47 protein-coding genes and 1 tRNA gene (2 of these 48 cut by a window edge) are annotated in these 57,671 nt (G+C 62.9%); 20 read left to right on the top strand and 28 right to left on the bottom strand.

Annotated features, from left to right (window positions below):
- Both NKI72_RS00495 and NKI72_RS00490 read right to left on the bottom strand, forming a co-directional pair.
- On the bottom strand, nt 1-1,446 hold the 5' portion of the coding sequence (locus NKI72_RS00495) for a PAS domain-containing hybrid sensor histidine kinase/response regulator (RefSeq protein ID WP_352813849.1). Its footprint begins 621 nt before the window's first position; 1,446 of the gene's 2,067 nt are visible here — the first part of the coding sequence; the start codon lies at nt 1,444-1,446; its stop codon lies beyond the left edge, outside the window.
- A 52-nt stretch (nt 1,447-1,498) separates the two neighbouring features.
- Nucleotides 1,499-7,210 (bottom strand): HAMP domain-containing protein, encoded by a 5,712-nt coding sequence (locus tag NKI72_RS00490; RefSeq protein ID WP_352501159.1) that lies wholly within the window; start codon nt 7,208-7,210, stop codon nt 1,499-1,501.
- A gap of 44 nt (nt 7,211-7,254) precedes the next feature.
- Here NKI72_RS00490 and NKI72_RS00485 point away from each other — a divergent pair, with 44 nt between their 5' ends.
- A complete protein-coding gene (locus NKI72_RS00485; RefSeq protein WP_352767277.1) occupies nt 7,255-7,803 on the top strand; it encodes a hypothetical protein in 549 nt (182 codons plus the stop codon).
- A 229-nt stretch (nt 7,804-8,032) separates the two neighbouring features.
- On the opposite strand, the gene NKI72_RS00480 is transcribed toward NKI72_RS00485, so the two are convergent.
- A tRNA-Ala gene (locus NKI72_RS00480) sits at nt 8,033-8,108 on the bottom strand.
- 163 nt (nt 8,109-8,271) lie between these two features.
- Entirely contained in the window at nt 8,272-8,661 is a 390-nt protein-coding gene (locus NKI72_RS00475) for a TIGR02300 family protein (protein WP_023676282.1), read from the bottom strand.
- Nucleotides 8,662-8,855: 194 nt separating this feature from the next.
- On the opposite strand from NKI72_RS00475, the gene aroA reads away from it, so the two are divergent.
- The 3 genes from aroA (at nt 8,856) to rpsA (ending at nt 13,040) form a co-directional block, all read left to right on the top strand.
- Entirely contained in the window at nt 8,856-10,214 is a 1,359-nt protein-coding gene (gene aroA / locus NKI72_RS00470; protein ID WP_352849770.1) for a 3-phosphoshikimate 1-carboxyvinyltransferase, read from the top strand.
- A 273-nt stretch (nt 10,215-10,487) separates the two neighbouring features.
- The gene (gene cmk, locus NKI72_RS00465; RefSeq protein ID WP_352849769.1) at nt 10,488-11,138 is read left to right on the top strand and encodes a (d)CMP kinase; all 651 of its coding nucleotides are present in this window, start codon (nt 10,488-10,490) and stop codon (nt 11,136-11,138) included.
- A gap of 204 nt (nt 11,139-11,342) precedes the next feature.
- On the top strand, nt 11,343-13,040 hold the full coding sequence (gene rpsA / locus NKI72_RS00460; RefSeq protein WP_023676278.1) for a 30S ribosomal protein S1: 1,698 nt from the start codon (nt 11,343-11,345) through the stop codon (nt 13,038-13,040).
- Nucleotides 13,041-13,147: 107 nt separating this feature from the next.
- Here rpsA and NKI72_RS00455 read toward each other — a convergent pair whose 3' ends face one another.
- The 3 genes from NKI72_RS00455 to NKI72_RS00445 are packed head-to-tail and all read right to left on the bottom strand — an operon-like array spanning nt 13,148 to nt 16,338.
- The gene (locus NKI72_RS00455; protein ID WP_352849768.1) at nt 13,148-13,855 is read right to left on the bottom strand and encodes an SDR family NAD(P)-dependent oxidoreductase; all 708 of its coding nucleotides are present in this window, start codon (nt 13,853-13,855) and stop codon (nt 13,148-13,150) included.
- 57 nt (nt 13,856-13,912) lie between these two features.
- Nucleotides 13,913-15,493: a 5-guanidino-2-oxopentanoate decarboxylase gene (locus NKI72_RS00450; RefSeq protein WP_352849767.1), complete on the bottom strand. Its 1,581-nt coding sequence runs from the start codon at nt 15,491-15,493 to the stop codon at nt 13,913-13,915.
- Entirely contained in the window at nt 15,490-16,338 is an 849-nt protein-coding gene (locus tag NKI72_RS00445) for a dimethylarginine dimethylaminohydrolase family protein (protein ID WP_352849812.1), read from the bottom strand. Before NKI72_RS00445 ends, NKI72_RS00450 begins: the two co-directional genes overlap by 4 nt.
- A gap of 217 nt (nt 16,339-16,555) precedes the next feature.
- Here NKI72_RS00445 and NKI72_RS00440 point away from each other — a divergent pair, with 217 nt between their 5' ends.
- The 5 genes from NKI72_RS00440 (at nt 16,556) to NKI72_RS00420 (ending at nt 21,026) form a co-directional block, all read left to right on the top strand.
- Nucleotides 16,556-17,365, top strand: coding sequence for an ABC transporter ATP-binding protein (locus NKI72_RS00440; RefSeq protein WP_352849766.1), 810 nt, complete (start codon nt 16,556-16,558; stop codon nt 17,363-17,365).
- 51 nt (nt 17,366-17,416) lie between these two features.
- Nucleotides 17,417-18,211 (top strand): transporter substrate-binding domain-containing protein, encoded by a 795-nt coding sequence (locus NKI72_RS00435; protein ID WP_352849765.1) that lies wholly within the window; start codon nt 17,417-17,419, stop codon nt 18,209-18,211.
- Between the two features lie 212 nt (nt 18,212-18,423).
- Nucleotides 18,424-19,089, top strand: a complete 666-nt coding sequence (locus NKI72_RS00430) for an ABC transporter permease (RefSeq protein ID WP_352578586.1) — start codon at nt 18,424-18,426, stop codon at nt 19,087-19,089.
- 14 nt (nt 19,090-19,103) lie between these two features.
- Entirely contained in the window at nt 19,104-19,913 is an 810-nt protein-coding gene (locus NKI72_RS00425; protein WP_352849811.1) for an ABC transporter permease, read from the top strand.
- A gap of 111 nt (nt 19,914-20,024) precedes the next feature.
- Nucleotides 20,025-21,026 carry an Ldh family oxidoreductase gene (locus NKI72_RS00420; protein WP_352849764.1) on the top strand — a complete coding sequence of 334 codons (1,002 nt, stop codon included), beginning with the start codon at nt 20,025-20,027 and terminating at the stop codon, nt 21,024-21,026.
- 57 nt (nt 21,027-21,083) lie between these two features.
- Here NKI72_RS00420 and NKI72_RS00415 read toward each other — a convergent pair whose 3' ends face one another.
- Entirely contained in the window at nt 21,084-21,356 is a 273-nt protein-coding gene (locus NKI72_RS00415) for a hypothetical protein (protein ID WP_352540381.1), read from the bottom strand.
- 242 nt (nt 21,357-21,598) lie between these two features.
- On the opposite strand from NKI72_RS00415, the gene NKI72_RS00410 reads away from it, so the two are divergent.
- The gene (locus tag NKI72_RS00410) at nt 21,599-22,573 is read left to right on the top strand and encodes a complex I NDUFA9 subunit family protein (RefSeq protein WP_352501121.1); all 975 of its coding nucleotides are present in this window, start codon (nt 21,599-21,601) and stop codon (nt 22,571-22,573) included.
- 21 nt (nt 22,574-22,594) lie between these two features.
- Here the strand turns inward: NKI72_RS00410 and NKI72_RS00405 are convergent, their stop codons facing one another.
- Nucleotides 22,595-23,968, bottom strand: a complete 1,374-nt coding sequence (locus NKI72_RS00405; RefSeq protein WP_352849762.1) for a cytochrome P450 — start codon at nt 23,966-23,968, stop codon at nt 22,595-22,597.
- Nucleotides 23,969-24,152: 184 nt separating this feature from the next.
- Between NKI72_RS00405 and NKI72_RS00400 the strand changes: the two genes are divergently transcribed.
- The 4 genes from NKI72_RS00400 (at nt 24,153) to NKI72_RS00385 (ending at nt 31,228) form a co-directional block, all read left to right on the top strand.
- Nucleotides 24,153-24,722, top strand: coding sequence for an NADPH-dependent FMN reductase (locus NKI72_RS00400; RefSeq protein ID WP_352681479.1), 570 nt, complete (start codon nt 24,153-24,155; stop codon nt 24,720-24,722).
- Between the two features lie 58 nt (nt 24,723-24,780).
- Complete coding sequence (locus NKI72_RS00395; protein ID WP_352849761.1) at nt 24,781-27,447, top strand: caspase family protein; 2,667 nt, start codon at nt 24,781-24,783, stop codon at nt 27,445-27,447.
- Between the two features lie 146 nt (nt 27,448-27,593).
- On the top strand, nt 27,594-30,065 hold the full coding sequence (gyrB, locus tag NKI72_RS00390) for a DNA topoisomerase (ATP-hydrolyzing) subunit B (RefSeq protein WP_352453677.1): 2,472 nt from the start codon (nt 27,594-27,596) through the stop codon (nt 30,063-30,065).
- A 245-nt stretch (nt 30,066-30,310) separates the two neighbouring features.
- A complete protein-coding gene (locus NKI72_RS00385) occupies nt 30,311-31,228 on the top strand; it encodes a hypothetical protein (protein ID WP_352501122.1) in 918 nt (305 codons plus the stop codon).
- Between the two features lie 88 nt (nt 31,229-31,316).
- Here NKI72_RS00385 and NKI72_RS00380 read toward each other — a convergent pair whose 3' ends face one another.
- From NKI72_RS00380 to NKI72_RS00330, 11 genes are all read right to left on the bottom strand, one after another.
- The gene (locus NKI72_RS00380) at nt 31,317-32,837 is read right to left on the bottom strand and encodes a hypothetical protein (protein ID WP_352849760.1); all 1,521 of its coding nucleotides are present in this window, start codon (nt 32,835-32,837) and stop codon (nt 31,317-31,319) included.
- Nucleotides 32,838-32,929: 92 nt separating this feature from the next.
- Nucleotides 32,930-34,327: an NAD(P)(+) transhydrogenase (Re/Si-specific) subunit beta gene (locus NKI72_RS00375; RefSeq protein ID WP_352454727.1), complete on the bottom strand. Its 1,398-nt coding sequence runs from the start codon at nt 34,325-34,327 to the stop codon at nt 32,930-32,932.
- A gap of 6 nt (nt 34,328-34,333) precedes the next feature.
- Nucleotides 34,334-34,756, bottom strand: a complete 423-nt coding sequence (locus NKI72_RS00370; RefSeq protein ID WP_036238371.1) for an NAD(P) transhydrogenase subunit alpha part 2 — start codon at nt 34,754-34,756, stop codon at nt 34,334-34,336.
- A complete protein-coding gene (locus tag NKI72_RS00365) occupies nt 34,756-36,030 on the bottom strand; it encodes a Re/Si-specific NAD(P)(+) transhydrogenase subunit alpha (protein WP_352849759.1) in 1,275 nt (424 codons plus the stop codon). Before NKI72_RS00365 ends, NKI72_RS00370 begins: the two co-directional genes overlap by 1 nt.
- An 81-nt stretch (nt 36,031-36,111) precedes the next feature.
- Nucleotides 36,112-36,336, bottom strand: a complete 225-nt coding sequence (locus tag NKI72_RS00360) for an aa3-type cytochrome c oxidase subunit IV (RefSeq protein WP_023676259.1) — start codon at nt 36,334-36,336, stop codon at nt 36,112-36,114.
- A gap of 173 nt (nt 36,337-36,509) precedes the next feature.
- On the bottom strand, nt 36,510-36,659 hold the full coding sequence (locus NKI72_RS00355) for a DUF3096 domain-containing protein (RefSeq protein WP_013528205.1): 150 nt from the start codon (nt 36,657-36,659) through the stop codon (nt 36,510-36,512).
- A 119-nt stretch (nt 36,660-36,778) separates the two neighbouring features.
- Complete coding sequence (locus NKI72_RS00350) at nt 36,779-37,561, bottom strand: N-acyl amino acid synthase FeeM domain-containing protein (RefSeq protein WP_352469883.1); 783 nt, start codon at nt 37,559-37,561, stop codon at nt 36,779-36,781.
- Nucleotides 37,562-37,711: 150 nt separating this feature from the next.
- Complete coding sequence (locus NKI72_RS00345) at nt 37,712-40,033, bottom strand: putative bifunctional diguanylate cyclase/phosphodiesterase (protein WP_352452207.1); 2,322 nt, start codon at nt 40,031-40,033, stop codon at nt 37,712-37,714.
- Nucleotides 40,034-40,185: 152 nt separating this feature from the next.
- A complete protein-coding gene (locus NKI72_RS00340) occupies nt 40,186-43,665 on the bottom strand; it encodes an indolepyruvate ferredoxin oxidoreductase family protein (RefSeq protein ID WP_352849758.1) in 3,480 nt (1,159 codons plus the stop codon).
- Between the two features lie 226 nt (nt 43,666-43,891).
- The gene (locus NKI72_RS00335) at nt 43,892-44,422 is read right to left on the bottom strand and encodes a hypothetical protein (RefSeq protein WP_352767308.1); all 531 of its coding nucleotides are present in this window, start codon (nt 44,420-44,422) and stop codon (nt 43,892-43,894) included.
- Complete coding sequence (locus NKI72_RS00330) at nt 44,415-45,023, bottom strand: CGNR zinc finger domain-containing protein (RefSeq protein WP_352767310.1); 609 nt, start codon at nt 45,021-45,023, stop codon at nt 44,415-44,417. The genes NKI72_RS00335 and NKI72_RS00330 overlap by 8 nt, the downstream gene beginning before the upstream one ends.
- Before the next feature lie 140 nt (nt 45,024-45,163).
- On the opposite strand from NKI72_RS00330, the gene NKI72_RS00325 reads away from it, so the two are divergent.
- The 4 genes from NKI72_RS00325 to NKI72_RS00310 all read left to right on the top strand — a co-directional run bounded on the left by NKI72_RS00325 (nt 45,164) and on the right by NKI72_RS00310 (nt 49,675).
- Complete coding sequence (locus NKI72_RS00325) at nt 45,164-46,069, top strand: branched-chain amino acid ABC transporter permease (protein ID WP_023676253.1); 906 nt, start codon at nt 45,164-45,166, stop codon at nt 46,067-46,069.
- Nucleotides 46,070-46,273: 204 nt separating this feature from the next.
- Nucleotides 46,274-46,858 carry a TRAP transporter small permease subunit gene (locus tag NKI72_RS00320; RefSeq protein ID WP_352830275.1) on the top strand — a complete coding sequence of 195 codons (585 nt, stop codon included), beginning with the start codon at nt 46,274-46,276 and terminating at the stop codon, nt 46,856-46,858.
- A complete protein-coding gene (locus NKI72_RS00315; RefSeq protein WP_352470175.1) occupies nt 46,858-48,636 on the top strand; it encodes a TRAP transporter large permease in 1,779 nt (592 codons plus the stop codon). The genes NKI72_RS00320 and NKI72_RS00315 overlap by 1 nt, the downstream gene beginning before the upstream one ends.
- A gap of 16 nt (nt 48,637-48,652) precedes the next feature.
- Nucleotides 48,653-49,675, top strand: coding sequence for a zinc-dependent alcohol dehydrogenase family protein (locus NKI72_RS00310; RefSeq protein ID WP_352540377.1), 1,023 nt, complete (start codon nt 48,653-48,655; stop codon nt 49,673-49,675).
- 65 nt (nt 49,676-49,740) lie between these two features.
- Here the strand turns inward: NKI72_RS00310 and NKI72_RS00305 are convergent, their stop codons facing one another.
- Nucleotides 49,741-50,850, bottom strand: coding sequence for a TRAP transporter substrate-binding protein (locus tag NKI72_RS00305; RefSeq protein WP_352540376.1), 1,110 nt, complete (start codon nt 50,848-50,850; stop codon nt 49,741-49,743).
- A 284-nt stretch (nt 50,851-51,134) separates the two neighbouring features.
- Between NKI72_RS00305 and NKI72_RS00300 the strand changes: the two genes are divergently transcribed.
- Complete coding sequence (locus NKI72_RS00300) at nt 51,135-51,908, top strand: gamma-glutamyl-gamma-aminobutyrate hydrolase family protein (protein ID WP_352540375.1); 774 nt, start codon at nt 51,135-51,137, stop codon at nt 51,906-51,908.
- A gap of 14 nt (nt 51,909-51,922) precedes the next feature.
- Here the strand turns inward: NKI72_RS00300 and NKI72_RS00295 are convergent, their stop codons facing one another.
- From NKI72_RS00295 to NKI72_RS00275, 5 genes are all read right to left on the bottom strand, one after another.
- Nucleotides 51,923-52,318, bottom strand: coding sequence for a hypothetical protein (locus tag NKI72_RS00295; RefSeq protein ID WP_352469876.1), 396 nt, complete (start codon nt 52,316-52,318; stop codon nt 51,923-51,925).
- A 154-nt stretch (nt 52,319-52,472) separates the two neighbouring features.
- Nucleotides 52,473-53,453, bottom strand: a complete 981-nt coding sequence (locus tag NKI72_RS00290; RefSeq protein ID WP_352818653.1) for a 2-hydroxyacid dehydrogenase — start codon at nt 53,451-53,453, stop codon at nt 52,473-52,475.
- On the bottom strand, nt 53,450-54,472 hold the full coding sequence (locus NKI72_RS00285) for a LacI family DNA-binding transcriptional regulator (RefSeq protein ID WP_352470174.1): 1,023 nt from the start codon (nt 54,470-54,472) through the stop codon (nt 53,450-53,452). The genes NKI72_RS00290 and NKI72_RS00285 overlap by 4 nt, the downstream gene beginning before the upstream one ends.
- Nucleotides 54,473-54,540: 68 nt before the next feature.
- Nucleotides 54,541-55,425: a DMT family transporter gene (locus tag NKI72_RS00280; protein ID WP_352818656.1), complete on the bottom strand. Its 885-nt coding sequence runs from the start codon at nt 55,423-55,425 to the stop codon at nt 54,541-54,543.
- Between the two features lie 197 nt (nt 55,426-55,622).
- Nucleotides 55,623-56,030: a DUF2000 family protein gene (locus NKI72_RS00275; protein WP_352818660.1), complete on the bottom strand. Its 408-nt coding sequence runs from the start codon at nt 56,028-56,030 to the stop codon at nt 55,623-55,625.
- Nucleotides 56,031-56,081: 51 nt separating this feature from the next.
- Here NKI72_RS00275 and NKI72_RS00270 point away from each other — a divergent pair, with 51 nt between their 5' ends.
- The gene (locus tag NKI72_RS00270; protein WP_352830586.1) at nt 56,082-56,954 is read left to right on the top strand and encodes an AraC family transcriptional regulator; all 873 of its coding nucleotides are present in this window, start codon (nt 56,082-56,084) and stop codon (nt 56,952-56,954) included.
- A gap of 1 nt (nt 56,955) precedes the next feature.
- On the opposite strand, the gene NKI72_RS00265 is transcribed toward NKI72_RS00270, so the two are convergent.
- Complete coding sequence (locus NKI72_RS00265; RefSeq protein WP_352818663.1) at nt 56,956-57,438, bottom strand: MarR family winged helix-turn-helix transcriptional regulator; 483 nt, start codon at nt 57,436-57,438, stop codon at nt 56,956-56,958.
- A 202-nt stretch (nt 57,439-57,640) separates the two neighbouring features.
- Nucleotides 57,641-57,671, bottom strand: the end of a protein-coding gene (locus NKI72_RS00260) for an intradiol ring-cleavage dioxygenase (RefSeq protein WP_352830267.1). 692 nt of this gene lie beyond the right edge of the window; the window shows 31 of its 723 coding nt (coding positions 693-723); the start codon falls outside the window, past its right edge — the gene reads right to left on this strand; its stop codon occupies nt 57,641-57,643.

The raw sequence follows: 57,671 nt of genomic DNA, 5'->3' as shown, positions 1-57,671 counted from the left end.
TGTGGTGAAGAACGGTTCGACGACCTTGGCGAGAATGTCAGCCGGTATGCCCGACCCGGTGTCCTTGACGGTGACCACGACATAGTCGCCCGCCGAAATATCCTCGGCTGCACGGCCTAGCGTTCGATTTTGCGCCTCCACGATTATCGTGCCGCCGGACGGCATGGCATCGCGCGCGTTGAAGACCAGGTTCATCAGCGCGAGCTCCAGCTGGCTGGCATCGACATGCGCCGGCCACACAGTGTCGTCGACAAGCCAATCGAAACGGATCAGGCCGCCCAGGACCGGGGCCACCAACCCGTTCATTGTATCGCCGAGCGCGGCGAGGCGCACGGCCTGCGGCCTCAGCGTCTGGCGGCGCGAGAACGCAAGCATGCGGTTGACGAGCTCGGCGCCTTGTTTTGCCGACCGGCGTGTCAGTTCCAGAACCTGCCTGGTCTGTCCATCGAACTCGGCGTGGCGCTCGAGCAATCCCAATCCGCTGAGAATTGCGGCAAGCAGATTGTTGAAATCATGCGCCAGCCCGCCGGTAAGCTTGCCGATCGCGTCGAGGCGCTGCGATTGCAGCAGCTGGTTCTCAAGCTCGCGCCGCTCGGTAACGTCCAGCAACGTGCCGAGGATCTCAGGCTCTTTGCCGTCGGAGCCATTCGACAGGACGCCCTGGTCGAGAAAAATCCGGTAATTGCCGTCGGCGCATTGCCAGCGGAATTCGCAGGTGTAGGAGCCGGCGGCCTTGGCTGCGAGCAGGACCTCCCTCACTCTCGGCAGATCGTCGGGATGAACCCGGCTCAGGCCGAAGCCTGGATCGGATGTCAGGCGTTCGGGAGGAAAGCCGGTCAGGCGTTCGACCCCTTCGGTGACAAAGCTGGCGCCGAACGGCGGCTCCGCCGCCCTTGCGTGGAAGCAGACCGGAAGAGAGCTCAAAATGGCATGCTGCCGCTCCTGGGCGCTGCGCAGGGCTCGCTCGGCCTCGAGCTTTTCCTTCTGCGCCTGCAGTGCCTGGGCCAGCAGCCGTTGCTCGGCAGCCGCCTTTTGCTGGATTTCCAGCGTCTTCTCATGAAGTTCGACGAACACGGCGACCTTGGAACGCAGCATGGCCGGGTCGAAAGGCTTGAACACGTAATCGACCGCGCCGGCGTCGTAGCCGCGCAGCATGTGCGCGTCTTCCTTGTTGATGGCGGTGAGAAAAATTATCGGCGTTCGCCTGGATTGCTCGCGCTGGCGGATCAATCCCGCGGTCTCGTAGCCATCCAGCCGGGGCATCAGCACATCCAGCAGGATGACTGCGAAATCCTCCTTCAGCAGTGCGCGCAACGCCTCTTCGCCCGACTGCACGCAGACGACTTCACCGATAGGGGCCAGAACCTCGCCGATCGCCAGCAGATTGCGCTCGTCGTCATCCACGGCCAGGATGCGCGCCTTTGCCGGCCCTGCTGCCGGCGCCATAACCTCCAGCTTCCTTGCTCCGTTTCTCGACAGTTTCTGCATCGAGCGGCCGTCAGTTCACTGCCATGAGCGTCTTTTCCGGACCATGAACACGGGATCGCGAACGGCCGATCCAGACACGCAGCAATGCCAGCAGCAGATCAAGGTCGACAGGCTTGGCGATGTAGTCGGAGGCGCCGGCGTCGAGGCACTTCTGCCGGTCGCCCTTCATTGCCTTGGCTGTGACCGAGATCAACGGGATATGGGCGATCGCCGGCATGCTGCGGATCTGCCGCATCGTCTCGTAGCCATCCATTTCCGGCATCATGATATCGATCAGTGCCGCATCGATGTCCGGGCTCTGCTCCAGAAGCGCGATACCTTCCCGGCCACGCTCCGCATGCAGCACCTGGATGTCATAGGTCTCGAGAACGCTGGTGAGTGAATAGATGTTGCGGATGTCGTCGTCGACGATGAGGACCTTTGCGCCGGCGAGGTCGAACTTGTCCGGCTGTTCGGCTGCCGCACTATTGTTGTCGTGGCCTCGCCCCGGGAGCGTCGCGGATATCAGGAGAGCCAGCTGCGCGAAATTCTCCGCCCGCGGAACGTCCGCCAATGCCGGATGCAAGGCAAGCGACTGTTGCAGCGCTTCCGGATGAGGCGCAAAGAACAGCAGCCGCGACACCGACTGTCCGAACAGGACGGCAATCTCATCCAGCATCTGGGCGTTGTCCTTGGCCGAGCGGCCAAAGCCGAGCACAACGGCATCATAGTTGGCGATGCCGATATCGTCCGCATTCGCGGCGACGCGGCCGATCGCGGTGACCGAGGTGACGCCGTCGCGGATCGCCTCGATCAGCGAAAGGCGGCGCTCGGGATCGGGATCGGCAATCAGGACGCGGCTCTGGACGCGGAGCTTTCTGGAATGAATATCCTGGAAGACCTTCATCAGTTCGTCCGACGATACGGGCTTGGTTGAAATGCTGGATGCACCCTTGCGGGCAAGCACCTCGATGTCTTCGGCGCCCGAGATGACATGAACGGGAATGTCCTTGGTTTTCGGGTCATGGCGAAGCAGATCGAACAGCACCCAGCCGTCGATATCCGACAGTCCGAGATCGAGCGTAATCGCGTCGGGAACCAGCTTGCGTGCCAAAGCCAGCGTGCCGGAGCCCGCGGTCGACAGGACGCCTTTCAGCCCGGCCGAACGTGCAAGGCCGAGCAGCAAACCGCCGAAGGTCGGGTCGTCCTCCACGATCAGCACGACCCGATCTTCCGACGAGATCGTGTCGCGGTCATCGAGCAATTCGGAGGACGGCGGGCTCGGCTGCGCCGTCGTCGCGGCCACCTCCATCGCCGGCAGCAACGCCGCTTGCGGGGCCAAGGCCATCCGGGGTCCGTCGAATGGAATGACCAGAGTGAACGTCGAACCCTTGCCCGGCGTGCTCTCGACCCTCAATTCGCCGCCAAGCAGCCGGGCAATCTCCCGGCTGATCGAAAGCCCAAGCCCAGTGCCGCCATATTTGCGGCTTGTGGTGCCGTCGGCCTGCTGGAAGGCTTCGAAGATCAGCTTCTGCTTGTCCTGCGGAATACCGATGCCGGTATCGCTGACGACGATCGCGAGCGCCTCCATGGGTTGCGCCGAACCGTTGTGACGGCCCGCCTTTTCGGCCCGGAAATTCAAGCGGACCTCGCCTTGCGAGGTGAACTTGAACGCGTTCGACAAAAGGTTGAGCACGATTTGCTGCAATCGCTTCTCGTCGGTGCGGACGGTCTCCGGAAGCTCGGGATCGACGTTGATGGTGAAGCCAAGTCCCTTGTCGGTCGCCAGTTGCCGGAAGGTTCGCTCCATGTGCTGGCGAAGATGCACCACCGGCATGTCGTTGATGTCGATCGAGACGGTGCCCGATTCGATCTTCGACAGGTCGAGGATGTCGTTGATCAGGCTCAAAAGGTCGGTGCCGGCCGAATTGATGGTGCGCGCGAACTCGACCTGCTTGTCGTTGAGATTGCCCTGCTGGTTGGTTGCGAGCAGGTTTGAAAGGATGAGCAGCGAGTTCAGCGGCGTGCGCAGTTCGTGGCTCATATTGGCGAGGAATTCCGACTTGTATTTCGAGGTAAGCGCCAGCTGCTCGGCCTTCTCCTCCAGCGCCCGCCGCGCCATCTCGATTTCCAGGTTCTTGTTCTCCACCTGCTTCTTTTCGTTCTCGAGCAGCTGCGCCTTTTCCTGCAGCTCCTCGTTGGTGGCGTGCAGCTCCTCCTGCTTCTTGGTCAGTTCGGTCTGACGCGCCTGCAATTCCGAGGTCAGCAGCTGCGACTGCTTGAGCAGGCCTTCGGTACGCATGGTGGCGGCGATGGTGTTGAGAACGATGCCGACGGATTCCATCAGCTGGTTGAGGAAGGACTGGTGCGTGTCGCGGAATTCGCTGAACGAGGCGAGTTCGATGACGGCCTTCACCTCGTCCTCGAACAGAGCCGGAAGAATGATCACGTTCGCCGGCGCGGCATTGCCAAGGCCGGAGGTAACGCGCAGGAAATTCGGCGGCACATTGTCCAGCATGATGGCGCGCTTGTCGGCGGCACTCTGCCCGACAAGCCCTTCACGCAGATCGAGGCGTTGCTTGATTTCCGCCTTGCTTTCGGCGCCATAGGAGGCGGCGAGCTCCAGATAGAATTCATCCTCGTCGCGGTTGGTCACATAGAACACGCCATATTGCGCATTCACCAGCGGGGCGAGTTCGGACATGATGAGGCGCGAGACCGTGGCCAGGTCACGCTCGCCCTGCAGCATGCGCGAGAAGCGGGCGAGATTGGTCTTCAGCCAGTCCTGCTCGGCATTCTTCAGCGTCTGGTCCTTCAGATTGCGGATCATCTCGTTGATGTTGTCTTTCAGCGCCGCCACCTCGCCGGAGGCCTGGACGCTGATCGAGCGGGTCAGATCGCCCTTGGTCACCGCCGTCGACACCTCGGCGATGGCGCGCACCTGGGTGGTCAGGTTGGCCGCGAGCTGATTGACGTTGTCGGTCAGGTCGCGCCAAAGGCCGGCAGCGCCGGGCACCCGGGCCTGGCCGCCGAGCTTGCCTTCGATGCCCACTTCGCGGGCGACGTTGGTCACCTGGTCGGCGAAGGTCGCCAGCGTCTCGATCATGCCGTTGATGGTGTCGGCGAGCGAGGCGATCTCGCCCTTGGCATCGACCGTCAGCTTGCGCTTGAGATTGCCTTGCGCGACCGCGGTCACGACATCGGCGATGCCGCGCACCTGGTTGGTCAGGTTCGTCGCCATCAGATTGACGTTGTCGGTCAGGTCCTTCCAGGTGCCGGCGACGCCCTCGACCCGCGCCTGGCCGCCGAGCTTGCCCTCGGTGCCGACCTCGCGGGCGACACGCGTCACTTCGCCGGCAAAGGAGTTCAGCTGGTCGACCATGGTGTTGATCGTCGATTTCAGCTCCAGGATCTCGCCCTTGACGTCGACGGTGATCTTCTTCGACAGGTCGCCGCGCGCCACAGCGGTGGTCACCTCGGCGATGTTGCGGACCTGGCCGGTCAGGTTCTCGGCCATCGAATTCACATTGTCGGTCAGATCCTTCCAGGTGCCGGCAACGCCGCGCACCTGCGCCTGGCCGCCGAGCTTGCCTTCGGTGCCGACCTCGCGCGCCACGCGCGTCACCTCCGAGGCAAAGGAATTCAGCTGGTCGACCATCGTATTGATGGTGTCCTTCAGCTCGAGGATCTCGCCGCGCACATCGACGGTGATCTTCTTCGACAGGTCGCCCAGCGCCACTGCCGTCGTCACCTCGGCGATGTTGCGCACCTGGCCGGTCAGATTGGCGGCCATCGCATTGACGTTGTCGGTCAGGTCTTTCCAGGTACCGGCAACGCCGCGCACCTGCGCCTGGCCGCCGAGCTTGCCGTCCGAACCGACTTCGCGCGCCACGCGCGTCACCTCGGAGGCGAAGGAATTCAGCTGGTCGACCATCGTATTGATGACGTCCTTGATCTGCAGGATCTCGCCCAATGCATCGACGGTGATCTTCTGGGTCAGGTCGCCGGTCGCAATCGCGGTTGCTACCTTGGAGACGTCGCGTAATTGCACGGTCAGATTGCCGGCCATGGCATTGACGTTGTCGGTCAAATCTTTCCAGGTGCCGCCGACGCCCTCGACATGCGCCTGACCGCCGAGCTTGCCCTCCGACCCCACTTCGCGCGCCACACGCGTCACTTCCGAGGCGAAGGAATTGAGCTGATCGACCATCGTGTTGACGGTGTCCTTGAGCTCGAGGATTTCGCCCTTGACGTCGACGGTGATCTTCTTCGACAGGTCGCCGCGGGCAACGGCGGTCGTCACCTCGGCGATGTTGCGGACCTGGCCGGTCAGGTTGGCGGCCATCAGGTTGACGTTATCGGTCAGGTCCTTCCAGGTGCCGCCGACGCCCTTCACCTCGGCCTGGCCGCCGAGCTTGCCTTCGGTTCCGACCTCGCGCGCCACACGCGTCACTTCCGAGGCGAAGGAATTGAGCTGGTCGACCATCGTGTTGATGGTGTCCTTGAGCTCGAGGATTTCGCCCTGCACGGCGACGGTGATCTTCTTCGACAAGTCGCCCGAAGCGACCGCAGTCGTCACCTCGGCGATGTTGCGGACCTGGCCGGTCAGGTTCTCGGCCATCGAATTGACGTTGTCGGTCAAGTCCTTCCAGGTGCCGGCGACGCCGCGCACCTGAGCCTGGCCGCCGAGCTTGCCCTCGGTGCCGACCTCGCGGGCGACACGCGTCACTTCGCCGGCAAATGAGTTCAGCTGGTCGACCATGGTGTTGATCGTCGATTTCAGCTCCAGGATCTCGCCCTTGACGTCGACCGTGATTTTCTTCGACAGGTCGCCAAGCGCCACGGCCGTGGTCACCTCGGCGATATTGCGCACCTGGCCTGTCAGATTTTCGGCCATCAGGTTCACGTTGTCGGTCAGGTCCTTCCAGGTGCCGCCGACACCTTCGACGCGCGCCTGACCGCCGAGCTTGCCTTCTGTACCGACTTCGCGCGCGACGCGCGTCACTTCCGAGGCGAAGGAATTGAGCTGGTCGACCATCGTGTTGATGGTGTTCTTGAGTTCGAGGATTTCGCCTTTCACGTCGACGGTAATCTTCTTCGACAGGTCGCCGGAAGCGACGGCGGTCGTCACCTCGGCGATGTTGCGCACCTGCCCGGTCAGGTTCGTCGCCATGGCGTTGACGTTGTCGGTCAGGTCCTTCCAGGTTCCGGCCACACCTTTCACGCGAGCCTGGCCGCCCAGCTTGCCTTCGGTGCCGACCTCGCGCGCCACGCGCGTCACTTCCGAGGCGAAGGAGGCCAGTTGCCCGACCATGGTGTTGACGATCTTGCCGATGCGCAGAAACTCGCCGCGCAGCTGCCGGCCGTCGATTTCGACCATCATCGTCTGCGACAGGTCACCCTTGGCCACCGCGCCGATGACGCGCGCCACTTCGGCCGTCGGCTGAACCATGTCCTCGATCAGATCGTTGACGGAACGGACGCTCGATTCCCAACTGCCGGTGGCGTTGCGGACACGGCCGCGTTCGCCGATCCGGCCATCCTTGCCGACGACCTTGCTGAGGCGTTCGAACTCGCGCGTGACCTGATCGTTGAGTTCTACGATTTCGTTGAAGGTGTCGGCGATCTCGGAATCAAGGCCGGCGTAGACATTGTCGATACGAACGGAGAAATCACCGCTCCGAAAAGCCTTCAGCGCGTTCAGTATTTGACGACGGTCCAATTGCCTTGTGGATGCAAGCACGCTCACAGCGCCCCTCCCAGCTCACGGATTTCTTGAATGTCCTGGTGAAACTGTCCCCTGCGGCCGACACAACTCCCCGCAAGCGCAAGAACGCGGCATGCTCGATTTGGTTCCAGACGAAATTGCCGCTATGCGGCAGGAATTTCGCAGCCGCATTCACGAAACGACGAGCAACAAAGATCCATAATGATTGTATCGATCAATATTTCTGCCCAACGGAACATCTCGAAAAAACTCTCGTTGGTATAGATCGCGATCCAGCGATGCAACTCGATGGAGACACTAAGATGATGAAAATTCTCTCTGCATCCCTACTTGCTATCGGCCTGGCCACATCTGCCATGGCACAATCCATGGGCTCCGGGACCGGTAGCGCCGATGGCAATACCGGCGTCAACACAGGCACTTCCGGCGGCAACACCGGGACCGGCAGCGCAACTACCCCGAACACGATCGATCCGAACGCAACGAACGCCACCACGCCGCAGACAAACGGTATGGAGGACCGCTGTAAGGATACGGCGAGCAGCGATACCGACAACAATACCCCCAGCGGCGCCATGACGTCGGATATGCAGAACTGCAACAAGTAACGGAGTTTTGCGCAGCGGTCATTTCAGCCCGCGGCCTGGTCCAGACCGGTGCTCGCGGTTCAAACCACAGCCAGAAATATGCACAGACCGGGCACGGGCTCATTACTTCTGAATGGATCGGCGAGCCCAAGCCGGGCGGCCGATTAACTAGTCTCAGCTAGGTTCTGCGATAGGCGGCGGCCAGCCCGGCGGGCGGGGCGGCCGTTCTGCTGATTTTCGCGGAGAGAACTGGTGGAGCCAATCGGAATCGAACCGACGACCTCTTGAATGCCATTCAAGCGCTCTCCCAACTGAGCTATGGCCCCACTCCGGCAGTTCACCGGCGCCGTTTCCGGCGAAGAGATCCGGCGCGGGTTCTAGACCGCGCCGTTAGTGAAGGCGGCTTCTAACCCCGCCTTCAGTCAATATCAAGCCTTCAAGAACCGCTTTTTCTAAGCAGCGCCGCGAAAGCCGGCGAATGCGGTTCGCTCAGACTTCGTCGTCGTCTTCGCCGACGCCGATCATGTCGGCAACGTCGTCGTCTTCTTCCTCCTCGTCGGCGAGGAACGTGTCATCCTCGTCATCGCCAAGGTCAACGTCGTCTTCGTCATCGCCGAGATCGGGAAGCTCGTCGGCCTTCGCGTCCTCGTCCGCCTCTTCGAGCGAGACGACCTCGACGCCCTCTTCCTCCTCGGCGTCCACTTCCTTCTCGGCAACTTCCTCTTCCTCCTCGAGGGCGGCGATCTTGCCTTCTTCGAAATAGGAGCGCGGATAGCTCTTGCCCGTGTAAGGCGAGACGATCGGGTCCTTGTTCAAGTCATAGAATTTTCGACCTGTCTCCGGGTCGATGCGTTTGGTGCCAAGTTCGGGTTTTGCCACAGCAAGCCTCGTCGATGAAAGTTTGGTCCCCTTAACCAGAGTTTACGGCGCTGTCAAAGCGAAAAGCCGGCGTCCCAAAAAGCTTGAATTCGAAGGCCTTCATACCAAGGGGATGACCATTTCGGCACGCCATGATAGGAGACCCCGCAAACCAGCAGAAAATGGCCGGCCGCCGGCGTTTCCAGGAAAGAACCATGTCGCACACTGCCGCCCCGAAGCAGGCCACCGCCCGCAAATCATCTGGCCTTTCAGGCGCGGCACGGGTGCCGGGCGACAAGTCGATCTCGCACCGCTCGTTCATGTTCGGTGGCCTGGCCTCCGGCGAAACCCGCATCACCGGGCTGCTGGAAGGCGAGGATGTGATGCGTACGGGCGTTGCCATGAAGGCCATGGGCGCCCATATCGAGAAGCATGGCGCTGAGTGGGTGATCCGCGGTACCGGCAACGGCGCGCTGCTGCAGCCGGAAGGCCCGCTCGATTTCGGCAATGCCGGCACCGGCTCACGCCTCACCATGGGCCTGGTCGGCACCTATGACATGGAAACCACCTTCATCGGCGACGCCTCGCTGTCCGGCCGGCCGATGGGCCGGGTGCTCGAGCCGCTCCGCCAGATGGGCGTGCAGGTGCTGAAGGCGACGCCCGGCGACCGCATGCCGATCACGCTGCACGGGCCCAAGCACGCCGCTCCGATCACCTACCGCGTGCCGATGGCATCGGCACAGGTCAAGTCGGCGGTGCTGCTGGCTGGGCTGAACACGCCGGGCATCACCACCGTCATCGAGCCGGTTATGACGCGCGACCATACCGAAAAAATGCTCAAGGGGTTCGGCGCCAATTTGTCGGTCGAGACCGACGAGCGCGGCGTGCGCCACATTTTCATCGAAGGCCAGGGCAAGCTCATGGGGCAGACGATCGCGGTGCCTGGCGACCCCTCCTCGGCCGGCTTTCCGCTGGTGGCGGCGCTGATCGTGCCGGGTTCGGACATTACAATCGAAAACGTGCTGATGAACCCGACCCGCACTGGACTTCTGTTGACGCTGCAGGAAATGGGCGGCCGGATCGATATAATCGAGCCGCGCAACGAAGGCGGCGAGGATGTTGCCGATCTGCGCGTGCGTTACTCCGAGCTGAAAGGCGTCACCGTGCCGCCCGAACGGGCGCCGACCATGATCGACGAGTATCCGGTGCTTGCCGTGGCGGCCAGCTTCGCCGAGGGCGAGACGCTGATGCTCGGGCTGGAAGAACTTCGGGTGAAGGAATCCGACCGTCTGTCGGCAGTGGCCGAAGGGCTGAAGCTCAACGGCGTGGACTGCAGCGAAGGCGAGGCCTCGCTTGTCGTGCGCGGAAAACCCGGCGGCAAGGGCCTCGGCCAGCATCCCAACGGACAGGGCACCATCGTCCAGACCCATCTCGACCACCGCATCGCCATGAGTTTTCTGGTTATGGGGCTGGCGACGGAAAAGCCCGTGACCATCGACGACCAGGCGATGATCGCGACCAGCTTTCCGGAATTCATGGGTCTGATGAAAGGGCTTGGGGCGGAGATCGAGTAGCTTGATAGCAATCAATAGCCTTGGGGGTTGGGGCCAAACTGGAACATCGGCGGGACAGCGCCCCCCTCTGTCCTGCCGGACATCTCCCCCACAAGGAGGGAGATTGGCAGCTTCGGCGCTCCGCTCAATCCTGCGACGTAGACAATTGGCGAAAGCCGTGATGGCCGCCGATCTCCCCCCAAGTGGGGGAGATGTCCGGCAGGACAGAGGAGGGCGCGAAGGATCGCAACGCCTATCTGGATCATTGCGCTTTTCGATTCCGGTGGGCGGCCAATGACCTCAACTTTCACCATAGCCATCGACGGCCCTGCCGGTGCCGGAAAGGGCACCCTCGCCCGACGGCTCGCCGACCATTACCGGTTGAACCTGCTCGATACCGGCCTTACCTATCGCGCGGTGGCGCATGCGCTGCTCCGGCTCGGCCTGCCGCTCGACAATGTTTCGGCCGCTGAAACCGCGGCCCGGCAGGTCGATCCGGCAAAGCTCGACCGCGCAGTGCTTTCGGCACACGCCGTTGGCGAGGCGGCTTCGAAAGTGGCAGTGATCCCGTCGGTGCGGCGCATCCTGGTCGAGAAACAGCGTGACTTCGCAAGAACACCGCCTGGCGCGGTGCTCGACGGCCGCGACATCGGCACCGTCGTCTGTCCCGATGCCGACGTAAAACTCTATGTCACGGCCAGTGCCGAGGTGCGGGCAAAGCGGCGGCTGGATGAAATCGAGAGCATCGGCGGCACTGCCAATTTCGACGAAATCCTTGCCGATATCGTGCGCCGCGACGAGCGCGACATGGGCCGCATGGACTCGCCCTTGAAGCCGGCGGCCGATGCGCACTTGCTCGACACGTCGGAAATGGCTATAGAGGCCGCGTTTCTGGCAGCTCAGGCGATCATCGACAACGTCCTGGCCAAGAGAAACGAAGCCTGAGCCGGGTTTCCTGCCGCCGCCGATTGCCGGCGACAACAAGAATTCCCATATCGGGTATGAACCAGCCTGCCAGCATTCTTCATGCGCCGGAATTGCCGCTCAAGGGCGGCCAAGGGCTTTTTGCCCGGTACGCCGGCAGGCCAACGCAACGCTAACCCACGGCGCCCGCCCCGCGACAGATTGCGGGGCATTCCAGGAGAAACTATGTCAGTTGCAAACCCCACTCGCGATGATTTCGCGAGCCTGCTCGAAGAATCATTTTCCGCCGGCCATTCCGGCGAAGGCCAGGTCGTCAAGGGCATCATCACTGCCATTGAAAAGGACATGGCCATCATCGACGTTGGCCTCAAGGTCGAAGGCCGCGTGCCGCTGAAGGAATTCGGCGTCAAGGGCAAGGACACGACCCTCAAGGTCGGCGACACGGTCGAGGTCTATGTCGAGCGTATCGAGAACGCGCTTGGCGAAGCCATGCTGTCGCGCGAAAAGGCCCGCCGCGAAGAGAGCTGGGTCCGTCTCGAAGAGAAGTTCACCAAGGGCGAACGCGTCGAAGGCGTCATCTTCAACCAGGTCAAGGGCGGCTTCACCGTCGACCTCGACGGTGCCGTGGCCTTCCTGCCGCGCAGCCAGGTCGATATCCGCCCGATCCGCGACGTCTCGCCGCTGATGCACAACCCGCAGCCCTTCGAGATCCTCAAGATGGATCGCCGCCGCGGCAACATCGTGGTGTCGCGCCGCACCGTGCTCGAGGAGAGCCGCGCCGAACAGCGTTCGGAAATCGTGCAGAATCTCGAAGAAGGCCAGGTGGTCGAAGGCGTCGTCAAGAACATCACCGACTATGGTGCGTTCGTCGACCTCGGCGGCATCGACGGCCTGCTGCACGTCACCGACATGGCATGGCGCCGCGTCAATCATCCGACCGAAATCCTCAATATCGGCCAGACGGTCAAGGTGCAGATCATCCGCATCAACCAGGAAACCCACCGCATCTCGCTCGGCATGAAGCAGCTCGAGAGCGATCCGTGGTCCGAGATCGGCACCAAGTTCCCGATCGGCAAGAAGATCAAGGGTACCGTCACCAACATCACCGACTACGGCGCGTTCGTCGAGCTGGAGCCGGGCATCGAAGGCCTCATCCACGTTTCGGAAATGTCGTGGACCAAGAAGAACGTGCATCCCGGCAAGATCCTGTCGACGACGCAGGAAGTCGACGTGGTGGTGCTCGAAGTCGATCCGGCCAAGCGCCGCATCTCGCTTGGCCTCAAGCAGACTCTGGAAAACCCGTGGGAGGCCTTCGCGCGCAGCCATCCGGTCGGAAGCCAGGTGGAGGGCGAGGTCAAGAACAAGACCGAGTTCGGCCTGTTCATCGGCCTCGAAGGCGACGTCGACGGCATGGTCCACCTTTCCGACCTCGACTGGACCCGTCCGGGCGAGCAGGTGATCGAGGAGTACAATCGCGGTGACATGGTCAAGGCGCAGGTGCTCGACGTCGACATAGACAAGGAGCGCATCTCGCTCGGCATCAAGCAGCTGGCCAAGGACACGGTCGGCGAAGCAGCGACGTCAGGCGAACTGCGCAAGAACGCAGTCGTCACCTGCGAGGTTATCGGCGTGAAGGATGGCGGTCTGGAAGTGCGGCTGGTCGACAGCGGCATCGAGACCTTCATCAAGCGCTCCGACCTCAGCCGTGACCGCGACGAGCAGCGCCCCGAGCGCTTCACCGTCGGCCAGAAAGTCGACGCCCGCGTCATCGCCTTCGACAAGAAGACCCGCAAGCTGCAGGTCTCGATCAAGGCGCTGGAAATCGCCGAAGAGAAGGAAGCGGTCGCTCAGTACGGCTCAACCGATTCCGGCGCTTCGCTGGGCGATATTTTGGGTGCCGCGCTGAAGAAGCAGGGCAGCTAAGCCAACACCGCGCCTCGCGCGGGTTATAAAACGAAACAAAAAGCCCCGCCGGAACGATCCGGCGGGGCTTTTGCTTGTGACCCTTTGCTTGCGAACGGACCGCAGGCTCAGGCCCGGCCGTAGAGTGGCACCAGCGTGCCGCTGATCGCCATGTTGGCCGGCGAGGCAAGGTAGGCAATGGCCTCGGCCGCCGCTTCAAGGCTGACCCATCTGCTGAAATCTGCGTTCGGCATGTCAGCCCGGTTGGCCGGCGTGTCGAGCGTCGAAGGCGCCACGGCGTTGACCAGGATGCCGTTGCCCTTCAGCTCTTCGGCTATCGCCACGGTCATCGCGGCGACTGCCGCCTTGGCGGCGGCGTAGGCCACCTTGCCGGAGCCGCGCCGCGGATCGAGCCCGGCTCGCGCGGTGACATTGACGATGCGACCCGGCACGGAAGATTCCAGCATCGAGCGTATCGCCGCGCGGCAGCACAGAAAGGTAGTGCGGGCGTTGGTGTCCATCATCTCGGCGAAGGAGGCGGGCTCGATCTTCTCGACCGGCGCCGCGGTGAAGCCGCCGGCCAGATGCACCGATGCCCTTAGATCTGGAACGCTGGCATAGAAGGCGTCGACCTTGGCAGGATCGGCAAGGTCGACATTGTGCGCCAGCCTGACGCGGTCATGCGCCGGAAAGGGAAAATGCGCAGGCGCGGCAGCGTGGGCATTGGGCACATGGCAGATCGCGCCCTGCTCCAGCAGTTTTCCTACGACCGCGCCGCCAAGGGCACCGGTGCCGCCGGTCACCACGATATGTCTGCCGTCCAGTGTTTCCGTCATATTCGACCGCTCCGTCATTGCGCGCCGCCGATGCGGAAGGTCGCGCCTTTCGCGCGATCACTCAACCGAAATCTCGATGACGTAAGGTCGTCCAGTCGCCCGCGCGCGCCCAAGCGCGTCCGCCAAGCCGCCGGTGCCGGAAATCCGCTCGGCGGCAATGCCGTACGCTTCGGCCAATTTGCAGAAATCCGGCGGTGCCGGGGAGACGCCGACCGGCTCGACGCCGACGTCGAGCATCGAGGTTTCGATCTCGCGGTAGCCACGATTGTTCCAGACGGCGAAGATCACCGGCGCCGCCGCGTCGAGCGCGGCGCCCAGTTCCGGCAGGGTGAACTGGAAGCCGCCGTCGCCGGTGAGGCAAACGACCGGCGCCTCAGGCCTGGCAAGGACGGCACCGATTGCCGCCGGCGGGCCATAGCCAAGCGCGCCGAAGCCGGTGGCGGCGTTGAACCAGCCGCCCGGCCGGTCGTGATTGTAATAGAGGTTAGCGGCGTAGACCGGCTGGGTCGAATCGCCGACGATGATCGCGCCAGGCAGCGCATCGCGGATCGTCTCGACGGCGCGCAATTGCGCCTGCATAGCCGGGCCGATCTCGGCAAAGGCCGCTTGCCGCGTCGCGGCGGCGCGAGCGGCGCCGTCGACCGATTGCGCCTGGCCCGTGCCGAGTTCGGCACGCAGCGCCTCGAGCGCTGCACCGCAATCGGCCTGGATCGAAATCCGGGCCGACCGGCGGGCAAGCTGGTCGGCGCCGATGTCGATGCGGATCAGATTGGCTGGCAGGACAAAACCGCCGTCGCCATAGCCGTCATAGTCGGTCGGACCGAATTCGGTGCCGGCGGCAATGACCAGGTCGGCGCCGGCCATCAGCGCACGCACCGCCTTCAGGCTGGGGCTGGCCGGCACGCCAAGCGGATGGCGATAGAGCAGGCCGCGCGCATTGGCGGTCTGGACGACCGGCGCTCCCAACCTCTCGGCCAGGCGCTGCAACGGCGCTTCGGCAGCTTTGGCGCCGCCGCCGGCCAGGATAAGCGGCCGGCGGGCAGACGCGCATAGCCTTGCCGCCTCGGCAATCGCCGCTACATCCGGCTCGGGCGGCGCTGAATTCCGCAGCAGCGGCACGATGCCGTTGGCCGGCATGGTCATGACATCGGTCGGGATCTCAATATGCACGGGACCCGGACGCGAGGATGAGAACAGCGCAAAGGCGCGGGCGAGCACGCCGGGCAGTTCGCCGGCCTCGGTGACACGGTGCGAAAACAGCGCCACCTTCTCCATCATGCCGCGCTGGTCCGGCAGTTCATGCAGATGGCCAAGGCCTTTGCCCAGCGTCGGCGTGGCGTTGACGCCCGAGATCACCAGCATCGGCACCGAATCGGCGCGCGCCTGACCCATGGCGGTGATGGTGTTGGTCAGCCCCGGCCCGGTGATGACGAAGGCGATACCCGGCCTGCCGCTGGCGCGCGCATAGCCGTCAGCCATGAAGCCGGCGCCCTGCTCGTGGCGCGGCGTGACGTGACGGATCTTCGATCGCGCAAGCCCGCGATAGAGCTCGACCGTGTGTACGCCGGGAATGCCGAAGACGGTGTCGACGCCGTGCGCTTCGAGCAAAGTGATGAGCGCTTCGCCGATGGTCGTCATTGTCTTAGCACCGGGCGTGTGAGGCAGGTAGGACCGCCCTCGCAGGCAATACACAGCGCATCGGCCTCGAATGTCGAGACCGTACAGCCGGCGGCTTGCATGGCAGCCGCCGTCTTCGGAAAACCGGCAACGGCGATAACCTGGCGCGGCGCGGTCGGCAGCACGTTCAGGCTGAGCCCATTCGAGGCGAAGAATTCGTCGGCGTCGCCCTCGACCAGCCAAATGCCGCGTTCGCGCAGCATCTGGTGGAATGCGACCGGCAGGAGGGGCGCATAGACCAGCGCCAGATCGTCTGCGAGCGGGCTGATCACCGACATCAGATGCAGGCAGGCCTCCTCGCCCTGCCAGAGCGGCAGGTCGAAGCCATAGACCTGGATGCCCTTGGGTGAAAGCAGGTTGGAGAGCTGCTGGATGCCGTGCTGATTGGTGCGCACGCCGCGGCCGACGGCCAGCGTGTTTGCATCCACCCACACGCAGTCGCCGCCCTCGACCTGGCCGGGAGCCTCGATACGGCCGAGGATGGGGATGCCCATGCGCCCATAGGCCGCCTCATGCAGGCCGGGCTCTGGCCGGCGCAGCGCCTTGCCCATGGCGAGGATAACCGCGCCATGGTCGGTCATCAGCGACGGATCGTGGGTAAAGACCGAATCGGCAAGCCCGTCATCGGCGTCGCTCAGCCATTCGATTTCGGCGCCTGAGACAGAAATCAGCCTGGCCAGTGCATCATGCTGGGCCGCCGCTTTTTGCGGATCGAAGCCGGGGCCATAGTGCCAATCCAGCGCTTCGGCCCGACGCATGGTGCTGGCGGCGGAGCGCATCAGCACGCGCTGCAGCGGCCCGGCCATCGACTGCGACCCGTATGCTTTGCCCACTAAATTCTCCTGAAACGCGCCCCTCCTGCCAATAGCCACTCGGCAGGCCGTGATCAATGGTCCAAAAACTGCGGTTGACGGAGGCAAGGGGAACGGTCCATCTTGAGAATCGGAACGCTGTCCAGTGACGGGTAATGGGTAAAAAATTCCAGCAAGCACTGCCTCGGCTGCTCCGCGGGGCGCCGCGACGATGACAGCGCCGGCCACCGTCCTGAAGCATACGGCGCAGAACGGCGCCGCCGAAGCCATCCACGTCGAGAACCTGCACAAGAATTTCGGCAAGCTGCACGTACTGAAGGGCGTTTCGCTGTCAGCGCGCGACGGCGAGGTGATCGCCATCATCGGCGGCAGCGGCTCGGGCAAATCGACGCTGCTGCGCTGCATCAACTGCCTGGAGAACCCGACCAGCGGCATTATCCGGGTCAATGGCGAAGAGATAAAGCTGAAGGCCGACAGCTACGGCCACACCGTGCCCGCAGACCGCAAGCAGATCGAACGCATCCGCTCCAAGCTTGGCATGGTCTTCCAGAACTTCAATCTGTGGAGCCACATGACGTTGATCGAGAACGTCATCGAGGTTCCCGTGCATGTGCTCGGCGTCAAGCGCGATGTGGCGATCGGCGAGGCGGAAAAATTGCTCGCCCGCGTTGGCCTGGCCGAAAAACGCGACGTCTATCCTGCCTATCTGTCGGGCGGCCAACAGCAGCGCGCCGCGATCGCCAGGGCGCTGGCCATCAATCCGCGCGTCATGCTGTTCGATGAGCCGACTTCGGCGCTCGACCCGGAACTCGTCGGCGAGGTGCTGAAGGTGATCGGCGACCTGGCGCGCGAAGGCCGCACCATGGTGCTGGTCACCCATGAGATGAAGTTTGCCCGCGAGGTCGCTACGCATGTCGTCTACCTCCACAACGGGCTGGTCGAGGAAGAAGGGCCGCCGGAACAGATCTTCGGCGCACCAAAATCCGAAAGGCTGAAGCAGTTCATCCGCAACATCAGTTAAACCGTGGGCGGACGAAAACCGGGAACAACAACAAAACTGGGAGTCATGACGATGAAGATTATTCTCAAGACCTTTGCGGCAGCGCTGCTGCTTGGCGTTGCCGCCGTGGGCGTGGCCAAGGCCGATCCGGTCAAGATCGGTGTCGCTGCCGAGCCCTATCCGCCGTTCACCTCGCCGGATGCTTCCGGCAAATGGGTCGGTTGGGAAATCGAATTCATCGACGCTGTCTGCACCGAAGAGAAGCTCGACTGCGTCATCACGCCGGTCGCCTGGGACGGCATCATCCCGGCGTTGACGACCAAGAAGATCGACGTCATCGCCAGCTCGATGTCGATCACCGACGAACGCAAGAAGACGATCGACTTCTCCGACAAATATTACAACACCCCGACTGCGATCATCGGGCCGAAGGACCAGAAGTTCGGCTCGACACCGGAGGACCTCAAGGGCAAGATCATCGGCGTCCAGGTCTCGACCGTACACGCCGACTACGCCAAGAAGCACTTCGCCGACGCGGCGGAAATCAAGGAATACCAGACCCAGGACGAGGCCAACCAGGATCTTGCCGCCGGCCGGGTCGACGCGGTGCAGGCCGATTCCATCGCCCTCGACGCCTTCCTGAAATCGGACCAGGGCAAGCAATGCTGCGATCTGAAAGGCATGGTCGCGCCGGATCTGGCCATTCTCGGGCCCGGCGTCGGCGCCGGCGTCCGCAAGGAAGACACCGAGTTGAAGGAAAAGATCAACGCCGGCATCAAGGCCATCCGCGCCAACGGCAAATATGACGAGATTTCGAAGAAGTACTTCGACTTCGACATTTACGGTGCCGACACGCAGTCGAACTGACGGCCTCATCCATGAGCGATTAACCACGCGGCCCCGATAGAGCCGCGTGGTTCGTCGAAATCCATCGACGCGAGCTTCCGCGGGCGGAGATCGCCGGCGGTTTTAGCGCCAGCAATTCGAGGGCGACGCTGATCGACGCATTTGTTCCGACTTGGGCCGCCTCTGCCATCGCGCTTCTCTCGCCCGTGCCGCCGGGCTGGGGTGGAACGCTCATCGTCGGCCTGCTCCATACGATCGAGATCGCGGTCGGCGCCACCGGTCTCGGCCTTTTGATCGGCATCGGCGGCGCCTCCGGCAAGCTATATGGTGGTCCGGTGGTGCGCGATCTCCTGGCAGTCTATACGACCGTCGTGCGCGCCGTGCCGGAGCTGGTGCTGATCCTTCTGCTCTATTACGCCGGTACCGACCTGATCAATCAGATGCTCACGGCAATGGGCTATCAGCGCATGGACATTAGCGGGCTGGCGGCCGGCATTGCCGTGCTCGGCTTCGTCCAGGGCGCCTATTCGACCGAGGTGATCCGCGGCGCGATCCTTGCCATTCCGCAGGGCCAGATCGAAGCCGCGCGCGCCTATGGCATGTCTCCCGGCCTGCTGCTGCGGCGCATCACGCTGCCGGCGATGCTGCCGTTCGCCATACCCGGCCTTGCCAATCTCTGGCTGATCGCCACCAAGGACACAGCCCTGCTGGCGGTCGTCGGCTTTTTCGAGCTGACATTGGCGACACGGCAGGCGGCCGGCGTCACCAAAGCCTATCTGACATTCTTTATCGCCGCCGGCGCGATCTACCTTCTGTTGACGCTGGTTTCGAATCTGATCATCGGCCGCATCGAGACATGGGCCCGCCGCGGCATGCCGTCGCTCAAGGAGGCCCGGTGATGGCTGACCCCGCGATGACTGGCGAAGCGGCGGCCGTCGTGATAGCCGCACGCGCTTCGCTGTGGCTGAAGCCGCATCGTATCGTGCTGATCCTGATCGCGCTGGGACTGGTTTTGGCTGCGGCCGTCTTCATGCGCTGGGACTGGCTGCCTAAATATTACGGGATAGGACTGCTCGGCATCTGGCGCGCGCTGTGGATTCTTGCCGTCACTTGCACGCTGGGTTTCCTGCTCGCAGTGCCGCTCGGACTGGCGCAGGCTGCCGGCGCGTTCTGGTTCGCGGCACCCGCCAAGGTCTTCTGCACCGTCATCAGAGGGACTCCGCTGTTGCTGCAGCTCTGGCTGCTCTATTACGGACTGGGCTCGCTGTTTCCGCAATATCCGTGGATTCGCGAGTCCTGGATGTGGCCCTATCTCAGGCAGGCATGGCCCTACGGCGTCCTCGGGCTGACGCTGTCCTTCGCCGGCTATGAGGGCGAGGTGATGCGAGGCGCTTTTGCCGGCGTGCCGAAGGGCCAATTGGAAGCCGCCCGTGCCTTTGGCATGAGCCGGTGGAGGATTTTCCAGCGAATCTGGCTGCCGCAGGCCTTCTACCGCGCGCTGCCGACGCTGACCGGCGAAACCGTGCTGCAGCTGAAATCGACGCCGCTGGTGGCCACCATCAGCGTGATCGACATATTCGCCGTCTCCTCCAAAGTGCGGCAGGATACCTATCTCACCTATGAACCCTTGCTGCTCTTGGCGTTGATCTATATGGCGATCACCGGCATCCTCGTCTTCACCCTGGGCAAGATCGAGGCGCGGATCCCGAACAAGGTTGGTTAGGTGAATAGTGAATAGTGAATGGTGAATAGTCAGTAGTGCGTAGCCCCTATGTTACCGGCTAAGTCCCCACTCACCATTCACCCATTCCCTCAGATATCCATGGCAATCACAATGCAACTCAGTCTCGACCAGGCGACAGGGCTGTGCCGGATGGCCGCACTTGGCGCTGGCGCCAACGAAGAGGCGGCGCAGTCGCTGGCTGCCTCGATCGTCGCGGCCGAGGCGGAAGGACTGTCGACCGTCGGGCTGTCGCACTTTATCGATTATCTTGAAGCACTGGAGGCCGGCCGTATCGACGGCAACGCCGATCCGGTGATCACCAGGCCGGCGCTCGCGGTCTATCTTTCCGATGCGCGAGGCGGCTTAGCGCATACCGGTTTCGACCGCACGATCGATGACCTCGCCAAGGCGGCGCGGCTGTTCGGCGTCACCATCTTTTCGCAGAAGAATGCTTATACGTGCGGCGCGCTCGGCTATTTCACCGGACGGCTGGCCGCGCAGGGATTGGTGTCGTTCGCCGCCACCAACGGCCCGGCCGTGCTTGCCGGCTCGGGCTCGGTCAAGCCGGTCTACTGCACCAACCCGATGTCCTTTGCGGCACCCGCCGCGGACGGGGCGGCGCTGGTCATCGACCAGTCGTCGAGCGCCACCGCCTTCGTCAACATCCGCAAGGCGGCCGAGGACGGCAAGAAGATCCCCGAAGGCTGGGCACTGGATGCGAGCGGCAATCCGACCACGGACCCGGCAGCTGCAATGAAGGGCGCCATGCTTGCCTTCGGCGGCCAGCGCGGCGCCAACATCGCGCTGATGGTCGAGGTGCTGGCTGCGGGCCTGTCGGGCGCCAACTGGTCGCTCGATGCGCCATGGTTCAGCGGCGGGCCGGACAGTCCGGGGACCGGCCTGTTCGTGCTTGCCGTCGAGCCCAAGCTGCTCGATCCGGACTTCGAAAAGCGGATGAAGGATCAACTCGACCGGCTGCGGCGGCGCTATGGCGTGCATGTGCCGGGGCGTGCCCGGGCCGAGGCCGCGGAGAAGGCGGCGGCGCGCGGCATAAGCGCGCCGAAAGCCGTGGTGCAGCGCATTTCCGAATTCGCCGCCCGCTATTCGTCCTGAAGAAATTCGTTTGTCCGATGAGCGGCTGAGAACGCCGGCCGATCCGGCAGCGCGAGCCTACTTCCCGCAATAATGATCGTTGATGACGTTCGCCGCATTCGCGTCCGGCCCTACCCTGTTGTAGGAGCAGGGTTCGGCGGCCGTCGTGAACAGGTGGTTGTCATAGTAGCGCGGGCCACCGAACAGAATGTCGATGATGTTGCCGTTGGCCGGAACGTAGCGTTCGGGTTGAGCTTGGTGGTGATGCCGGTTTGCCCCGAATGCCGAGGCACCAATGCTGCAGCCTGTTGCGAAAGCCAGAGCGAAGATCGCAACGCGTTTTGTCGTCATCGGCAATATCCTCCATTCGGAATCAAACCATACATCCTAAAATCGCCGGCCGGAACAAAGGTTCCTGTCCCGAATGGAGTTACCTAAAGCCCGGCGTCGGCGGGTTTTCTGCCGTTTCCAACGGATACTGGAAATCATGCTTCAACAATGCCGGGCGACCGATGGTCACCCTTTGCCTTTGGCGCGAAACCGACTATGAAACGGCTTCAACCAAGCCATCTGGATAGCCGCCGGAGCCAGCCATGACCGAAATCCTGCAGACCCCAAAGCTCGTGGTCGTGTTCGGCGGCTCCGGGTTTGTCGGTCGTCATGTCGTGCGGGCGCTGGCCAAGCGCGGCTACCGCATCCGGGTTGCCTGCCGTCGGCCCGATCTCGCCGGCCACCTGCAGCCGCTCGGCAATGTCGGGCAGATCCAGCCGGTGCAGGCCAATGTCCGGGTGCGCTGGTCGGTCGACCGCGCCGTGCAAGGCGCGGACCATGTCGTCAATCTGGTTGCGATCGCGCATGAGGCCGGCCGGCAGAAATTCACTGCCGTCCACGAATTCGGCGCGCGCGCTGTCGCTGAAGCGGCGCGCGCCGTCGGCGCCGGCCTCACCCACATCTCGGCTCTGGGAGCGGATCTCCACGCGCAATCGGACTACGCGCGTACCAAGGCGCTCGGCGAAAAGGCCGTTCTGGAGACGGTCCAAGACGCCGTGATCTTGCGGCCATCGATCAATTTCGGGCCAGAGGACGGTTTCTTCAACCGCTTTGCCAACATGGCCCGCTTTTCCCCGGTGCTGCCGCTGATCGGCGGCGGGCAGACGAAATTCCAGCCGGTCTATGTCGGCGACGTCGCCGAAGCGGTGGCGCATTCGGTCGACGGCAAGGTCCAGGGCGGCCGGATATATGAACTCGGCGGGCCGCAAGTGCTTACCTTCAAGGAATGCATGCAACAGCTGCTTATCATCATCGAACGCAAGCGGTTTTTGCTGCCCGTGCCATGGTGGCTGGCGAACCTCCAGGCATCAATTCTCGGGCTGTTGCCCAATCCGTTGTTGACCAAGGACCAGGTCCTGCTGTTGCGCCAGCACAATGTCGTGTCGGAAGCCGCCGTCAAGGACAACCGGACGCTCGCCGGCCTCGGGATCCAGCCACGGTCGATCGGAACCATCCTGCCCAGCTATCTCTGGCGCTACCGCGCCGCCGGCCAGTTCCAACGCAAGTCCGCCGCATAATACGAACGGACGTCCGGTTGCCTACGAGGCGCGCCGGGTGACCTGCATCGGCAGGCCGCCTTGCGGCTGCGTCGTCAGCTTCTGCACCGGCCAGGGGCGGGTTTCCGCGGTGGCGTCGAAACGGTAGCGCGACAGCATGATCGCCAACGCGATGATTGCCTCCTGCATGGCGAAGCTGGCGCCGATGCAGACGCGGGGGCCGGCGCCGAACGGCAAATACTGGAAACGATCGATCTTTTCGCGGCTTCCCGGATGGAAGCGTTCCGGCATGAAAGCGTCCGGCCGGTCCCACAATTTCCGATGGCGGTGGACGACCCACGGCATCACCAGCACCGCAGCACGTCGCGGTATGTAGAGGCCGTTCCAGGTTTCGGGCTCGATCGGTTCGCGGTTGATCGACGGCGCCGGCGGATAGAGCCTGAGCGCCTCGTCGAAGGCGGCGCGGGTGAGCGGCATGGCGTCGAGCCATTTCGTCGGGTCGGGCTCACGCGCCAACACCGCATCGATCTCGTGCTCGATCTTTTCGCGCTCCCACGGCGCTTCGGCAAGGCAGTAGAGCGTCCAGCCGAGCGCCCTGGCCGTAGTCTCGTGGCCGGCACCGATGAAGGTGATGATGTTGTCCTCGACCTCGGCCCGGGTCAGCCCGCCCGGTCCCTCAGCCTTCAACAGCAGCGTGAGAAAATCCTGCGGCACGGTGTCCGGAGCGCGCCTCAGCCGCGCCTCGCGCATCTGCACCGTGTCGGTGACGATCTTGCGGAAGTAGGCCATGGTCTTGCGGCCGCGGATGCGGGTCAGGCGCGGCAGCCAGTCGGGCGCACGCAAAAGGTCGAGCGGATCGACCCGGCCCATCGTCTCGAACAGGCGATCGATCTCCTTGGCGAAGCTACCGGGCTCGCCCGATATCTCGCCCGAAAACAGCGTCTCGGCCAGGATATCGAAGGTGAGCAGCGTCATGTCGTGGGCGATATCCGACGTGCCACCTTGCTCGTAACGGGTGACGAATTCGAGCGTGCGTTTCAGCATCGGCTCGGCGAAGCCGAAGATGTGGCGCGGCGTGAACACCGGCGCCATCGCCTTGCGCGAACGCCGCCACACTTCGCCCTCGGCGGTCAGCAGCCCGTCGCGCAAGATCGGCCGCAGGATCAACTGGCGCACCGTGGCCATCTTGTAGTTCTTGGCGTTGTCGACAAGCACATGGCGGATGAGGCCGGGATCGTTGGCGATGACCAGCGGTCCCCCGACGCCGTTCACCGAAATCCAGGGCTCGTTGTAGGTCGCCTCACCCCACAGTTCGAGCGGATTGCGGTAGACGATGCGGATCATCTCCAGCGTTGAAGGCGGCGCGGTGCGCGGCTTCGGCGCCGGCGGGACGAAGGGGACGGGCTGACTGTCCATGGCTTGCTCCGCTGACACCTCAATGTAGTGGCGGGCAAGGCAGGCGTCCATGTGACTGGACGACAAGGCGAAGCATCCGCTCTCTGGAATGTGACCGGGGCACCGGAAAGTGCCTGCTTGCTGTGTCGGGCTGCGTGTCTTAGGTGGCAGCACCACAGATGCCACTAACCGGCGGGAGCCTGCCTTGAAGCACCAGTTGAACGTCATCATCGGCAGCACGCGGCCGGGCCGCGCCGGACCCGCTTTCGCAAAGTGGCTGGAGAGCTTTGCGCGCGAGCATGGCAAATTCGAGCCGGTGCTCACTGACATCGCCGCATTCAACCTGCCGGTGCTGGACGAGCCGCATCATCCGAGACTCGGCAAATACGAAAACAGCCACACGAAAGCCTGGTCGAAAGCAATCGACGCAGCCGACGCATTCGTCTTCGTGGCGCCGGAGTACAATTATTTCACCGCTCCCGCGATCGTCAACGCGGTCGACTACCTGCTCAGGGAATGGCGATACAAGCCGGCCGCCATCCTCAGCTACGGCGGTGTCTCCGGCGGTTTGCGAGCGGCGCAGGCGGTCAAACCGTTGCTGACCGCCGTCGGTGTCATGCCGATTCCGGAAGGCGTGGCGCTGCCGATGTACCAGAAGCTGCTCGACGAGACCGGCGCCTTCCTGCCCAGCGAGCAGGTGCTCGGCGGGGCCAGGACCATGCTGGACGAGCTGTTCCGCTGGAGCGAAGCGCTGAGGCCGATGCGCGCCAGCTAACAACGCGAACGGCCGAACTGGCCGATGCCATAACTTGCTCATGCCATAAAGAGATGGAATGCTCCGGCAAATGACCGGGCCGGGGCGGTTCGATTTGCGTTTTCTGTTTGCCTTGCTGCTGATCCTCTCGACGGCCTCCGCTGCAATGGCGGAGCGGCGCGCTGCGCTGGTCATCGCCGAGAACGACTACCGGCTGATCCGGCCGCTCGCCAATCCCGTCAATGACGGCGAGATCATGGAAACGGTGCTGAGGAAGCTCGGTTTCGAGGTCTTCCTCGAAACCAACCGCGACCTGCGGCGCATGCGCCGGGCGCTTGACGATTTCCGCGAGGATGCCAAAGGCGCCGACGTGGCACTGGTGTTCTTCTCCGGCCACGGCGTCGAGATAGCCGGCGAGAATCGGCTCCTGCCGGTCGATGCAGACGCGTCGTCGCTCGCTACGCTGGAAAGGACCAGCCTGCCGCTGGAGGAGATCCGCGCGACCGTCGCCGCCACCAGCAAGGTCGGACTGATCGTGCTCGATGCCTGCCGCAGCGATCCGTTTGCGGCTACGGGCGGCGAAGGCCGCGGCGCAACGGCGCTGGTAAAAGAGGTCAGCGACAAGGTCCGGCCGGGTCTTGGCCGCATCGGGCGGGCAGAAAACATTCTGTTTGCTTTCTCGGCGGCGCCCGGCGAGACCGCCGCGGATGGGACCGGCCAGAATTCGCCGTTCACCGCGGCGTTGACGAAATATCTCGGCACCGAAGGTCTCGAGATCCGCTCCGTGCTGACGCTCGTGCAGCAGGAGGTCTACGACCTCTCGCGCGGTAAGCAATTGCCCTATGTCGAGAGCGGCCTGCCGCAGCTGTTCTTTGCCGCCTCGGCCAAGGAGAAATTGCCGGAACGCGAACGCCTGTTGCTGGCCATGGCCGAGGTGACGCCTCAGATGCGCGGCGAAGTGGAGAAGATCGCCAGCGACGCCGACATGCCGCTGGCACCGCTCTATGGCGCGTTGATCAGTTCCGATGCCGGCCACCTCTCCGCGGACAGTCTGAACGCCAGGCTGCGTGAGGCAGCCGACGCCTTCGTCAAGGTGCGGAGCGAAATGCAGACGCTTGGATCCGACGATCTCAGAGTGTCGGCGTTGCGCCGGCAGGCCGAAGAGCAGCTTTCGCTGGGAGCGTTCGATGCGGCGCGGAAAAAGCTCGCCGAGGCAGCCGAGATCGACAGTGTCTCTCGCAACGCTTTGAAGGCCAATTTCGTCAGCCGCACGCTCTCCGAGGCCGCAACGCGCTATTTGTCCGGCGGGGCGGCGCGCGCCGACCTCGACTACGCCACAGCCATCAAGGACTATGAGTCCGTGCTCGCGCTTTATGGCGAAGCCGGACAGGTGGTGCTGTCGCTCGACGATGCCGACCGCTTGATCCGCACGCTGGACGAGCTCGGCAAGCTCTATACCACGATCGGCAATATCGATGCGGCCGGCCGCGCGTTCGAGGCGCTGCAAGCCGATCTTGAGCGGCGGTCGCATCATGAAACCGATCCCAACGTGAAGCGCGACTTCGCCGTCAGCCACGTCAAGCTCGGCAACGTGCGGATTGCGCAAGGCAATCTGCCGACAGCGCTGCAGAATTATGAGACGGCCAAGACCATTCTGCAGGGCCTGACCGAGGCAGAACCGGCTAATCTGGCGTGGTTCGGCGACCTCGCCATGGCCGACGACAAGATCGGCAACGTATTGGCGACGCAAGGCGATCTGGCCGGCGCCGCAGAGGTCTACCAGGAAAGCCTGTCGATCAAGAAGCAGCTCGCCGCCGGAGAGCCGGACCGTGCCGAACTGCAGCGCGACCTGACCATCACCTACGATGAGATCGGTCACCTTGCCCATATCGCAGGCCAACTGGACAACGCACAGGCGGCCTATGAAGAGAGCCTGAAGGTGCGGCTGGCGCTGGCGGCGGACAAACCGGGAGACGCCGACCGGCAGCGTGACGTCTCGGTCAGCCACGATACGATAGGCGACCTGCTGCGCGAACGCGGCGACGCCGCCGGGGCGCTGGCGGCCTACAAGGAAGGTCTGGCGATCGTCAAGCAACTGGCGAAACGCGATCCGGACGACACCGAGTTGAAGCGCGACCTGTCGGTCGGCAACGCCAAGATCGGCAATGCGCTGAGCGACCAGCAGAATTGGCCGGCGGCACTTTCGGCTTATCGTGAGGCACTTTCGCAGGCCAGCGCGCTCGCCGCCGGCGACCCGAACAACACCGAATGGCAGCGCGACCTTTCCGTGTGCATCGAGAAAGTCGCCGGCGTCCTGGCGATACAGGGCGACCACAAAGGCGCGCTGAAAGCCTATCTGGACAGCTACGCGATTGCGCAGAGGCTGGCCAAGCTCGATCCCGCCAATTCCGACTGGCAGCGGGACTTGTCGATAACGCTGTCCGAAGTCGCCACGCTGCGCCTCAGGCAGCGCGACGTCAGGGGCGCCCGGCAAGCCCTTCAGGACAGTCTGGCCATTCGCGAGAAACTTGCCCGGTCCGATCCGGACAACGCCACCTGGCAGCGCGACCTGGTGGTCGCCTATATCGACTACGCCCAAGTCGCAAAGGACCCGAAGGCTGTGCTTTCCAAGGCGCTCGACATGACGCTCGAGCTCGACCGGAGCGGGCGGTTGGCACCGCGCCACAAGTTCATGATCAAGTTTTTACGTGAGCGGCTGGCCAGGATCGAAGCCAGGCGGCGATAGCCTGCTCACGCGATGGTCATTCCGTTCCGAAATGCCTGCAAACCTTGGAAAAACCGCCTTTTGCGCCTATATCTACGACATTAGAAATGCGCGATTCGAAGCCGATTTTTCGCGCTCTGCACACGGCATCAATCAGACAGGTTTTCATGAGCGACCAGACCGACATCGCCAACGGCGTTGAAGCCGAATACGGCGCCGATTCCATCAAGGTTTTGAAGGGCTTGGATGCCGTTCGCAAGCGGCCGGGCATGTATATCGGCGATACCGACGACGGCTCGGGCCTGCACCACATGGTCTATGAGGTGGTCGACAACGCCATCGACGAAGCACTGGCCGGCCATGCCGACCTGGTGACGGTGACGCTCAATCCGGACGGATCGGTGACGGTCATCGACAATGGCCGCGGCATTCCGACCGATATCCACACCGGCGAAGGCATTTCAGCGGCCGAAGTGATCATGACGCAGCTGCATGCCGGCGGCAAGTTCGACCAGAACTCCTACAAGGTCTCAGGCGGCCTGCACGGCGTCGGCGTGTCGGTCGTCAACGCCCTGTCGGCCTGGCTGAAACTGAAGATCCGCCGCAACGGCCAGATCTACGAGATGAGTTTCACGCATGGCAATGCCGACGCGCCGCTGCGGATCACCGGCAGTTATGAACAAGACAAGGTCCCCGGCACCTATGAAGGGCGCAGCGGCAGCGAAATCACGTTTTTGCCGTCGTCCGAGACGTTCACCATGGTCGAATTCGACTACGGTACGCTGGAGCATCGGCTGCGCGAGCTCGCCTTCCTGAACTCCGGCGTGCGCATCGTTTTGACCGATGCCCGCCATGCCGACATCGTGCGCCATGAACTGCACTACGATGGCGGGCTGGAAGAGTTCGTCCGATATCTCGACCGGACGAAGAAGCCGTTGCTCGACAAGCCGATCTCGATCCGCGCCGAGCGCGACGGCATCACGGTCGAAGTCGCCATGTGGTGGAACGACAGCTACCACGAGAACGTGCTGGCCTTCACCAACAACATCCCGCAACGCGACGGCGGCACGCATCTGGCAGGCTTCCGCGGTGCGCTGACGCGCCAGATAACCGGTTATGGCGACTCCTCGGGCCTGACCAAGAAGGAAAAAGTGGCGCTGATCGGCGATGATTGCCGCGAAGGGCTGACCGCGGTGCTGTCGGTCAAGGTTCCCGACCCGAAATTCTCCTCGCAGACCAAGGACAAGCTGGTGTCGTCCGAGGTCCGCCCGGTGGTCGAAGGGCTTGTCAACGAAGCGCTCGGCACCTGGCTCGAGGAGCACCCGACCGAGGGCAAGGCGGTCATCGAGAAGGTCATCCAGGCCGCTGCCGCGCGCGAAGCCGCGCGCAAGGCACGCGACATCACCCGCAAGAGTTCGCTCGGCGTCACCTCGCTGCCCGGCAAGCTGGCTGATTGCCAGGAGCGCGATCCGGCGAAATCCGAGATCTTTATCGTCGAGGGCGACAGCGCCGGCGGCTCGGCCAAGGGCGGCCGTTCGCGCCAGAACCAGGCCATTCTTCCGCTGCGCGGCAAGATCCTCAATGTCGAGCGCGCCCGCTTCGACCGCATGCTCGGCTCCGACATGATCGGCACGCTGATCACCGCGCTCGGCACCTCGATCGGCAAGGACGAGTTCAACGCCGACAAGCTGCGCTACCACAAGATCATCCTGATGACCGACGCCGATGTCGACGGCGCCCACATCCGCACCTTGCTGCTGACCTTCTTCTTCCGGCAGATGCCGGAACTGATCGAACGCGGGCATCTCTACATCGCGCAGCCGCCGCTCTACAAGGTGACGCGCGGGAAGAGCTCGCAATACATCAAGGACGAAGCCGCCTTCGAGGAATTCCTGATCGGCTCCGGGCTGGAAGAAGCGTCGCTTGCGCTCAGCACAGGCGAGGTGCGGGCTGGACAGGACCTGCGCAGCGCCATCGACGACGCCTTGGCTGTCCGCCAGCTCATCAACGGATTGCACACGCGCTATAACAGAGGCGTGGTCGAGCAGGCAGCGATTGCCGGCGCGCTCAACCCGGAGATCTTCACCGACCTCCGCCGCGCCAACGAAACGGCCGAGCGTGTTGCCCGTCGTCTCGACATTATCGCCGAGGACACCGAGCGCGGCTGGATCGGCCGCATGTCGACCTCGAACGAGGGCATTGGCGGCTATGTCTTCGAGCGAACGGTGCGCAGCGTCAAGGAGTTCGCGCATCTCGACCTGGCATTGATCAATTCCGCCGACGCACGCCAGCTCGACCGCTATGCGCCGCGCCTGGCGGAAATCTACGGCGAGCCGCCGGTGCTGCGCCGCAAGGATGTCTCGGAAACCATTTCGGGGCCGCTGGCACTGCTCAATGCCGTGTTTGCCACCGGCCGCAAGGGCCTGACCATGCAGCGCTACAAGGGCCTTGGCGAAATGAACGCCGAGCAGCTCTGGGAAACGACGCTCGACCCGAATGTGCGCTCGCTGTTACAGGTCAAGGTCAATGACGCGACTGATGCGGACAGCTTGTTTTCACGGCTGATGGGCGACGAGGTCGAGCCAAGGCGCGAATTCATCCAGGAAAACGCGCTGTCGGTTGCCAATCTGGACATTTGAGTCGCCATCCAGATACCCAGCCAGCAGGCATGAAGTGTATTGGTGCGCCTTGGCGCACCAATACGACTGCTGCAACGCAACAAAGATCACCAGGACCGCCGGAACGGAAAGGCTTTCAAGGCATTGTAGTTGATCACAATCGCCGCAGGAGGCATCCATGGGACGTGGCATTTTGCTCTGGCTTCTCGGAGTCCCAATTCCGATCATTATTCTGATCATGCTGTTCGCACGGTAGGGAGGCTTCGATGCAGTCCACCGTAACAGCTGTCGACGTTTCCGCCCCGACGGAATCCGCTTCCACTGCTGTCAGCTGGGGGCCAATCGTCGCCGGCGCCTTTGCTGCGTCAACGCTTACCTTCATCTTGATGCTGCTCGGCTCCGGGCTTGGGCTGAGCATGGTGTCGCCATGGTCCGGCTCGGGTGCGTCAGTCACCACTTTCGCCGTTTCCACCGCCGTCTGGCTGATCGTCGTGCAGTGGCTGTCCTCGGCCCTGGGTGGCTACCTCGCCGGACGCCTGCGCACCAAATGGGTCGGCATCCACACCGATGAAGTCTTCTTCCGCGATACCGCTCACGGCTTCCTGGCCTGGGCGCTGGCGACGCTGCTCGTCGCCGGCGTGCTCGGCACGGCGCTTTCGGCCGCGATAGGTACCGGTGTCCAGGCTGCTTCGACTGTGGCATCGGGCGCGGCAATGGGCGCTTCGGCAGGTGCTGCTGCAAACGCGGGTAGCGCCTCGACTGACAACGCCACATCGTATTTCGTCGATACGCTGTTCCGCCCGGCCGATCCGGCAAGGCTCGCTGCCGCCAATCCGGAGAGCGACGCTGCGGCAACGGCGCAGGCATCGCGCATTCTAATCGCGAGTGCCGCAGCAGGCGAAATATCGGCCGACGACAAGACCTATCTATCGCGGCTGGTGGCCGCCCGCACAGGCCTGTCCGAAGCGGATGCCACCGCTCGCGTCGATACGGTAATCGCCAGAGCGCAGGACGCCAAGGTCAAGGCCCAGCAGGCGGCCGACACCGCCAGAAAGGCAGGCGCGACCTTCTCGTTGATTGGCGCGCTGTCGCTGGTCGTCGGGGCCTTCATTGCCAGCGCGGCTGCAGCACTTGGCGGCAGGCAGCGCGACGACGAGGAAGCGATTTTCCTGACCAATCGTTGATCGGTGACTAAGCGAACTCGGTCCGCTTCGGGAAGATTACGCCCGAAGGGGACCTTGCTTTGAACTGCCGCCGCGCATTGCTTGCCGCCTACAGCTCAGCTTCCAGTTTGCGGCCGAGATCGACCGCATCGCGCAGCACGGCAAGGTGCGAGCGCGGCTGTACGCCGGCCAGCGCGTCGACCTCGACGCCGCTCGCCGTCAGCGACCAGTAGAGCCTGTGCGTGAAGACGCGGCCGCCCGAGCCGCGCAGCTCGACCTGGATGTTTTCCACGCCGGGACCAAAATTTTCCGTCATCCGCCCTGAAATCGGGTCGCCGGTCAGCCAGCCATTGCCCCTGTCGAAAATATTGGTCCAGCGTGTCGCGGCAAACACCGCGCCATGATGCACTGCCCGCTGCGGCTTGCCGGAATGGCTGCGCCCTTCCTGGTAGAGCATGGTCCCGCCCGCCGCTCTGTCGGCGATCGGCGGGCATGCTGAAAACAGGCGCTCGGCGATGCCGCGCCTGAATTCGGCGAGGTTGTAGGTCACCAGAAACTCGCTGTGGGTCAGCGGACTGCCGAGCGTGACGAAATCGCTGATCTTCCACGGCAGCGGATGATCGGCGTCGCCGACGCGAAGCTGCCGGTAGAGCTCCCATTGGCTGCGCCGGAATGCGGGGAGGTCATCGAGGCTGTCGGGCCAAGCGGAGGCATCGGCGACCAGCGTCGCCTTGTCGACGGCGTGGATCGCCTTCAGCCTCGCTTTGTCGCGAATGGCTTCCAACTTTCTAGGCCTGAAATCGGCCCACAATATCTGCAACAGATCATAGGCGATGATCGACCCGAGGCTGTGCGAGACCAGCACGATGCGGTCATAGGCATCGTCCATCATGAGACGCTTCAGCAGCTTGAGGCCACGCTCGCGGACCAGCGCCCGCTTCTCGACCGTTGCCGCTTCGGCCCGCACATAGGCGGCGACGTCGCCGAAATAGGGCAAGCCAAACTGGTCCACCAACCAGATGACGAACGACGCCAGAACCGTGACAAGCACACCCGTCGTCCAGGAGATGTAGCCTTGCCAGGTCGACGTTGCGAGCGCCAGCGCCGCGCCCAGGACCACGAGGGTGGCCAAAAGCGTGACGACATAGAGTTTGAGCACATCGCGCGGAATATCGGCCGGCTTGCGCCAGAGCAGGGTCGTCACCCAGGCAGCAAGGCGGCTTCGGGTCGTGCCCTGGGTGATGTCGGCCCAGTAAAGCTCGTAGAAATCGGTGCGGCGGCCATCGACATCATAGGGCGTGGTGATCCGGCGGAGTTCGTGCGAATTGGTCCGGCTGTCGGGCGTGATCCAGCTCTGGTTGATCTTCGCACCCATCGGGTCGGCCGGATCGGGGACATGGGCATAGAACGGTGCACGGGCCGGATCGTGGCTCCATACGGCCTGGACAAACTCCCTCAACGTGTCCATGGGCCGCTGCTCGCCCATGCCGTGCACGACCACTACCGCCTGGCTGCGCTTGCGTGGCGCCTTCTCTGCTGCGGTCAGATCGGCGGCCGGCGATGCAGCAGAACCAGGGTCGGGCACCAGCACCTCCACGATGACGCCGTTAGCAAGACGACGGGTCGGCATCGTAGCTTCAGAACCGGTAACAGCCAAGAAAAAGCCCGGCGCGGAGCCGGGCTGTATTCGACGATCGGCAGTGAGTTGGCAGCGACGCCGTTTCAGTGATCCATCGCTTTGACGATCTCCTCGGTCATCTTCTTGGCGTCGCCGAGCAGCATCATGGTGCCGTCCTTGTAGAACAGCGTGTTGTCGATGCCGGCATAGCCGGAGCCGAGCGAGCGCTTGACGAACAAGCAAGTGCGCGCCTTGTCGACGTCGAGGATTGGCATGCCGTAGATAGGTGAGGACTTGTCGTCACGAGCCGAGGGATTGGTGACGTCATTGGCCCCGATGACATAGGCGACGTCGGCCTGCGCGAACTCAGAGTTGATGTCCTCCAGCTCGAACACTTCGTCATAAGGCACGTTGGCTTCGGCCAAGAGCACGTTCATGTGGCCGGGCATGCGGCCGGCAACCGGGTGGATGGCGTATTTGACATCGACGCCGTTGGCCTTGAGCTTGTCGGCCATCTCGCGCAGCGCGTGCTGCGCCTGGGCGACGGCCATGCCGTAGCCCGGCACGATGATGACCTTTTGCGCATTCATCATCAGATAGGCGGCATCTTCGGCCGAGCCCTGCTTGACCGTGCGCTCGATGCCGTCGTTGGCAATGGCTGATGTCTCGCCACCGAAGCCGCCGAGGATGACCGAGATGAAGCTCCGGTTCATGCCTTTGCACATGATGTAAGACAGGATGGCGCCCGACGAGCCGACCAGCGCGCCGGTGATGATCAGCGCCAGATTGCCGAGCGTGAAGCCCAGGGCGGCCGCGGCCCAGCCCGAATAGGAATTCAGCATCGACACGACCACCGGCATATCGGCGCCACCGATCGGGATGATGAGAAGCACACCCAGCACCAGCGAGGCGGCAACGATCAGCCAGAACACCACCTTGGACTCGGCGGTGACGAGCAGCACGATCAGCACGATCAGCGCAATGCCCAGGGCCGCGTTGATGAAGTGGCGGCCACCGATCATGATCGGCTTGCCCGACATGCGGCCGTCGAGCTTCAAAAAGGCGATGACCGAGCCGGTGAAGGTGATGGCACCTATGGCAACGCCGAGGCTCATCTCGATCAGTGCCTGGGCATGGATATCGGCGACGGTGCCGATGCCGAAGCTTTCCGGTGCATAGATGGCGGCGGCCGCCACCATGACCGCGGCAAGACCGACCAGCGAGTGGAAGGCGGCGACCAGCTGCGGCATCGAGGTCATGGCAATGCGCCGTGCCGTGACCGCACCGGCCGAGCCGCCTATCAGCAGCCCGAGCACTATGAGGCCGAAGCGCCCGGCCGAAGGGGTCGCCAGCGCCAGCGTCGTGGCGATGGCGATGCCCATGCCGATCATGCCGTACATGTTGCCCTGGCGGCTGGTGGTCGGATGCGACAGGCCGCGCAATGCGAGGATGAACAGGATGCCGGAGACCAGATAGAGAAAGGAGGCGAAGTTGGCGTTCATAGCGGCCTACTTTTCCTTCTTCTTGTACATGGCCAGCATGCGCTGGGTGACGAGGAAGCCGCCGAAGATGTTGACCGATACCAGCATCAGCGCAACGAAGCCGAAGCCGGTGGCAAGCCCTGAGGCCGAGATGCCGACGGCCAGCAGCGCGCCGACGACGATGACCGAGGAAATGGCGTTGGTGACCGCCATCAGCGGCGTGTGCAGTGCCGGCGTGACGGACCACACGACGTAGTAGCCGACGAAGATCGCCAGGACAAAGATGGCGAAGCGAAAGACGAAGGGATCGATGGCACCGCCGGACAGCGCGTGAGCGGCGTCACCCGCCGCCTCGGTGCCGGGCGCGGCCGCCAGGTTCTGCACCGCGAGCCGCACGGCAGCTGTCGCCTGGTCGAGCTGGTCGAGGGCTTTCTGCAGAGTCTGATCCATCACGCGATCCCTCCGGTGGTCTTGGGCTTCCTCGAAGCGGCCGTTTTCTTCGCAGCCGGCTTCGCCGAAGCCTCGGCAACCATCGTCCTGGCCGGAATGGCCGGTGGCTCGACATATTGGCCCTTTGGCGGCTCCTGCTCAGCCTTTGCGAAAGCCGGATGCACGATCTTGCCAGCATCGGTCAGCATCGTCGCCTTGACCAGTTCGTCGTCGCGGTTGATGGCAAGCGTCTTCGCCGCCTTGTCGACCAGCGTCTCGAGGAAGGCATAGAGGTTCCTGGCATAGAGAAGCGAAGCGGAGGCGGCGACGCGACCGGGAAAGTTGAGATGGCCGACGATCTTTACCCCGTTGGCCGTGGTCACCACCTTGCCGGCTTCGGCGCCCTCGACATTGCCGCCGCGCTCGACCGCGAGGTCGACGATCACAGAGCCGGGTTTCATCGAGGCGACCATTGCCGCCGAGACCAGCTTCGGCGCCGGACGGCCGGGGATCAGCGCGGTGGTGATGACGATGTCCTGCTTGGCGATGTGCTCGGCGGTCAGCGCCGCCTGCTTGGCCTGGTATTCCTTCGACATTTCCTTGGCGTAGCCGCCGGCCGTCTCGGCCGCCTTGAACTCCTCGTCCTCGACGGCCAGGAATTTTGCGCCGAGCGAGGCGACCTGCTCCTTGGCGGCCGGGCGCACGTCGGTGGCGGTGACCACGGCGCCGAGGCGGCGCGCGGTGGCGATGGCCTGCAGACCGGCGACGCCGACGCCCATGACGAACGCCTTCGCTGCCGGTACGGTGCCGGCCGCCGTCATCATCATCGGTAACGCCCGGTCATATTCGGCAGCCGCGTCGATCACCGCCTGATAGCCGGCGAGGTTGGCCTGGCTGGATAGAACGTCCATCGACTGGGCGCGGGTGATGCGCGGCATGAACTCCATGGAGAAGGCAGTAACACCGGCCTTGGCAAGGGCAGCGACGGCAGCGTCGTTGCCGTAGGGATCCATGATCGCGATGACAGCGGCGCCGGACTTGTAGCCCTTCAGCTCGGCGTCCGTGGGCCGGCGCACCTTCAGCACGACATCGGCCCTGGCTGCATCGCCGGCCTTGCCGATCGCGGCGCCCACCCGGGCGAACTCCTCGTCGGGAATGCGCGACGCAGTGCCGGCGCCGGTTTCGACAATCACGTCGAAACCCAGTGCCGCCAGCCGCTTCACCGTGTCGGGGGAGGCCCCGACGCGCGGCTCGTTTGCGTCGAGCTCACGAGGGATGAAAACCGTCTGTCCCACCGCATGATCCTTTCGGCCGGAACCCTGTTACCGCAAGACATCGACCGACCCCGGCGGCGCCTTCGACAAAGGTTGGAGGAGTTATCGGAGAATAAAGGCGCCGATGGCCAGGATCAGCACGAATAGGATAGTCCCCGAGAAGAAGCCGCCCACAAAGAAGCCGAACGCCATGGCAAGAAGCACGGCGGCGCAAAATAGCGACCCATATTTGGCCAGCATCACAAAGCCGGCATAGGTGCGGTCGTGCTCGGCGTAGTCCATCTTCGCGCCTAGTTCGACAGGACCGGTCGGCGTGTGTTCAGCCATTGGAATACCCCTTCGAAGACATCTTTCAGGCACATAGCGAAAAGCCGCGTTAAGGGCAATGGCGCTATTGCCGCATCGCCGCAGCCAACAATCTCAAGCAAAACTTGAAATCGCTGCGCGAAGCGCGGCGATACCAATCACAATGGATGGCAGGTCCGCTATTGCCTATGTCGTTAGCCGGCGAGATGCGGGAACAGACCGAGCAGGCCGACAACGATCAGATAAAGGGCGACGATATAATTGAGCAGCCGCGGCATCACCAGGATCAGCACGCCTGCAATCAGCGAGATAAGCGGGGTAAGGGCGAGCGTGGAAATGGTCATATCGGTTCCTTTGATCGGATCGCTATCGAAGCGATGCTTGGCGGATGCCGGCCATGCCGACCTACCACCAGCACCCTTGCCCAGAACGCCGAAGCGACCGGAAGGCTCCATGGGCTCGTTCAGGCGGCTTCGCGAAAATACTTGGCGGTGGGCAGGATGGTCAGCGGGGCGAGTTCGCCGGCACCGGGCGTATCGAACAACATGCGCTGCTCCATTGGCGTCGAACGGAAGAACGGAAAGCGAGCGTAGGTTTCATTCTTGATCGCCAGGACATCGGCTTGATAAAGCAGCGCGAAACAGTTGATCACGCCGGCATAGGGCCGCGCATCGCCAATCGGTCGCGCCCGATAGATGCGCTTGTAGAAAGCCGCATGGTCCTCGCGGATCATGGATATGCAATAAGGCGCGCCGAAATGGAAGCAAGCCATGCCCGCAAGGCGCAGCGTCACATACGGGATCTGCGGGTAAAGCCGTGACCATTCGGCGTCCACGGCAAAACGGCTCGGGTCGATAAAGACTTCGCCGGCCGCCAGACGCGGCATCAACAAGTCCTTGTAGACGCTGAGTGCTGGTGATGTGGCGTTATCAGCAGACACGTTATGCAGGCGCATTGTGCTGACCAGCCGCCCCTCGATATAGATTCCGAACGTATGGCAATTGGGCAGTTCGTCAAACTCGTCATGGACCTGACGGGACGCATTCTCGGGCACCAGATCGTTCATCCGATAGGAATTGTAGCGCAGCCTGTAAATGTTTTCGAAGTCCTCGCCGCTTTCACAGCGTCGGTACTCCGTCCGGTCAAGCAGCGCATAAACATGTTGCGCGAAGCTGGACATGGTCTCGGACGCATCTTTCCCACCAGCGCCCGCCGCATGGCCGAGCGAACTCAACTGGGCACACATGAACTCTATTCCCCGCGATTACCGCCACCAGCCGACACTACGGACGGGTCATGAGATGTAAAGATGAAAATAAGTAGGAGCTCGTTTACCGCCCGTTAAGGTTAACAATTAATAAAATTATACTAAAATACGCAGGTTTTCAGCGCGAAGTCAGCGCCGCGGCGCCTTCCTTGCCGTCTGGATGTCCTTGGCAAAGGGCCAGACGGTGCTCGACATCGTCTCGATGCCGGACGCGCTGAGTGCCGACCCGAACAGAAAGCCCTGGACCAGGTCCGGCTTGACCTGCAATGCCAGGATCTTGAGCTGTTCGAAGGTCTCGACACCTTCGACGGTAACCGAAAGTCCCAGCGGCCGTGACAGGTTGACGATGCCCTTGAGCAATTCGAGCGACCGGCTGTTCTGAGTGACATCCATCAGGAACGAGCGGTCGATCTTGATTTTGTCGAGCGGCAGTTTGTGGAGATAGCTGAGGCTCGAATACCCGGTACCGAAATCGTCGAGCGCAATGCGCACGCCGAGCCGCTTCAACTCCTCGATATATTGGCGTGTCAGCGACTTGTCGTCGAGCAGCGCCGTCTCGGTGACCTCAATCTCCAGACGTCCGGCGGAGAGACCGGATTCAGCCAGCGCGTCGCGAACCTTCTGGATGACATCACGGTTGCGGAAATCCTTGGCCGAGAGATTGACCGACACGCTGGTCTGGGCCGGCCATTTGGCGCATTCCGTGCAGGCCGCATGCAGGACGAAGGTGCTGATGTCGGAAATAATCCCCATTTCCTCCGCCAGCGGAATAAAGATACCGGGGGAAATCGGCCCGAGATCGGGATGATCCCAGCGGCACAGCGCTTCGCAACTGGCGATACGCATCGTGCTCATCGCGACGATCGGCTGATAGACCACCCGCAATTCGTTGTTTTCCACGGCGCTGCGCAGGTCCGCCTTCATCAGCTGACGGCTGCGGAAGGCAGCATCCATGGAGGCCTCGAACAGCCGCCAACCGTTCTTGCCAAGCTCCTTGGCCTTGTAGAGTGCAAGGTCGGCTTTGACGATCATGGCGTCAACGTCGGTATCCTTGACCCGCGACAGCACCGCGCCGCCGGAGGCCTGGATGCGTAATCCGTGGCCGGCGACATCGACCTCGCCCTGTAGATTGACAAAGATCTCGTCAACCTGGCCGGTCAGGTGGCTTTCATCCTCGATGCGCTCGAAGAAGATCATGAACTCGTCGCCGCCGAAGCGGCTGACGGTGATGCCTGGCCCAGCGACTGCCGCCAGCCGCTCGGCAACGGCGTAGATCAATCCGTCGCCGACCGGATGGCCGAGCGTGTCGTTGACGCTCTTGAAATCATCGAGATCGAGCACCACCAGCCCGCAGAGACGCTCGGGATCCCCTGAGGCCATGGCTTCCACCACCAACTCGTGGAAGTAGGCGCGGTTGGGCAGGCCGGTGAGACTGTCGTAGCGCGCCATGAAGCGGATCTTGTCTTCCGCCTCGACCCGGGCGGTCACATCCTCGAAAGTGACGACGCCCAGTTCCTGGCTGCCTTCGCGCGCCGAAAATTCATAGTGCTGGCCGTTGGTGAGCGAGACCAGGACCTTGCGGTCGCGGCCCTCGCGCAACGCACGCGTCAGCTGGGCTTCGATGTAACGGCAATCTTTCGGCGCCAGCATGCCGCCTGCAGCGCCGCGCATCAGCAGACCGTGGATCGAGCGGCCTAGCAGCGCATCGGCCGATTTGAGCGACATCAGGTGCGCGGCTTCGGCATTGGCCACCGCCACCCGGCCGTCGGGACCAAGCATGACAAGGCCATGCGACATGGTGTTGAGCGCGCGATTAAAACGCTGCGCGATGCGGTTCGCCTTCTTTTCCTCCGACAGGGCGGTAAACAGGACTTCGCGGACGATGTCGGCGAACCGCTTGATCGCAAACAGAAAAGGGGCCGACATCAGACCGAGGATGATGTGGTAGATATCGCCGCGCAGGATAAAGCCAAGCGATATGGGCCATGTGGTGGTTATGATAAAAATCATGACCATGCGCGGCGACCCATAATTGCGGCCGGCAATTGACGTGACCGATGCCAGAGTGACGCAGACAGAGGCTATTTCGGCATAGTTGTCGTGGCTGTCATTTGCCAGATAGATACTGACGAAACAGAACGCGCCAAGCATGAAACCATGCATCGAACCGAAAATTATGTAATCGTTTTCGCGATCATGGGCTTCTTCCCACGTCGTCGGGGAAGGAAGTCTCCCGTATTTTCGGATGTTGCGAAGGCGCAGAGTACCGACAATGATGAGCCCAGCGGCAACTAGAAGATACGCCAAGTCCATGGTCTTCCAATAGACCAGAATGACGAGGAGTGTCTGCGCAACAAGGCCGATCGACAGCGTGAACCCGTCGCGAAACAGCGTTTCCACGAACGGAATGTAAACGTCGACCGGAATCTCGTTTTTTCGTCTCAGATTCACGCCTGGATCCCAACCCTGGGGAACCCAGCAGTGTCACATTGGCCTTAAGAAAGGTTTAGAGCGGCGTTTCGAGCCCTGCCGGCATCCATTGGTGACGCCGCGGAAGCAGGGAAACTACAGTTCAGGTAAACAAGGCGTATCACAGCGCTGAATTATTCGGCGGCTTGAAGTTGCGGCCGCAGCGGCGCCGTCGAGAGGCGGTCGAGCAGACGCTGGCGTTCGCCGGCGGCTTTTTCGGCACTGGCCTGCTTGACGTGGCCAAAGCCGCGGATGAGCGCCGGTACCGAAACAAGCGCGGCAGCAACCTCGATCTTGCCCGGCGCCAGCGCGCCGGCGACAAGTTCCAGGTCGGCTTCATAGAGGGCAAGAAGCTGCCGCTCCATACGCCTCTCGGCGCTGTAGCCGAACAGGTCGAAAGCGGTGCCGCGCAGGCCCTTCATCGCCGCCAGCAGGCGGAACCCGTTCATCATCCACGGGCCAAAACTCGATTTCTTCGGCTTCCCGTCACTGCCGCGCCTGCCCATGATCGGCGGTGCGAGATGGAATTCAAGCTTGCCGTAGCTCTGGAACTGCTTTGCGAGCTCTGCGGCAAAGGAGCCGTCCGTATAAAGCCGCGCCACCTCGTATTCGTCCTTGATCGCCATCAGCTTGAACAGGTTCTTTGCGGCAGCCTCGGTCACCACGGTCGACCCGGGCACAGCATTGGTTTCGGCCTTGCGCAGCGCCGCCAGTCTGTCGGCATAGCGCTTGCCATAGGCGGCGTTCTGGTAGGCGGTCAGGAAGCCGACGCGGCGAGCAATGATATCGTCCAGCGTCTCGGCAATGGCGGCATGCTGCGTGGCCTTGCCCGGCTGGGCGAGAAGGCTGCGGACGAAATCCGGCTGGTGGGCGGCGCGGCGGCCCCAGCGAAATGCCGCGACATTCATCGCTACCGCCTCGCCGTTGAGCTCGATCGCCTTCTCGACCGCCTCCGCCGACAGCGGCAAGCCGCCATGCTGGAAGGCGAATCCGAGCATGAACATGTTGGCACCAAGCGAGCTGCCGAACAGGGCAGTGGCGGTGCGGGTAGCGTCGAAGAAATGCGTCCTGTCGTCGCCCGCGGCCGTTCTTATCGCCTTCTTCAGCCGCTCGACGGGCAGCGAGAAATCGGCCGAACGGGCGAACTCGCCCGGCATGATCTCGGCAGTGTTGGCGAGGAAGATGGTATGGCCTTCGCGCGCCGCGGCCAACACCTTCTTGGCACCTGAAACGACGAGATCGCAGCCGAGCACGAGATCGGCCTTGCCGGCCGATACCCGAATGGCGTGGATGTCGTCCGGCGTGCGGGCGATGCGGACATGGGTGAACACCGAGCCGCCCTTCTGGGCGAGGCCGGCCATGTCGATCATGCCGCAGCCCTTGCCTTCCAGGTGCGCGGCCATGCCCAGCACCGCGCCTATTGTGACGACGCCGGTGCCGCCGACACCGTCGATAATCGCCGCCCAGCCTTGTTCACCGAGCGTAAATTGCGCCGGCGCCGGCACGCCCGCGAGCGGGTCGGCCGCGCCGGCTATGCCTTCGGCTTTCCTGATTTTGGCGCCGTGAACGGTGACGAAGGAGGGGCAGAAACCGTTGACGCAAGAGAAGTCCTTGTTGCAACTCGACTGGTCGATCTTGCGCTTGCGGCCGAATTCGGTCTCGACCGGCTGGATCGAGACGCAATTCGACTGCACGCCGCAATCGCCGCAGCCTTCGCAGACCAGCTCGTTGATGAAGATACGCTTGTCGGGATCGGGGAAGGTGCCGCGCTTGCGGCGGCGACGCTTCTCGGCGGCGCAGGTCTGGTCGTAGAGCAGCACCGAGACGCCTTTGACCGAACGCAACTCGCGCTGGACGAGATCGAGGTCGTCGCGGTGATGGATGGTGGCGCCGGCGGGAAATTCCACCTTGCCGGTATATTTGTCCGGCTCGTCGGTGACGATGGCGATGCGCTCCACGCCCTCGGCGCGCACCTGCCTTGCGATCATGTCTACCGTCAGGCCGCCCTCGTGCGGCTGCCCACCGGTCATCGCGACGGCGTCATTGTAGAGGATCTTGTAGGTGATGTTGGCGTCGGTCGACAGCGCGAAACGGATCGCCAGCACACCCGAGTGGTTGTAAGTGCCATCGCCCAGATTCTGGAAGATGTGCTTGCGCTTCGAGAACGGCGCCTGGCCGACCCACTGCGCGCCCTCGCCGCCCATGGCGGTGAAGCCGACGGTGTTGCGGTCCATCCACAGCGCCATGAAATGACAGCCGATTCCGGCGGCGGCGAGCGAGCCGTCCGGAACCTTGGTCGAGGAATTGTGTGGGCAGCCGGAGCAGAAGAACGGCGTGCGCGAGGCGATGTCTGACGTGTCGGCCAGCATCGCCTGGAACTGGCGCAACTTCGCCACCCGCGCGGCGATTTCTTCCGACGGGCCGATCGTTCGCAAAATCCTCTCGCCGAGCTCGATGGCAATATCGTTGGGGTCGAGCGCGCCCTTGGCCGGGAACAGCCAGTCGCCGCGCTCGTCCTTCTTGCCGACGATGACCGGCTGCGTCGCGGTGCCGTAAAGGTTCTCGCGCAGTTGTACCTCGATCAGCGAGCGTTTCTCCTCGACGACGACGATAGTATCGAGGCCGCGAGCAAAGTCGGCGATGTGTTGCAGGTCGAGCGGCCACGGGCAGCCGACCTTGAACAGCCTGATACCGATACGACTGGCGGCCGCTTCGTCGACGCCGATATCCTCCAGCGCCTGGCGAACATCGAGATAACTCTTGCCGATGGTGACGATGCCAAGCTTGGCGCTGGTGCCGCCCGAATAGACGATCCGATTCAGCCCATTGGCGTGGATGAACGCTGAAGCGGCGGCGCGCTTGTATTCATGCAACCGCTCCTCCTGGCCGAGCATGTCGATCTCATTACGGATGTTGAGGCCGCCGGGCGGCATGTCGAAGTCCGGGATGACGATATCTAGCCGGTCGAGCGCGGCATCGACCGAGGCTGTCGATTCGATGTTGTCCTTGACGCATTTGATCGCCGCCCAGGTGCCGGCAAAGCGCGACATGGCAAAGCCGTAGAGGCCGTAGTCGATGATCTCCTGGACGCCGGCCGGATTAAGGATCGGCACCATGGTGTCGACGAACAGGAACTCGGTGGCATGCGCGTTGGTCGAGGATTCGGCCATGTGGTCGTCACCCATCAGAGCCAGCACGCCGCCATGTTTCGACGACCCGGCGAGATTGGCGTGGCGGAACACGTCGCCGGAGCGGTCGACGCCCGGACCCTTGCCGTACCAGACCGAAAAAACGCCGTCATGGGTACCCTCGCCCAGCAATTCGGCCTGCTGCGAGCCCCAGCAGGCGGTGGCGGCGAGCTCCTCGTTGAGACCGGGCTGGAAGACGATGTCCGACTGCGCGAGCTGGTTCCTGGCCTTCCACAGCTGCATGTCGAGGCCGCCGAGCGGCGAGCCGCGATAGCCGGAGACGAAACCGGCGGTGTTCAGGCCAGCCCGGCGGTCGCGCTCGCGCTGCATCAGAAGCATGCGGATGACTGCCTGGGCACCCGACAGGAAGATGCGCTCCTTTGCCAGGTCGAACTTGTCGTCGAGCGCGACATTGTGCAGCGTCATCAGGCATTTCCTGTGCGGAGGCCGCGCCTGGAGGTGCGCGGCCAACGTCGGAGTCGAGTGCCCACAGTCTTTCTTCCCTTGCCGGGGAGGTCAAACAAAATCGAAGGGTGCCAGGCGGTCCGCAACAAACGATCCGTGCGCGGCCGTGTGGCGCCACGAAACGCCTGTCGGGGAGGATAGCCGAGCATGAAAAATTCCGGCGGCGGTCGGTGCCGCTAGTGATGCATCATGCAGCCTTTGGGCAACTGGGCTTCGGTTCACCGGGCAGCTTGCCGTCGACATGGCCGGCCAAGTCCTTGTTGAGCTCGTAGACTGGCCCGACCACCAGAGGCCGGTCGGGCAGGACCGACTGGTCGAGCGAGGACGTCAGAGTGGTCGCGAAACTCTGCAGCAACTTGCCGCTGGAATCCTCGATGCGGATCGACACCGCATAGGGCTTGTCCTTGACAACGCAGGTAAGCGGCGGGCTGGTGAGCGTCACATGCGGCAACTTCGGCCATATTTTCTGGGTGACGATGATCGGATCACCACCGGCCGGGTTCTGGAAGGAGACCACAGCGACCTGCCCCTCACCCACCGGCCGCAGCGGATTGAGGGTGATGACATAGGTGGCGATACCCAGCCGGTAGTTGAACTCGAACAGCTTCCCGGAAATGGCGAACAGCTGGTCCTTGCCGGAATCACGGCAGGCGCCGAGCGCGGCCGCCGCGAACAAAGTCGCGACGACAATCATCGCGCGTGAGAATCTTCTAGACATTGGTGACCTCCCTGGCCGCGGTCCGGCGGCGATAGTGTCGGTTTGCCTTCTGGCGGTTGCCGCACACCGCCATGTCGCACCAGAGGCGGCTGGAATTGCGGCTTTTGTCGACAAACAGCCAGCTGCAGTTCGGACATATCCGCAGCCTGGCGATGGTGTCGCTACGCAGCAGCGACAGCGCCGAGACCGCAAGCGCGGCCTCGAAGGCAATCGGCGTCGCCGGATCACCGAACGGTTTTCCAGGCGTGCCGATTTCGGTGCGGCTATGAGCGAGGCCATCGGCGCAGGCTTCCAAGAATTTCGGCATATCGCCGGTCGCGATTGCACCTTTCGATACCGCGCCGCGAAACAGCCGATCGGTCGTCTCCCGGATCGACAGCACCACCGGTGCGATCTTTTCAGGCGCCGGCGCTACGAGCCGCCTGCCGCCGAGCTCGGCGACGCGAAAGGCACTCGCGGCTTCGGCAAAGCGGGCGATCTCGGCCGGATCGTCGAAACGGTCGAAAGTTTTCTCCGGATCGTTCCGCAAAACGACGGTGTTCGCCGTATCGAGCGCCAGCATGCCACCGGTAAAGCGGTGCGGAGTCCAGGATACTGTCATATGGCGAATCTAACTGATAACTCGCGTTTGACAAGTTAGATTCCGGGTGCAACGCTTGTCACTGAGGCGACCGCCGTACTGAGAATATCGTTCGTCCCAAACCTCTGCCCCGATTGCGGGGCATGCATAGAGGGTCTTGCATGCTCTATTTCTTCCAGCAGGTTCTGAACGGGCTGCATTCGGGCGCGCTCTACGCATTGCTTGCCTTCGGCTACGTGCTGACCAACGGCATCCTGCACCGTACCAATCTTGCCTATGGCGCGCTGTTCGCCTTTTGCGGGCATACGATGATCCTCACCGCGGCGTTCGGCTATCAGGCGCTGTGGCTGACGCTGTTTGCATCGGTCGCGCTCGGCGTAGCTGCGGCATTCCTTTATGCGGCGCTGCTCAGCCATGTCCTGTCGCGAAGTATCTTCGAACCGCTGGCCGACCGCTCGCCCAACGCCATCGTGGTGACGACGCTCGGCATATTGCTGGTCTTGTCGGAAGCCAGCCGCATCGCCGCCGATACCCATGACCTATGGTTGCCGCCAATGCTGGCCCAGACCATCGTCTTCGCGCAGAATGCCAGCTTCAAGGCGACGTTGACGCTGATCCAATTGCTCGATTGCGCCGCCGTACTGGCGGCCATAGCGCTGGCTGCTTGGGGCTTCGCATATTCGAGCTTCGGCCGGAGCTGGCGCGCCGTATCCGACGATCCCAAGGCGGCTGCGATGTGCGGCGTCGATGTCCGTGCGGTGTTTCGGCGTGCGGTGCTTTTCGGCGGCCTTTGCGCGGCACTGGCCGGCGTGCTCGCCGCCTTCTACTACGGCAACATCAGCTTCGGCACAGGGTTGGTCTACGGGTTGAAAATCCTGTTCGTGACCGCAGTGGGCGGCTATCTTTCGCCTTTGCGGGCGGCACTGGGCGCCGCCGCTTTCGGCATGGCCGAATCGCTATGGGCCGGCTATTTTCCGCTCGAATGGCGGGACGGCTGGATGTACCTGTTCCTCGTCGCCATGCTTGTGCTGATCGGCGCCGGCCGCGACCAACAGAAGATCGCCTGAGCCGCACCCGACTTTGCTTGGGTGAAAGCGCCGCATGTCCTTGGACATGCAAAGGACGCGGCAGCATTTTGCCGCCCGTCATCTCACAACTGTGTTTATGCGGGCTGTCCCGTGTTGACCCGCCGGACCACGCACTGCATACCGTTGGTCCACAGCGACACGACGGACAGGGAACCGCCGCGCTCTGACACAAGGGAGGAATGCATGGCAGGGCTTCTCGCTCTTTCCAAAACCATTGACCGTTTGAACGAATTCATCGGCAAATGGGTTTCGTGGCTGATCCTGCTGGCGATCCTGGTAAGCGCCGCCAACGCCGTCATCCGCAAGGTGTTCGACATGTCCTCGAACGCCTGGCTGGAATTGCAATGGTATCTGTTCGGCGCCGCCTTCATGCTGGCCGCCGCCTACACGCTGAAGCAGAACGACCATATCCGCATCGATATCGTCTACGGCATGTTCTCGCGCCGCGTGCAGCACTGGATCGACCTTTTCGGTCACGTCTTCTTCCTGATGCCGTTCGTGACGTTGATGGTGGTCTATTTCGTTCCCTATGTGTCGCTGTCGTATCGCAGCGGGGAGATGTCGAACAATTCCGGCGGGCTGATCATCTGGCCGGCGAAGGCGATCCTGCTGGTCGGCTTTTTTCTGCTCGCACTGCAGGGCATTTCCGAAATCATCAAGAAAATCGCCATCATGCGCGGTCAGATGGACGATCCCACTCCGTTCATATCGGCGCATGAGCAGGCCGAACTCGAAGCCAAGGCGCTCGCCGAAGAGGTGCGCTCGTGATCGAGTTCATCGCCCAGAACATGGCGCCGATCATGTTCGCCTCGTTGGTCGTCTTCCTGCTGATCGGCTATCCCGTCGCCTTCTCGCTCGCCGCCAACGGCCTGATGTTCTTCTTCATCGGCGTGCTTCTGTCGCCCTATTCGGGCGGCTCGATCAATCTCGCCTGGCCGTTGCTGCACGCGTTGCCGGATAATTTCTATGGCAGTCGGGTGATGTCGAACGATACGCTGCTGGCGATCCCGTTCTTCACCTTCATGGGCATCGTGCTCGAACGATCCGGCATGGCCGAAGACCTGCTCGACACGATCGGCCAGCTGTTCGGACCGGTCCGTGGTGGCCTTGCCTATGCCGTGATTTTCGTCGGCGCGCTGCTTGCCGCGACGACCGGCGTGGTGGCGGCTTCCGTCATTGCCATGGGTCTGATTTCGCTGCCGATCATGCTGCGCTACGGCTACGACCGGCGGCTGGCATCCGGCGTCATTGCCGCGTCCGGGACGCTCGCCCAGATCATCCCGCCGTCGCTGGTGCTGATCGTCCTGGCCGACCAGCTCGGCCGCTCAGTCGGCGATATGTATAAGGGAGCGCTGATCCCCGGGCTCATTTTGACCGGCATCTACATGCTCTACATCCTGCTCATGTCGATCTTTCGGCCGAAGTCGATGCCGGCACTGCCGCTTGAGGCCCGCACGCTCGGCCACGGTGTGCTGTCGCTGCTGGCGGCGCTGCTGGCGGCGGTGGTGGTTTCCTATGCGGCGTATCGCTACCTCGCGCCGAACCATGGCGGCAACGCCGATATTCTCGGCGCCACCATCGGCGTCATCTTCATCTATGTCGTGGCGATCGTCGACCAGCGCCTGAAGATCAACCTGATGTCCAGACTGGCACAGCAGGTGATCATCGTGCTGATCCCGCCGCTGGCGCTGATCTTCCTGGTGCTGGGCACCATCTTCCTTGGCATCGCCACGCCGACGGAAGGCGGCGCCATGGGCGCCGTCGGCGCGCTTGCAATGGCGGCGGTGAAGGGGCGGCTGTCGCTCGACGTGGTCAAGCAGGCGCTGGCCTCGACGACCAGGCTGTCGTCCTTCGTTCTGTTCATCCTGATCGGCGCGCGGGTGTTCTCGCTGACCTTCTACGGCGTCAATGGCCACATCTGGGTCGAGCACCTGTTGACGTCGCTGCCGGGCGGTGAAGTCGGTTTCCTGATTGGCGTCAACATCCTCGTCTTCGTGCTCGCCTTCTTCCTCGACTTTTTCGAGCTTGCCTTCATCATCGTGCCGCTTTTGGCGCCAGCGGCTGACAAACTCGGCATCGACCTGATCTGGTTTGGCGTGCTTTTGGGCGTCAACATGCAGACCTCCTTCATGCATCCGCCCTTCGGCTTCGCGCTGTTTTATCTGCGCTCGGTCGCCGCGCGCGTGCCCTATCTCGACCGACTCACCGGCAAGCAGATCGCGCCCGTCACCACAGGGCAGATCTATTGGGGCGCAGTGCCCTTCGTCTGCATCCAGGTGATCATGATCGGCCTGACCATCGCCTTCCCGCAGATGGTGATGCACTACAAAGGCACTGTCGTCGATCCTGGCACCATCAACTACCAGGTGCCGGAAACGCCTGGCATCGGCTTGTCGCCGCTTGGCACGCCGCCGGCCAACGGCGGCACTGCCCCGGCCTCACCTTCCCCACCGGATTTGTCGCAGCCGCCGAGCTTCGACGAAAAGCCGCCCGCGAAACCGGCGGCGCCGGCAATCGATCTGTCGCAACCACCGAGTTTCAACTGAGGAAGGCCCGGCAGCCATGAAGGCGGTTCGGTTGGAGCGAGTGGGCAGCCTCGCCGTGTGCGAGGTCGAGAAACCGACCGCCGGGCCGAACGATCTGCTGGTACGCATCGAGGCGTGCGGCGTCTGCGGCACCGACAGGCATCTTTTCCATGGTGAATTCCCGTGCACGCCGCCGGTGACGCTCGGGCATGAATTCTCCGGCATCGTCGAGGCGGTCGGACCTGCCGTATCCGGCTTTTCCGTCGGCGACCGCGTCACCGGCGATCCCAACATTGCCTGTGGCCGATGCGAGCATTGTCAGGCCGGCCGGGTCAATCTCTGCGGCAATCTACGCGCCATCGGCATCCATCGCGATGGCGGCTTTGCCGAATATCTTGTCCTGCCCCAGAAACAGGCCTTCGTCTTGCCAGGCGATCTGAAGCCTACGCATGGTGCTTTCTGCGAGCCGCTCGGCTGCTGCCTGCATGGCGTGGACCTTGCCGCGATCAAACCAGGCTCGTCGGTCGCGGTGCTCGGCGGCGGCGTGATCGGCCTGCTCACCGTTCAACTGGCAAAGCTCGCCGGTGCGACGACCATTATCTTGTCGACCCGTCAGGCCTCGCGGCGGGCTCTTGCCGAGCAATTTGGCGCAACGGCGACGCTCGATCCCAGCGCCTTCGATGTCATCGATGCGATCGTCGGCCGGTCGGGTTTGATGCCGGGCGGCGTCGACGTGGTGTTCGAATGCGCCGGCGTGAAAGACACTGTTGAGCAGGCGATGCGGCTGGCCAAAGCGGGCGGCACCGTCGTCGTCGTCGGCGTGATGCCGCAAGGCATGAAAGTGGCGTTCGAACCGTTCGATCTGCTGTTCCGTGAGTTGAAGGTCCTGGGTTCCTTCCTCAACCCCTTTACCCATCGCCGGGCCGCCAATCTTATCGCCTCGGGGACGATCGAAGTAGATCGGCTGATATCACGACAGGTCAGCCTCGACGAGGCGGTGGCGATCATTGCCAACCCGCCGGCGCCAGGCGAGGTCAAGGTCGTGGTGGTGCCCGACTGATCGCAAATGAATGCGCTACGGCGCCAGTGTTCCGAAAGGAACACTGGCGCCGCGAAGCAACAGGATCAGAGCTTGGCATTGCGCTGCTGGACCATCATGAAGGTGTCATAGTTGTACTCGGCCACCTGCGCCCAGAGATAATGCTCCTTGCGGAACGCCTTGATCGAATCCCAGATCTTCTTGAACGGCGCATTCGAGGCTTCCATCTCGGCATAGACTTCGTTGGCCTTTTCGAAACAGGCGGCCATGATCTCCTGGCTGAACGGGCTCAACTTGGCACCGCCGGCAACCAGCCGCTTAACCGCCGCCGGATTGAGATAGTCGTATTTCTGCAGCATGTTGGCGTCGGCCGCTTGAGCGGCAGTATGCACCAGCGACTTGTAAGCCGGCGAAAGTTCGTCGTATTTCGCCTTGTTGAACATCAGATGGACGGTCGGTCCACCTTCCCACCAGCCGGGATAGTAGTAATAGGGCGCAACCTTATAGAAGCCGAGCTTCTCGTCGTCGTAAGGGCCGACCCATTCGGCGGCGTCGATCGTGCCTTTTTCCAACGCCGGATAAATGTCGCCACCGGCGATCTGCTGCGGAACCACCCCGAGCCTTTGCACCACTTTGCCGGCAAAACCACCGATACGCATCTTGAGGCCGGAAAGGTCGGCGACCGTTTTGATCTCCTTGCGGAACCAGCCACCCATCTGCACGCCGGTATTGCCGCCCGGCAGCCCGAACAGACCTTGCGTCGCCAGGAACTCGTTGAACAGATCGATGCCGCCGCCATGATAGTGCCAGGCGTTGATGCCGCGCGCGTTGAGCGAAAACGGAACCGCCGCTCCCAGCGCCCACGTCGGGTCCTTGCCCCAGTAATAGTATGCCACGGTATGGCAGGCCTCGACCGTGCCGGCTGTGGTGGCATCGGCGGCCTGCAGGCCGGGAACGAGTTCGCCGGAGGCGAAGACCTGGACCTGGAAGTTGCCGTCGGTCGCCTCCGACAGCATCTTGGAAAACACTTCGGCGCCGCCATAGATCGTATCGAGCGACTTCGGGAAGGACGACGCCAGTCGCCAGGTCACTTTCGGATTGGACTGGGCGATGGCCGGCGCAGCAAGTGTCGCGGCAGCGGCCGCAGCGCCGAAACCGGTGGTGCCGGCCTTGCGGATGAACGAACGACGATCCATGAAGTTCCTCCCTTTTGGATCCACTGACCGACATTCGGGACACTTCGGCGCCCGGATCGGCTTCGAGCCGACAATACACAGGCAAGGAGTCGAGTCCAGCACGGCAGCCCGGTTTGAGTGGCGCATTTCGGGGAAATTCACGGCGTTGGGGCAGATCTTGCAACTATAGTCTAAGGTCGATTAACTGGCCTACGCGACACGCCGAAACTTGCCATGGAAATGCGCCTTCGGATCGCCTATTTTGCAGGCAGATAATTCGTTGCACCCGATGGGATCCGGACCAAATGCACCAGCCGCTCGTCGCCGTATCGACCGATGTCCGCCAGTTCGACAATTACACCTGGCATGCCGCGCCACAGCAATATCTCGAAGCGGCGCTTTCGGGTGCAGGCGTGTTCCCGCTGCTGGTACCGTCCTTCGGCGACCGGCTCGACTTCGACGAACTGCTTTCCGCCGTCGACGGCGTCATGGTCACCGGCTCCAAATCGAACGTTCATCCCTCGCTCTATGGCGGTGACGCCAGCGAAGCCAATGGTCCTTACGACTCCGCCCGCGACGCGACGACGTTGCCGCTGATCCGCCGGGCGGTGGAGCGCGGGGTGCCATTGCTCGCCATCTGCCGCGGCATCCAGGAGATGAATGTGGCGCTGGGTGGCACGTTGGCCACCGAAATCCAGGAACGCGCCGGTTCGCTCGATCATCGTGCGCCGGCAAGCGACAATCAGGACGAACGCTTCGCCATCCGCCAGAGCGTGGCGATAAAACCCGGCAGCTGCCTGGCCGGGGTCTTCGGCGCCGGCGATATCATGGTCAATTCGGTGCATCGCCAGGCCATCGACCGGCTTGGCCCAAAGCTGCAGGTCGAAGCGGTCGCCGCCGACGGCACTGTCGAGGCGGTTTCGGTGCGCGATGCACGGGCTTTCGCTGTCGGCGTCCAGTGGCATCCCGAATACTGGGTCAAATCGGACAGTATCTCGGTAAAGATATTTCGCGCATTCGGCGATGCGGTGCGCCTGCATCAGGCGGCGAAATCGGGTGTGCGCGCAGCCGCGGAATAGTCCTGCCGCGCTCGCTAGTTGCCGGCTGACGCCAGCGTCAGCAGCGGCAGCGCCGGCGCGTAGGATTCGTAACCATCGCCGTCGGCGACTGAGAACATGACGATCGGATCGGTGCCGTTGGCGCTGAAGGTGACCGTGCCGTCATCCTGCTCTCGCCAGAACTTCGCCTGCTCGACGCCGGGCAACACCCGGCGGCAATTTGCTGCGACCGTCAACAGCGACAGGCCTTGCGAAATCTCGGCGCCGCGGCTGACCGCACAAGACCCCTCGTTGCCATGGGCTACCAGCCTGTAGTTGCCGGATGAAAGCGGTGACTCACTGGCCGCACGGCTTTCACCGCTACCGGCGTAAAACAGCTGGGCGCTGCCGAACAGCACAGCGACTGCCATCAATGCAGGAAGCGTCTTCATCCTGGTTCTCCGCGCATTTCAAGCGCGCCGGTTCGAAGAGATCAGGGAGGCGCGCTTCATCTTGCTGTCATGTCCTGTCAGGCGGACATACACTGCGAGGGGACCAGAATGATTCCGAAGGGTTAAGCTGAAGTTAATAGATATGGCAGCCCGCTTACGGCCTTGCCTTGACATTTGCCGTCTCCGGCACCGGCGTCAGCGCCTTGCGCTGCGAAAACCACGAGACCAGATTGTCGACGCAAAGGTTGGCCATGGCGCGGCGCGTATGCTCGGACGCCGAGCCGACATGCGGCAAAAGCGAGGTGTTGGGCGCGGCAAGCAACGCCGCTGGCACATTCGGCTCGTCGGCAAAGACGTCTAGCCCGGCAGCGGCGATGCTGCCGCTGGCAAGTGCGGCGGCAAGGGCTGGTTCGTCGACCGTGCTGCCCCGGCCGATATTGACGAAGACGCCGTTCGGCCCCAGAGCCGAGAGGATTTCGGCATTGACGGCCTTTTCCGTCGAGGCCCCGCCGGGCGCCACCGAGATCAGTGTGTCGACCGCCTCGGCGAGACCTTTCAGCGTCGGGTGATAGTCATAGGACAGGCCTTCGACGCGGCGCCGGTTGTGATAGGCGATGGGCAGTCCGAAAGCATCGAGCCGCCGGGCAATGGCGAGGCCGATGCGGCCCATGCCGAAGATGCCGACATGGCGACCGCGCAAAGTCAGCCGGCTCAGCGGATAGTTGCCGTTGCGCAGCCAGCTTCCGTCGCGCAGCCAGGCCTCGGCGCGCGGCAGTTCGCGGACGGCATTGATCAACAGGCCGAGCGCCGTATCGGCGACCTCTTCGGTCAGCACATCCGGCGTGTTGGTGACCATGATGCCGCGCCGTGCGGCGTGGCGGATATCGACCGAATCATAGCCGACGCCGAAATTGGCGATAATCTCGAGCTTTGGCAGCGCGTCCATCAACGCGGCGCTTATGCCGCCAAAGGCGGCTATGCCGCGCACCGTATGACGCATCTCGTCGGTGACCAGCGACGGATCGGCGCGTTCGATCCGGACGCGGCTGAACGCCCCGTCGATGCGGCCGACCGCATGGTCGTTGAACTGGCCCGGCACCAGAATGGTAACAGCTTGCTGTTCGGTTTTTGTCATGCACGTTCCACCGGTTTGCCGGTCGACTGGCGCACATGCAGTTCCGGCTTGATCAGTTCCTGCGACGGCCGCACCGTCTGTCCGTTGAGTTTGTCGAGCAGCGCGCTGGCGGCGCGGCGGCCAACCTCGCGCTGGCCGTTCCACACGGTAGTCAGCGCCGGCGTGGCGATCGCCGCTTCCTCGAGGTCGTCATAGCCGGTAACCGAGATGTCGATGCCCGGCACCAGCCCGGCGCGGGCAATGCCATTCATCAGACCGATGGCGACGAGGTCGTTCCAGCAGCAGGCCGCGGTCGGCCTGTCCTTCAGCGCCAGGAACTGCCCGGCAGCCTCGAAGCCGGCCTGCTTCGTGCGCGGGCCGGCAATGCGCCAGGACGGCCTGACCTCAAGCCCTGCCGCCTCCATGGCGTTGACATATCCCTGATAGCGGTCGCGGCCGGTCGACGTCTGGTCGGTACCGCCGATCATGGCGATGCGCTTGTGGCCAAGCGAGATCAGATGGTTGGTGGCAAGCCCGGTGCCATAGGCATCGTCGCCGCGAAACACCGGCACGTCGGCACCTTCGACGGTGCGTGCAATCAGCACTGCCGGGAGACCGTTCTCCTCGGCCAAGATTATGTCTTCGGGCGGCGTGCCGATGGCCGGCGACATGATGACCCCGTCAGCGCCAAGCTGCAGAAGCGTGTCGATGAAAGTGCGTTGTTTCTCGAGCTGGTCGTAGTGGTTCGACAGGATGAAGGTTTGCCGGCTGCGGTCGAGCTCGCTCTCTATCGAACGCAATATCTCGGCAAAGAACGGGTTCATGATGTCGTGGACGACGACGCCGACTATGCCCGAGCGCGAGGTGCGCAGGCTGGCGGCGCGGCGGTTGTAGATATAGCCGATGGCGCGTGCATGTTCCTTGATGCGATCGCGGGTGCCGCCGGCGACCAGCGGGCTGTCGCGCAAGGCCAGCGAGACCGTGGCCGTGGACACGCCGAGCGCATCCGCGATGGTCGAAAGCTTGATCTTCTGTGCCAGCGCCCTGCGCTCCCGAAGCAATTTAAACTGTTTAAAGGCCGGCTCTTATGCCATCGATTCCGAGCAAATCAAAGTTTTTTTGCCAGCGCTTCCGCGTCCGCGCCCAGCGTTGCGCGGTTGCGCAAGCGGAGCCGGTGCTCGCGGTGAACGATGTAGAGGCCGCTGGCGACGATGACTGTGGCACCGACCAGCGTCCAGCGATCGGGAAACTGGTTGAAGACGATCAGGCCGGAGATGATCATCCAGATCATCTGCGAATAGGGATAGGGAGCCAGGGCCGTGGTGGTGGCAAGGCGATAGGCCTGCACAATAAGCCAATGACCGATGGCGCCGAAGACGCCAAGCATCAGCAATATGAACCAGTGCCAGCCATCCTGCGGCAGCGAAGGCGAAAACGGCAGTGTCGGCAGCAGCAGCACGGCCGGCGCCAGCGCCGAAAACAGGATCAGGCTTTCCGAGGTTTCCGTCGCCGACATGCGGCGCGTCATGATGACGTAGAAACTGTTCGATAGCATCGAGCCGAGCGCAAAGAGATGGCCGACGCCAAAAACGCCGACGCCCGGCCGGGTGATGATGAGGACGCCGACAAAGCCGCTCATGATGGCCAGCCAGCGCCGCCAGCCAGCCCATTCGCCGAGCAACGGACCGGCAAGCGCGGTGATCACCATCGGGCCGAAGAAGTAGATCGAGGTGGTTTCCACCAGTTGCAGCGTCCGCAGCGCCAGAATGTTGAACATCGTCGATCCGAACAGGAGCAGACCGCGCGTGATGTGCGCCGGCAGGTTGGCGGGACGAAAGCGCAGCGGCTCGCGCCATCCGCGCAGAAAGACGCCGACGATCAGCACATGGACCGCGAAGCGGGTCCAGGCGACGATCAGCGCCGAGACGCCGGCCAGCACAAGGTACTTGCTGCTGGTGTCGAGGAAGGTGAAAAACACATAGACGGAAAGCATGCACAGGATCGCCGCCGGCGATGTCGCGCTTTCGTCTTGTCTTGGGGGAGCATTCAATTTCAGGCCGGACGGGAAGCAAGGCAGTCCCTCACCAATGCGGCAATTGTCGCCTGCGGGCAAGCCAAAACAGGCTGGCACAACGACAGCCGCCGGCAGGCTCAGTTTGTTTCCCAGTGGCCGACCTAGTGGCCGACGACTCAGGCGTGCATGCGGGCGCCCTTGGTGATCTTGTCGACGAGCTTCTTTTCGGCGCGAAGCGCGATGCCGACCACCTTGGCATGCTCCGGCGCAAATTCGGCAAAGACGGCGCGGTTGGCCAGATCATACCCGGTCGAAAACATTTCCTCGACATAGAGCGAAACCGTCACACCACGCTCCAGCGCCCGCCGCTGGATCGCGCCGAGCGTCTGGCCGTCCGCCGAAAGCACGATGACCGGCTGGATCGACAGCGGGTTGTAGATATTGCCGGCGCGATCACGGTAGGGGTCGCCGATAATGTCGGGAAATTGCGCGACGATGCCGCTGGTCAGAAAGGCGGTGACATTGAGCTTTTGCCAGACGGGAAGATCATCCTTGAGCACGATTGCAAATTTCGTATCGAACATGCGACAGTTTCCATCCGAAAAGGGGGCCAATCCGAGGCTGCGAGTGAAGCGATGGCGCACGATCTGGACCGGGAAGCCTTTCAGGGTCTTGGACGTTTGTGCGTGGATGCAGCCGAGAACTGCATCGTACCGGCACCCGGTGCTGCCGGGATGGAACGCATCGAGGCCCGGTTCCACGGCAATGCCTTCGATCTCCATCGCCACGACACCTATGCGATCGGGGTGACGCTTTATGGCGTGCAGCGCTTCCGCTATCGCGGCCAAACGCATCAGAGCCTGCCTGGCCAGATCATTATCCTTCATCCCGACGAACTGCACGATGGCGGTGCCGGCACCGAAGACGGCTTGCGATACAGAATGCTCTATTTGGAGCCGTCCCTGATGCTCGATTGTCTCGGCGGCGGATCACTGCCATTCGTCGGGAATGCCGTGGTGACAGACCGCGATCTCCGGGCGACGCTGCTTTCCGCGCTCGGGCCGTTGAATCAGGAACTGGACGAGCTGTTTGTCGTCGATTTCATGACGCAGCTTATGCAAAGCCTAGCGCGGCACGCCGGTCAGCGGGCGAAACCGGTAGCGAAAACTGCGTGGCGCGCCGCCAGCCTGGCGCGCGACTATCTGGAGGAAAATGTTGCGCGGATTGTACGTTCGCATGAATTGGAGGCGATAACCGGATTGGACCGTTATGCCCTTTCGCGGCATTTCCGCGCCACCTTCTCCACCAGCCCGCACCGGTTCCTGGTGATGCGCCGGCTTCAGCGGGCCCGTCGGATGATCGAAGCCGACGAGCCGCTGGCGCAAATCGCCATCGCAGCCGGCTTCAGTGATCAAAGCCATTTCAATCGGCATTTCAAGAAGGCGTTCGGTGTCACACCGGGACGTTGGTCGGCACTGACGCGGCGGCCGTCAGCGGCGAACGCGTGAGCTATTCAAGCATCTTGTCTTCGATATCCAGTTCGTCATCCGGGAGCACCATTTCGCCGTTCGACAGGTTCGCCTCGACGCGGGCAAGCAGCTTGAACAGCGCTTTCTGGTCCTTCTTGTCGAGACCCTTCAATGCCTGCTTTTCGGTCTTCTTCACCGACTTCTCGATGGCGTGGATGATTTCGCGGCCGGTGTCGGTGAGGAAAATATGCGCCTGGCGGGCATCGGCGGACGAGGCCCGCTTCTCCAGAAAGCCCTGCGCCTGCAGCCGGTTGATGGTCTTGGTGATGGTTGGCGGCCGCACGCCGAGGCGGCCGGCAAGGTTGCCGGGCGTCTGCCCATCCTCGCGGTCGAGCGCCAGCATGATCTGGTCCTGGCCGGCATAGAAACCATGCGCCAGAAGCCGGGCGGCGAGCGCCGTGCGCGCCAGCCGCGCCGCCGAATGCAGCCGGCTCATTGTTCCAGTCTTGTCCGCCTTGGCCATGCTCATCCCTCCTCGGCCGAACCGGAACGGCCAGCATAGAAGCAGGCCGCCGATTGGCAATGACGATCGAAACATTCCGGCTCGGAAAATAGCTTTGCCGGCAAGCTTCGCGGTGTTCGCCGTGGCTAATGCCAGATGTTTATTTCAGTTAGATGACAAACGACTTTCCGCAATGGCTGGATGGGGACGTGACGAGGTGTTCTCAACCAGGTTTCACCGCGACCACCATCAAC

Source organism: Mesorhizobium sp. M0437 (assembly GCF_040321335.1).
In the GTDB taxonomy this organism is placed as follows: domain Bacteria; phylum Pseudomonadota; class Alphaproteobacteria; order Rhizobiales; family Rhizobiaceae; genus Mesorhizobium.
This window is presented reverse-complemented; position numbering and strand designations above follow the sequence as displayed.

Excerpts from the sequence above, each read along its gene's own strand:
- aroA (WP_352849770.1), top strand. The coding sequence starts at position 8,856 with ATGTCGCACACTGCCGCCCCGAAGCAGGCCACCGCCCGCAAATCATCT.
- cmk (WP_352849769.1), top strand. The coding sequence starts at position 10,488 with ATGACCTCAACTTTCACCATAGCCATCGACGGCCCTGCCGGTGCCGGA.
- rpsA (WP_023676278.1), top strand. The coding sequence starts at position 11,343 with ATGTCAGTTGCAAACCCCACTCGCGATGATTTCGCGAGCCTGCTCGAA.
- NKI72_RS00455 (WP_352849768.1), bottom strand. The coding sequence starts at position 13,855 with ATGACGGAAACACTGGACGGCAGACATATCGTGGTGACCGGCGGCACC.
- NKI72_RS00450 (WP_352849767.1), bottom strand. The coding sequence starts at position 15,493 with ATGACGACCATCGGCGAAGCGCTCATCACTTTGCTCGAAGCGCACGGC.
- NKI72_RS00445 (WP_352849812.1), bottom strand. The coding sequence starts at position 16,338 with ATGGCCGGGCCGCTGCAGCGCGTGCTGATGCGCTCCGCCGCCAGCACC.
- NKI72_RS00440 (WP_352849766.1), top strand. The coding sequence starts at position 16,556 with ATGACAGCGCCGGCCACCGTCCTGAAGCATACGGCGCAGAACGGCGCC.
- NKI72_RS00435 (WP_352849765.1), top strand. The coding sequence starts at position 17,417 with ATGAAGATTATTCTCAAGACCTTTGCGGCAGCGCTGCTGCTTGGCGTT.
- NKI72_RS00425 (WP_352849811.1), top strand. The coding sequence starts at position 19,104 with ATGACTGGCGAAGCGGCGGCCGTCGTGATAGCCGCACGCGCTTCGCTG.
- NKI72_RS00420 (WP_352849764.1), top strand. The coding sequence starts at position 20,025 with ATGCAACTCAGTCTCGACCAGGCGACAGGGCTGTGCCGGATGGCCGCA.
- NKI72_RS00415 (WP_352540381.1), bottom strand. The coding sequence starts at position 21,356 with ATGACGACAAAACGCGTTGCGATCTTCGCTCTGGCTTTCGCAACAGGC.
- NKI72_RS00410 (WP_352501121.1), top strand. The coding sequence starts at position 21,599 with ATGACCGAAATCCTGCAGACCCCAAAGCTCGTGGTCGTGTTCGGCGGC.
- NKI72_RS00405 (WP_352849762.1), bottom strand. The coding sequence starts at position 23,968 with ATGGACAGTCAGCCCGTCCCCTTCGTCCCGCCGGCGCCGAAGCCGCGC.
- NKI72_RS00395 (WP_352849761.1), top strand. The coding sequence starts at position 24,781 with ATGCTCCGGCAAATGACCGGGCCGGGGCGGTTCGATTTGCGTTTTCTG.
- gyrB (WP_352453677.1), top strand. The coding sequence starts at position 27,594 with ATGAGCGACCAGACCGACATCGCCAACGGCGTTGAAGCCGAATACGGC.
- NKI72_RS00385 (WP_352501122.1), top strand. The coding sequence starts at position 30,311 with ATGCAGTCCACCGTAACAGCTGTCGACGTTTCCGCCCCGACGGAATCC.
- NKI72_RS00380 (WP_352849760.1), bottom strand. The coding sequence starts at position 32,837 with ATGCCGACCCGTCGTCTTGCTAACGGCGTCATCGTGGAGGTGCTGGTG.
- NKI72_RS00375 (WP_352454727.1), bottom strand. The coding sequence starts at position 34,327 with ATGAACGCCAACTTCGCCTCCTTTCTCTATCTGGTCTCCGGCATCCTG.
- NKI72_RS00370 (WP_036238371.1), bottom strand. The coding sequence starts at position 34,756 with ATGGATCAGACTCTGCAGAAAGCCCTCGACCAGCTCGACCAGGCGACA.
- NKI72_RS00360 (WP_023676259.1), bottom strand. The coding sequence starts at position 36,336 with ATGGCTGAACACACGCCGACCGGTCCTGTCGAACTAGGCGCGAAGATG.
- NKI72_RS00355 (WP_013528205.1), bottom strand. The coding sequence starts at position 36,659 with ATGACCATTTCCACGCTCGCCCTTACCCCGCTTATCTCGCTGATTGCA.
- NKI72_RS00350 (WP_352469883.1), bottom strand. The coding sequence starts at position 37,561 with ATGTGTGCCCAGTTGAGTTCGCTCGGCCATGCGGCGGGCGCTGGTGGG.
- NKI72_RS00340 (WP_352849758.1), bottom strand. The coding sequence starts at position 43,665 with ATGACGCTGCACAATGTCGCGCTCGACGACAAGTTCGACCTGGCAAAG.
- NKI72_RS00335 (WP_352767308.1), bottom strand. The coding sequence starts at position 44,422 with ATGTCTAGAAGATTCTCACGCGCGATGATTGTCGTCGCGACTTTGTTC.
- NKI72_RS00330 (WP_352767310.1), bottom strand. The coding sequence starts at position 45,023 with ATGACAGTATCCTGGACTCCGCACCGCTTTACCGGTGGCATGCTGGCG.
- NKI72_RS00325 (WP_023676253.1), top strand. The coding sequence starts at position 45,164 with ATGCTCTATTTCTTCCAGCAGGTTCTGAACGGGCTGCATTCGGGCGCG.
- NKI72_RS00320 (WP_352830275.1), top strand. The coding sequence starts at position 46,274 with ATGGCAGGGCTTCTCGCTCTTTCCAAAACCATTGACCGTTTGAACGAA.
- NKI72_RS00310 (WP_352540377.1), top strand. The coding sequence starts at position 48,653 with ATGAAGGCGGTTCGGTTGGAGCGAGTGGGCAGCCTCGCCGTGTGCGAG.
- NKI72_RS00305 (WP_352540376.1), bottom strand. The coding sequence starts at position 50,850 with ATGGATCGTCGTTCGTTCATCCGCAAGGCCGGCACCACCGGTTTCGGC.
- NKI72_RS00300 (WP_352540375.1), top strand. The coding sequence starts at position 51,135 with ATGCACCAGCCGCTCGTCGCCGTATCGACCGATGTCCGCCAGTTCGAC.
- NKI72_RS00295 (WP_352469876.1), bottom strand. The coding sequence starts at position 52,318 with ATGAAGACGCTTCCTGCATTGATGGCAGTCGCTGTGCTGTTCGGCAGC.
- NKI72_RS00290 (WP_352818653.1), bottom strand. The coding sequence starts at position 53,453 with ATGACAAAAACCGAACAGCAAGCTGTTACCATTCTGGTGCCGGGCCAG.
- NKI72_RS00280 (WP_352818656.1), bottom strand. The coding sequence starts at position 55,425 with ATGCTTTCCGTCTATGTGTTTTTCACCTTCCTCGACACCAGCAGCAAG.
- NKI72_RS00275 (WP_352818660.1), bottom strand. The coding sequence starts at position 56,030 with ATGTTCGATACGAAATTTGCAATCGTGCTCAAGGATGATCTTCCCGTC.
- NKI72_RS00270 (WP_352830586.1), top strand. The coding sequence starts at position 56,082 with ATGGCGCACGATCTGGACCGGGAAGCCTTTCAGGGTCTTGGACGTTTG.
- NKI72_RS00265 (WP_352818663.1), bottom strand. The coding sequence starts at position 57,438 with ATGGCCAAGGCGGACAAGACTGGAACAATGAGCCGGCTGCATTCGGCG.